Genomic DNA, 57,523 nt, shown 5'->3' with positions numbered 1-57,523 from the left:
CGGGATCAGGTAGTTGCGAGCGTAACCGTCCTTGACGTCGACGACGTCGCCAGCGGCACCGAGGCCGGAGACCTCGTGGGTGAGGATGATCTTCATTAGTCGGTCACCCTTCCCTTAGCGCGCAGTGGACGTGTAGGGCAGCAGCGCCATCTCACGGCTGTTCTTGACGGCCGTGGCGACGTCACGCTGGTGCTGCGTGCAGTTGCCGGTCACGCGGCGGGCACGGATCTTGCCGCGGTCGGAAATGAACTTCCGCAGCATGTTCGTGTCCTTGTAGTCCACGTACGTGACCTTGTCCTTGCAGAAAGCGCAGACCTTCTTCTTCGGCTTGCGCACAGGCGGCTTCGCCATGGTGTTTCTCCTGTGTGATCAAGAAGTTTGGGTACGAACCCGCCCTTAGAAGGGGGGCTCGTCCGAGTAGCCGCCGCCACCGCCGCCGGAGTTTCCACCCCAGCCGCCGCCACCGCCCTGCTGGCCACCGGCAGGAGCGCCGGTCGCCCACGGGTCGTCGGCGGGAGCGCCGCCGCCCTGCTGACCGCCGCCGGGGCCACCGCCCCAGCCGCCGCCACCCTGGCCGCCACCGCCACCGAAGCCACCGCCCTGGCCACCGCGGCCGGCGGTCTTGGTGACCTTGGCCGTGGCGTTGCGCAGGCTGGCGCCGACTTCCTCGACGTCCAGCTCGTAGACCGTGCGCTTGACGCCCTCACGGTCCTCGTAGGACCGCTGCTTCAGCCGGCCCTGCACGATGACGCGCATGCCTCGCTGGAGCGACTCGGCGACGTTCTCCGCCGCCTGACGCCAGACCGAGCAGGTCAGGAACAGGCTCTCGCCGTCCTTCCACTCGTTGGTCTGACGGTCGAAGGTGCGCGGGGTGGACGCGACACGGAACTTCGCGACCGCCGCACCGGAAGGGGTGAAGCGCAGCTCGGGGTCGTCGACAAGATTGCCGACGACCGTGATGACGGTCTCGCCTGCCATGGGGAACCTCTCGGCGGGTTTGCTCTGGCTGCTTGGTTGCTGCTGCTACTCGAATCCCGAGATCAGCTGAGCGGGAGAGCTCAGTGGGTCTCGGGGCGGAGGACCTTGGTCCGGAGGACCGACTCGTTCAGGTTCATCTGGCGGTCGAGCTCCTTGACGACCGCAGGCTCGGCCTGCAGGTCGATGACCGAGTAGATGCCCTCGGGCTTCTTCTTGATCTCGTACGCGAGACGACGACGGCCCCAGGTGTCGACCTTCTCGACCTTGCCGTTGCCCTCACGGACGACGGAGAGGAAGTTCTCGATCAGGGGGGCGACAGCGCGCTCCTCCAGATCGGGGTCGAGGATGACCATCACCTCGTAGTGACGCATGTGGAACCCACCTCCTTTGGACTCAGCGGCCACGGTCGTTCCGTGGCAGGAGGGTTGTGATGCGTACGCAACGGTATCGGCCGCCACTGACAATCGGGGGCCCGGCTGGCGGTTTCCCCGCGTGGACTGGGCGGACTCCCTGGCATGGCCTGGGCAGACACCGGTGCAGACGGTACAGAGTACCCGCACACGTGCTTCCGGTTGAAATCAGCCCACGGAGCCCGTCAGTCTGTACACATCGGGTGTGTATGGCGCTACGATGCGCCGCCTTCCGCAGGAGGTGTGCCCTATGGCACAGGCATTGCGACCCAACACCGTCGGAGGCCTCTTCGCCACGGACGGAAAGCCCCACCCTCTCCAGGACACCCTGCTCGCGGTGACCCTGGTGCTGGGCATCACGTCCTTCGTCGTGGCGCTCGTCGACGACGACCTGCACCTGCTCAGCTCCTGGACCGGCCTGGTGGGCATCCTCACCGGCGCGTACGGCCAGTGGATCTCGGAGACCACCCGCGAGCGCTTCGGCCTGATCCTGGGTCTCGGCGCCTCAGGAGTCGGTTTCTTCCTCGGCATGGCGCACGGCGGTCTCTTCGGCGGGGTCTTCTGACGCCAGGGGCGCTGCCCTCCCGATGCCGGCCTCGGAGACCGTCCTCCGAACACCGGCAGAACACCGCATAGAACACCGTCGAACGCCGCGGCCGCCCAAAGACCGGGGCGAAGCTGCCGTACGCCCAGTCGGGGCGCTCCCAAGGCGCAGTAGGCTTCCGCGAGAGCCGGAGCCCCTGTACCCATGGGGACACACCAGCCCGAGGAGCGCCCCGAATGAGCCTGACCCTGAGGACGATCAGTCGCGAGCAGCATCTGGCGTACATCCAGAGCCTGCCGTCGGCGAGCCACATGCAGGTTCCGGCCTGGGCGGACGTGAAGGCGGAGTGGCGCTCGGAGAGCCTCGGCTGGTTCGACAAGACCGGTGAGCTGGTCGGCGCGGGTCTCGTCCTCTACCGGCAGCTTCCCAAGATCAAGCGCTACCTCGCCTATCTGCCCGAGGGCCCGGTCATCAACTGGTTCGCGCCAAATCTCACCGACTGGCTGGAACCGATGCTCGCGCACCTGAAGCACCAGGGCGCCTTCTCCGTGAAGATGGGCCCGCCGGTGATCATCCGGCGCTGGGAGGCGGGCTCCATCAAGCAGGGCATCCAGAACCCGGACGTGAAGCGCCTGCGCGACATCGAGGCCGACTTCATCGAGCCGCGCGCCTTCGAGGTCGCCGACAAGCTGCGCCGTATGGGCTGGCAGCAGGGCGAGGACGGCGGGGCCGGCTTCGGCGACGTACAGCCCCGCTACGTCTTCCAGGTGCCGCTCGCGAACCGCTCTCTGGAAGAGGTCCACAAGAACTTCAACCAGCTGTGGCGCCGCAACATCAAGAAGGCCGAGAAGGCCGGCGTCGAGGTCGTCCAGGGCGGCTACCAGGACCTCGCCGAATGGCAGCGGCTGTACGAGATCACGGCCGTGCGCGACCACTTCCGGCCGCGCCCGCTGTCGTACTTCCAGCGCATGTGGACGGCTCTCAACACCGAGGACCCCAACCGCATGCGGCTGTACTTCGCCCGCCACAACGGGGTGAACCTGTCGGCGGCGACGATGCTGATCGTCGGTGGGCACGTCTGGTACTCCTACGGCGCCTCCGACAACATCGGCCGTGAGGTCCGGCCCTCCAACGCGATGCAGTGGCGGATGCTGCGCGACGCCTACGCGCTCGGCGCGACCGTCTACGACCTGCGCGGCATCTCCGACTCGCTGGACGAGACCGACCACCTCTTCGGCCTCATCCAGTTCAAGGTGGGCACGGGCGGCCAGGCCGCCGAGTACCTCGGCGAGTGGGACTTCCCGCTGAACAAGCTGCTCCACAAGGCGCTCGACATCTACATGTCGCGTCGCTGACCTCGGCTTCCCCGCTTCGATACCGTCAATTGCTGCACCGTCGATAGCTTCCATACCTCTGATACACCGCAGCCACGAGAAAGGTTCCAGGTCCGGCCATGGCGCTCACGCTCTACGTCGACACCGCGCGCTGGCGGGCGCACCACAAGCACGTGCAGGAGCAGTTCCCGGGGCTCGTCCCGGTCTGCAAGGGCAACGGCTACGGGTTCGGACACGAGCGGCTGGCGGAGGAGGCGACACGCCTGGGCTCCGACGTGCTCGCCGTCGGCACGACGTACGAGGCCGCGCGCATCAAGGACTGGTTCGGCGGTGATCTGCTGGTGCTGACGCCCTACCGGCGCGGTGAGGAGCCGGTGCCGCTGCCGGACCGGGTCATCCGGTCGGTGTCGTCGGTGGACGGTGTGTACGGCCTCGTGGGCGCCCGTGTCGTCATCGAGGTGATGTCGTCGATGAAGCGGCACGGCGTGAACGAGCACGACCTGCCGCAGCTGCACGCCGCCATCGAGAACGTCCGGCTCGAGGGCTTCGCCATCCACCTGCCGCTGGACCGCACGGACGGCTCGGACGCCGTCGAGGAGGTCATCGGCTGGATGGACCGCCTGCGCGCGGCCCGCCTGCCGCTGCACACGATGTTCGTCAGCCACCTCAAAGCCGAGGAACTCGCCCGCCTGCAGCAGCAGTTCCCGCAGACCCGGTTCCGCGCCCGCATCGGCACCCGGCTGTGGCTGGGGGACCACGAGGCCACCGAGTACCGCGGCGCGGTCCTGGACGTCACGCGCGTGGCGAAGGGCGACCGTTTCGGCTACCGGCAGCAGAAGGCGGCCTCGGACGGCTTCCTGGTGGTCGTCGCGGGCGGTACGTCGCACGGGGTGGGTCTGGAGGCTCCCAAGGCCCTGCACGGCGTCATGCCGCGTGCCAAGGGTGTCGCCCGGGCCGGTCTGGCCACGGTCAACCGGAACCTTTCTCCCTTCGTGTGGGGCGGCAAGCAGCGCTGGTTCGCGGAGCCGCCGCACATGCAGGTCTCGATCCTGTTCGTCCCCGCGGACGCCCCCGAGCCGAAGGTCGGCGACGAGCTGGTCGCCCATCTGCGGCACACCACCACGCAGTTCGACCGGCTCGTCGACCGCTGACGCCGGGCAGCCGCCGCTCGGCAACGCCGTCACGGGTGAAAGCCGCATTCACGGGCAAAGGCCGTACACGGACTCTTCCGTGTACGGCCTTTTGCGTGCGCTTGCTACGCCCTGTTCGCTCAGAGCGAACCGTCGGTCGCCCCCTTGTCGCCCCACTCCACCTGCGGCCCGTCGAAGTGGGCCGCGTGCCGCGGTGGATGGGCCGCGGAGCCGAGCACGAACACGTCCTCCGCCCGGTTGAGCACCCCACCCGAGGGATCGTCGTCGCCGGCCCTGCGTACCGGGTCCCGCTCCGGCATGAGGATGTCCCGTACGACGACGGCGCACAGGAACAGCGTCCCCAGCAGGTGCACGCCGATCGCCCAGTGGTAGCCGTCGGGCGGCAGCCCCTTGTGGGCGTCCCCGCTGGTCGTGTACGCGAGGTACATCCAGATGCCCAGGAAGTACGCCACCTCGCAGGCCTGCCAGATGAGGAAGTCCCGCCACCTCGGCCGGGCGAGCACGGCCAGGGGCACCAGCCACAGGACGTACTGCGGTGAGTAGACCTTGTTGGTGACGATGAACGCCGCGACGATCAGGAAGGCCAGCTGGGCGAAGCGCGGACGGCGCGGTGCGGTGAGCGTTAGAGCGGCGATCCCGGCACAGCACAGCAGCATCAGCAGCGTGGCGATCGTGTTGACGGTCTCGGTGCTCAGCGGGTCGGTGGAGTTCTGCGCCATGATCAGCCAGAAGGAGCCGAAGTCGACGCCCCGTTCCTGGCTGAACCGGTAGAACTGCGACCAGCCGTCCCAGGCGAGGAGCATCACCGGGAGGTTCACGACCAGCCAGGCGAAGACCGTGCCGCCCAGTGCCCTGCCGAAGTCCCGCCATTTGCCGGCGCGCCAGCACAGCACGAACAGCGGGCCGAGCAGGAAGACGGGGTAGAGCTTTGCGGCCGTGGCGAGCCCCAGCAGGACGCCGAACGCCAGCGAGCGGCCACGCGACCACATCAGCATCGCCGCGGCCGTCAGGGCGACGGCCAGCAGGTCCCAGTTGATGGTCGCGGTCAGCGCGAAGGCGGGGGCCAGGGCGACCAGCAGGCCGTCCCAGGGGCGACGGGCCTGCGTACGGGTCACGCAGACGGCGATGACGGCCGCGCAGACCATCAGCATCCCGGCGTTGACCATCCAGTACCACTGCTCCTGGTCCTGGATGCTGCCGCTGCCCGGTGTGAGCCAGGAGGCGACCTCCATGAACACGCCGGTCAGCACCGGGTATTCGAGGTACTTCATGTCACCGGGGAGCTGGTCGAAGTACGGCACGAGCCCGTCGGCGAAACCGCGTCCCTGGTAGAGGTGCGGGATGTCCGAGTAGCAGGCGTGCGTGTACTGCGAGCTGGCGCCGAAGAACCAGGCGCCGTTGTAGCAGGGCGCCTTCTGGACGAGGCCGAGGGCGAACATGCCGATCGCCACGAGCGCGATGATCCGCGCGGGAGTCCACCAGGACGTCCCGAGCAGGGCGCGCCGTCCGATGGGACCGCCGATCAGCTCACTCCCGTTCGCGGCGACCTCGTCCTCCTCGGTCGGCCGCACCGGGTCCGGCTCGTGCACGCTCGTGGGCGTCGTCTCTGCACTGGGCATGGGGCACATCCTGCCGTACGAGGCTGAGAACGGAAGCGGGGGCGAACGGCGCTCTGCAGTCGCCCCTGCAAGAAATAGGCGAACCGCCACGCGAGGTAATCGCGCAATTACGCCAGAACCTTGTCCGGTTAATACCACTCGGCCTGAGGGGTTTTCTCTACGCCGTTGAACGCGGAATGGCCACCGACTGCTTCAGTCGGTGGCCATTCCACTTTCAGCCGGTCAGCCGACGGGGCTCAGCCCGACGGGCCTCCGAAAATACCTCCATTGCCATTGGCATTGCCGTTCCCGTCCGTCTCCGTCTCCGTCGGAGTCGGCGACGAGGTCACGCCCCCGTCATTACCGGCCGTGTCCGAGCCTCCGTTGACGTTGCACTGGAAGCCGAAGCAGGTCTCGGTCGGCGTTGGCGTCGGCGAGGTCAGCGACTCGCTGGGCGTCGGGCTCGGCGTCGGGCTGGCCTCCTCCGTCTGGCTGGGCGTCGGAGTGGGCGACGGGGTCGGGACGTCGTTGATGATCTCGCCGATGGGGTCCGGCGTGGGGAACGGCTCCGGGTCGGTGCCCTTCAGCGCCTGTTCCATGTAGTCGTGCCAGATGATGGACGGGAACGAGGCACCGTGGATCTTCTTCTGCCCACCCGTGCCGAACATCTTCAGGAACTCGCGGTTCTCGTTCTTCTCGTTGTCGTCGTAGCGGAACATCGTGATCGCCGTCGACAGCTGCGGGGTGTAGCCCACGAACCAGGCGGAACGGTTGCCGTCGGTGGTACCGGTCTTGCCGGCCACCTCGCGACCGGTCAGCTGGGCGTTCGTACCCGTACCCTCCTCGACCACGGTCTTAAGGACGTCCGTGACGTTGTCGGCGACCTGCGGGGTGAAGGCGTCCTTGGTCTCGGTCTCGTGGCGGAACTTCTCGCCGTCCTTGTCCGTGACCTTCCTGACGGAGAACGGAGCACGCTGCTTTCCGCTGGCGGCAAAGGTCGCGTACGAACCCGCCATACGGATCGCGCTGGGCTGGGATGTGCCGATGGAGAAGGACGGGTAATCGGTACCGGTCAGACTGGGCTCGAGCAGGCCGGCGTCCATGGCCGCCTCCTTCACCTTGTCCAGCCCGACGTCCATGCCGAGCTGCACGAAGGCGGAGTTCACCGACTCCCGCATCGCCTCGCGGAGGTCGATCCGGTAGTTCGGGGGAGAGCCGTACGACTCATCGCCGTCATTGACCTGGTTCCACTCCTCCCCCTTCTCGTTCCGCCAGATGTCGCCCTTGTAGTCCCTGATCTTCAGCTTGTTCTTGCCGCTGTACAGGCTCTTCGGGGAGACCTTTGTGCGCTCGTCCTGCGCCTGGTCCGGCTCGAGGTCCGGGTTCCGCACGCCCCACTTCATCGCCGCCGCGAGCACGAACGGCTTGAACGTCGAACCGACCTGGGCACCGGTCACGTCACAGTTGTTGGTGAAGTGCTTGGTCGCGTCCGTGCCTCCGTAGCAGGCCTTGATCGCACCTGTGGCCGGGTCCACGGAGGCTCCGCCGAACTGGACGTGGGTGTCGGTCTTCGGTCGCTCTTCGGGCTTGATGTTGGCCTTGTAGACCTTGGTCACCGCGGCCTTGAGCTCGTTGACCTTCTTCTTGTCGAAGGTCGTGTAGATCGAGAGTCCGCCCTCCCGCAGCCTGCGCTCGGTGATTCCGGTCTTTTCGCTGTTGTTGACCAGGTAGCTGTTGGCGAGATCGACGAGATAGCCGATCTGGCCGCTCAGCGCGGTGTTGAAGCGCGGGTTCTGCACGTTGGGCAGATCCCTGTACTTGTCCCGCGTCGCGGCGTCCAGATGCCCGTACTCGACCATCTTGTCGAGGGTGTCCTGCATCTGGACCAGGGCCCGCTTGCTGTTCGCCTCGGGGGTGGCCGCCGGGTCGATGGACGTCGAACCCGCGGGGTCGTAGTACGTGGCGCCCTTGAGCATGGCCGCCAGGAAGGCGCACTCGCCCTGGTTCAGCTTGATGGCGTCCTTGTTGAAGTACGCGCGGGCGGCAGCCTGGATCCCGTAGGCGTTTCGGCCGTAGTAGGCCGAGTTCAGGTAGCCCTCCATGATCTCGTCCTTGGACAACTTGGTGCCCACTTTGATCGAGACGAAGATCTCCTTGAACTTACGGGAGATCGTCTGCGACTGGTCGTTCAGCATCGCGTTCTTGACGTACTGCTGAGTGATCGTGGAGCCGCCCTGGGTCTCGCCGCCCCTGGCCATGTTGAGCACGGCGCGGGCGATGCCCTTCGGGTCGATGCCGCTGTCGGTTTTGAAGGTCTTGTTCTCCTGCGAGATGACAGCGTTCTGCATGGCCTTGGGAATCTGCGAGAGGTTGATGATCTGCCGGTTGGTCTCACCTCCCGTGGAGACCATCTCGGTGTCGTCGGACCAGTAGTAGACGTTGTTCTGCGCCTCGGCGGTCTCGTCGACCTTGGGGATGCCCACCATGGCGTACCCGATGCCCGCCACGGCCACCAGGCTGCCCATGAAGCCGATGAACAGACCCGCCACGAGCTTCCACGACGGCACCCAGCGCGCCACGCCGTACTTGCCGGCACGCGGGTAGTCGATGAACCGCTTCCTGCCCGGCGCGGCGGCGCGCCCTCTGCCCCGTCCAGGACCGTTCGGACCGCCGGGAGCCGCACGTCGGCCGCCCCGGCCCGGTTCAGCCGCTCTGCGACGGCCGCCTCCACTTCTCTGTGCGGCGCGTCGGGCCTCCGCTCGGCCGCCGGACGGCCGCTCCTCGTCTCTGGACCCGTAGCCCAGCCCGTATGCGTCGGCGGAGGACCCGGTGGCGCCTCGCGGTGCCGCTCGGCGACCGGAGGACGAGCCGGACTGGCCGCGTCGGGCCGCGGCACGTCCGCCTCCCTGCGGCTGCGGCGGTTTGCGACGGTGCTCGCTCATCGAACGACTACTCCTCGGGCAGGCGCACCCCTGCGCGCCTGGCAACGGCGGCTGTTTTCCGGTCCCCCCGAAGTACGGATGTGGTCGGTTTCGCATTCACCCGTACTGCACCAAGGACAACGACGCCCACAGACGTCGCTCGGTTCCCGGTGGTGTGCATGGCGCACAGACTACGCACCACCAAAGCCCGCCCAGCTCCGAACTTCACCCCAAATCAGGCAACTCGCTCCACATGAATCGTTGATGTGATCCCGTTCACCGTTCCCCCACTTGTCGCGCCCGGAAGGCCGTTCTATCGTCGTGATGTATCGAGTCGATACATCAGCGCGAGATACGACGAGGAGGCGAGGGGATGAGCCGACGTTCCGGGATCCTCGAGTTCGCCGTACTCGGACTGCTCCGCGAGTCCCCGATGCATGGCTACGAGCTGCGCAAACGACTCAATACATCGCTGGGCGTGTTCCGTGCCTTCAGCTACGGCACGCTCTACCCCTGCCTCAAGACGCTGGTCGCCAACGGCTGGTTGATCGAGGAACCGGGGCACACCGCCGAGGACGCGCTCGCCGCGCCCCTCGCCGGACGCCGCGCGAAGATCGTGTACCGATTGACCGCGGAAGGTAAGGAGCACTTCGAGGAACTGCTCTCGCAGACGGGGCCCGACGCGTACGAGGACGAGCACTTCGCTGCCCGATTTGCTTTCTTCGGCCGCACGCCGCAGGACGTACGCATGCGCGTGCTGGAGGGCCGCCGCAGCCGGCTGGAGGAGCGTCTGGAGAAGATGCGCGCCTCCCTGGCACGCACGCGAGAGCGCCTCGACGACTACACGCTTGAGCTCCAGCGCCACGGGATGGAGTCCGTGGAGCGCGAAGTGCGCTGGCTGAACGAGCTCATCGAGAGCGAGCGGGCCGGGCGGGACCTGAAGGGTTCCGCTTCCGGGGGGTCCGCTCAGCAGGACACCACATCTGGAGAGCCGGGCGATCTGCCCCGGCCCGGGGTCATCCCCGGGCCGGATTCGCCCGGCGATACCGCCACGTGAGCGCCCAGTCAGGGCCTCACTCGTACACACAGGGAGCAGCCGGAATGGGTTCGGTTCGCGTAGCCGTCGTCGGCGTGGGCAACTGCGCCGCGTCACTGGTTCAGGGAGTCGAGTACTACAAGGACGCCGACCCGGCGTCGAAGGTCCCCGGCCTGATGCACGTGCAGTTCGGCGACTACCACGTCCGTGATGTCGAGTTCGTCGCCGCCTTCGATGTCGACGCGAAGAAGGTCGGCCTCGACCTCGCGGACGCCATCGGTGCCAGCGAGAACAACACCATCAAGATCTGCGACGTGCCGCGCACCGGCGTGACCGTGCAGCGCGGCCACACCCTCGACGGCCTCGGCAAGTACTACCGCGAGACCATCGAGGAGTCCGCCGAGGCCCCGGTCGACGTCGTCCAGGTCCTGAAGGACAAGCAGGTCGACGTCCTCGTCTGCTACCTGCCCGTGGGCTCCGAGGACGCGGCGAAGTTCTACGCCCAGTGCGCCATCGACGCCAAGGTCGCCTTCGTCAACGCCCTGCCGGTCTTCATCGCCGGCACGAAGGAGTGGGCGGACAAGTTCACCGAGGCGGGCGTGCCGATCGTCGGTGACGACATCAAGTCCCAGGTCGGCGCCACCATCACGCACCGCGTCATGGCGAAGCTGTTCGAGGACCGCGGTGTCATCCTGGACCGCACGATGCAGCTGAACGTCGGCGGCAACATGGACTTCAAGAACATGCTCGAGCGTGACCGCCTCGAGTCGAAGAAGATCTCCAAGACGCAGGCCGTCACCTCGCAGATCCCCGACCGGGAGCTCGGCGAGAAGAACGTCCACATCGGCCCGTCCGACTACGTCGCCTGGCTCGACGACCGCAAGTGGGCCTACGTCCGCCTCGAGGGCCGCGCCTTCGGTGACGTCCCGCTGAACCTGGAGTACAAGCTCGAGGTCTGGGACTCCCCGAACTCCGCCGGCGTCATCATCGACGCCCTGCGTGCCGCGAAGATCGCCAAGGACCGCGGCATCGGCGGCCCGATCCTCTCGGCGTCGTCGTACTTCATGAAGTCCCCGCCGGTCCAGTACTTCGACGACGAGGCCCGCGAGAACGTCGAGAAGTTCATCAAGGGGGAAGTCGAGCGCTAGCTCGGCAGAGCACAGCGCGCCAGCTCCTCCCAGCACAGCGCGCCAAGGCTCGCTCAGAATCGCTCCTGCCAGAGCTGCCGAGGGTCCCCGGGTTGTACCGCCCGGGGACCCTCCCCATATGTGAGGCTGTGCCCCATGTCCGTCGTACGCGACCTGCGGGTCCTGCTGCGCTTCCGGGACTTCCGGCGCCTGCTCGCCGTACGCCTCCTCTCGCAGGGCGCCGACGGTGTGTACCAGACCGCGCTCGCCACGTACGTCGTCTTCTCCCCGGAGAAACAGACCTCCGCCGCCGCGATCGCCTCCGCGATGGCGGTACTGCTCCTGCCGTACTCCCTGGTGGGCCCGTTCTCCGGCGTCCTGCTGGACCGCTGGCGCCGACGCCAGGTTCTCCTGTACGGCAGCCTCCTGCGCACCGTACTGGCCTCGGTGACGGCCGTTCTGATCCTCACCGAGGTCCCGGACTGGCTCTTCTACGTCTCCGCCCTGTGCGTCACCGCCGTCAACCGCTTCGTCCTGTCAGGCCTGTCCGCCGCGCTGCCGCGGGTGGTCGACGAAGAGCGCCTCGTGATCGCCAACTCCGTTTCCCCGACCGCGGGAACGCTCGCCGCGTTCGCAGGGGGTGGTCTGGCCTTCGTCGTACGGCTGGTGATCTCGGACTCCGATGCCGCCGTGGTGCTCGTGGCAGCCGTGCTGTACCTGTGCGCCGGGCTGGCGTCGCTGCGCATGTCACGGGAACTGCTCGGTCCTGACCTCGAGTTGGTGCAGCCACGCCTCGCGGCGGCCCTCTCCGGTACCGCACGCGACCTGGCGGCCGGGGTACGCCATCTCGCCACACCACCGCGCCGGGAGGCCGCCTGGGCGCTGTTCGCGATGACCCTGATGCGCTTCTCCTACGGAGCCCTGCTGGTCATGGTGCTGATGCTCTGCCGGTACGCCTTCTCCTCGAACGCCGATGACGGACTCGCCCTGCTGGGGCTGGCCTTGGCTGTCTCCGGCGCCGGATTCTTCGCTGCCGCCGTGGCAACACCCTGGGCGGCGAGGCGACTTGGCTCAGGCCGCTGGATCGTGGTGTGCGCGACGGCAGCGGCGATCCTGGTACCCGCCCTCGGCCTACCGTTCGCCACAACTCCCATGCTGGCGGCGGCATTCGTCCTGGGACTGACGACGCAGGGGGCGAAGATCGCGACGGACACGATCGTGCAGACCTCGGTCGAGGACGGCTTCCGTGGCCGGACCTTCTCCGTCTACGACGTGCTGTTCAACGTCGCCTTCGTCGGCGCCGCAGGAGTGGCCGCACTGATACTGCCGCCTGACGGCCGTTCAGCACCGCTCGTGGTCACGGTCGTCGTTATCTACGCGGCAGTTGCGGCGGCTATGGCCCGCTTTGAGTACCGGTCTGTGTCACATCAATGACACAGAGCCACTCCTGGCTGCGGAGTTGTCAGTGGGGCCCGGTAGCTTACGTCCGTCTTACATCGCGCATTGTTCGCGATCACGCACCCATGTTCTAGGGGGACCCCCAAGTGACAACTCCGCCGCCCCAGGGCAATCCATTCGCCCAGGGCCAGAACCCGTACGCCCAGGGCCAGCCGCCACAGGGCGACTACCCGCAGCAGCCGGGCCAGCCCGGGTTCCCCCAGCAGGGAGCGCCGTATGCGCCGGTTCCGCCGCAGCAGCCGGGTCGCCGCTTCAGCTTCAAGACGATCAAGAACATCCTTATCGTCGTGGCCGCTGTCACGGTGGCCATCGTCGGCTACATAGCCAGCCTTGACGACGCGGACCAGGCCAAGGTGGGCGACTGCATGAAGTCCACCTCGTCGTCGAGCTCGAACCCCAGCATGGAGGTCGTGGACTGCTCCTCCTCCGAGGCCGAGTCCAAGGTACTCAAGAAGGTCGAGGGCACCTACACCTCGTTCACCGCCGAGACCGAGTGCCGCAAGGTCAGCGGCGCCACCAGCTTCTACGCCCAGACCGGCGACGGCGACAACTTCCTGCTGTGCCTGTCGGACGTCTGATCTGAGCTCTCCGCATGCTGAGGGGCTGTGTTTCACGTGAAACACAGCCCCTCAGCACATATGGCTCCGTGAAACGGGGGCATGTTTCACGTGAAACATGCCCCCGTTTCACGGCCACCTCAGCTCTGCTCGGCCCACCACTCCTTGAGCGCAGCCACCGCCGCATCATGCTCCACCGGCCCGTTCTCCAGCCGCAGCTCCAGCATGTGCTTGTACGCCCGACCGATGACCGGCCCAGGACCCACGCCGAGAATCTCCATGATCTGGTTGCCGTCGAGGTCGGGGCGGATGGCGTCGAGTTCCTCCTGCTCCTGGAGCTGGGAGATCCGCTCCTCCAGGCCGTCGTAGGCACGGGACAGCGCCGCCGCCTTGCGCTTGTTCCGCGTGGTGCAGTCCGAGCGGGTCAGCTTGTGGAGGCGGTCCAGGAGCGGGCCGGCGTCACGGACGTAGCGGCGGACGGCGGAGTCCGTCCACTCCCCGGTGCCATATCCGTGGAAGCGCAGGTGGAGCTCGACCAGACGTGAGACGTCCTTCACCAGCTCGTTGGAGTACTTGAGCGCGGTCATACGCTTCTTCGTCATCTTCGCGCCGACCACCTCGTGGTGGTGGAACGAGACCCGTCCGTCCTTCTCGAAGCGACGGGTACGCGGCTTGCCGATGTCATGCAGCAGCGCGGCCAGCCGGAGGGTCAGGTCGGGACCGTTCTCCTCCAGCGCCATCGCCTGCTCCAGGACGATCAGCGTGTGCTCGTAGACGTCCTTGTGCCGGTGGTGCTCATCGCTCTCCAGCCGCAGAGCCGGCAGCTCGGGCAGCACATGTCCGGCGAGCCCGGTGTCGACCAGCAACGTCAGTCCCTTGCGCGGGTGGGCCGAGAGGATCAACTTGTTCAGCTCGTCCCGCACCCGCTCCGCCGAGACGATCTCGATGCGCCCGCCCATTTCCTTCATCGCCGCGACGACCTCAGGAGCCACCTCGAAATCGAGCTGCGCCGCGAAGCGCGCCGCCCGCATCATGCGCAGCGGGTCGTCCGAGAAGGAGTCCTCCGGCGTCCCCGGGGTCCGCAGCACGCGCGCCGCGAGGTCCTCCAGTCCGCCGTGGGGATCGATGAACTCCTTCTCCGGCAGCGCGACGGCCATCGCGTTCACCGTGAAGTCGCGTCGGACGAGATCTTCCTCGATGGAGTCGCCGTACGACACCTCTGGCTTGCGGGAGGTCCGGTCGTACGCCTCCGACCGGAAGGTCGTCACCTCAATCTGGTAGCCGGCCTTCTGCGCCCCTACCGTGCCGAAGGCAATCCCGACCTCCCACACCGCGTCGGCCCACGGGCGCACGATCTTCAGTACGTCCTCGGGGCGGGCGTCGGTCGTGAAGTCGAGGTCGTTGCCGAGCCTGCCGAGCAGCGCGTCCCGGACCGATCCGCCGACCAGGGCGAGTGAGAACCCGGCCTCCTGGAAGCGGCGGGCGAGGTCGTCGGCGACAGGCGCGACCCGCAGCAGTTCACTCACCGCGCGGTGCTGCACCTGACTCAGGACACTGGGCTTGTCTTCGTTGGCGTTCGGCACAACAGAAGAGGGTACGTGGCCCTGGCTGCAGCGAGCGCCTCCATTAAACGGGCACACTTCATGCACGGACACCTCTGTCCATACGGGCACAAGGGCTGCCCTTGAGGTGCAACGAAACGCTCCTCTTTATACCCGCCCATACGGGACAGGCCGACGGCGTGGCCCGATCTTGTGGAGCACTCCGCGGCACTTCCCCTCAGCGCGCATCGTTACCATGCGTGGACGCACATTCCGACGACCACTGACGACGACGAGGGACGGGCGAGCGCGTGGCCGACGCGGCAGACTTCCAGGGGACGAGTCCCTCACCTGCCCGCCGATGGCTGCGGCGGACAGCAGCATTGTTCGCCGGAGCTCCTCTGCTGGCCGGCCTGCTCCAGCTGCCGACCGCGGCCCCCGCACACTCCGCCGGCCAGGACTCCCTGAAGGCTGCATCCGGCGCGGGCACGGTGGCCGTCGCCGTGGATTCGCTCACACCGTCCGTCCCCGGCGACGGCGACACGCTGACCGTGTCCGGCACCGTGACCAACAAGGGCAAGCAGGCGGTCACGGACGCGCAGGTGGACCTGCGTCTGGGGCCCGCCCTGAACACGCGCTCCGCCGTCGACACGGTCACCAAGCGCACCGCCTACCAGGAGGGCCTCGACGGCGCCCCGGTGGGCGGAAAGTACGTCAAGGAGTTCCCCAAGCTCACCCCGGGCGTCGCCGAGCGCTTCAGCATCTCCGTACCGGTCGACAAGCTGGATCTCGGCGGGGCGGGGGTCTACCAGTTCGGCGTCTCCCTGTCCGGCGAGACGTCCGCTCAGCCGTGGAACCAGGTGCTCGGCATCCAGCGGACGTTCCTGCCGTGGCAGCCTGACGAAGCCGACACGAGGACGCGGACGACCGTGCTGTGGCCGCTCGTGTCCACCTCGCACATGACGGCACAGACGGGATCGGACGAGACGCAGACGCCGGTCTTCCATGACGACGACCTCGCGAAGGAGATCTCGCCGGGCGGCCGTCTGCAGCAGCTCGTCTCACTGGGCAAGGAACTCGACGTCACCTGGGTGATCGACCCCGACCTGCTGGCCTCCGTCGACGCGATGACCGAGCCCTACCGCATCCAGGGCGAGGGCGACTCGACCACGGCGGGCACCCATCAGGCGGTCGCCGGCCAGTGGCTCGCCGAGCTGCAGGAGGCGGTACAGGACAAGGAGGTCGTCGCCCTGCCCTTCGGCGACCCCGACCTGGCCTCGCTGGCCCACAACGGCACGAACGTCACCGGCTCGCTGAGCCACCTCAAGGAGGCGACCGACGTCGCCGCCGACACGGTCGACTCGATCCTCCATGTGGAGCCGACCACCGACTTCGCCTGGCCCGTGAACGGCGCCGTCGACCCGTCCATCGTCAAGGTCGCCACATCCGCCGGCGCGGACAAGGTGCTCGCCCGCAGTGACAGCCTGGTGGAGACGGGCGGCCTGCCCTACACACCCTCCGCGGCCCGCCCCATCGGCGGCGGCACGTCGGCGGTCGTCGCGGACGCACGGATGTCGACGGTGTTCCAGGGCAACCTGACCAGGGCGTCGAGCTCGACGCTCGCCGTCCAGCGGTTCCTGGCCCAGAGCCTGGCCCTCAACCTCCAGACGGACAAACAGCGCAGCATCGTCGTCGCCCCGCAGCGGATGCCGACGGCGAGCCAGGCCCGGGCGATGGCCGAGGCGGTGACGGCGCTCCAGGGCGGCACATGGTCGCAGTCCCAGGAGCTCACGGCCGCCGCCACGGCCAAGCCCGACTCCGGCGCCACCACCAAGGTGCCGGCGGCTTCCCAGTACCCCTCGTCGCTCCGCAAGCAGGAGCTGCCGCGGGCGGCCTTCGCGCAGATCGCGACCACGCAGGACAAGCTCAACAAGTTCAAGGTGATCCTCAGCAACGAGGACCGCGTGGTGACCCCCTTCGGGCGGGCCATGAACCGAGAGATGTCCACGGCGTGGCGCGGCCGCTCCGCGGAGGCGGCCGACTACCGCAACAGCGTGGAGTCGTACATCGACTCCCTGGCCGGTCAGGTCACGCTGATCGACAAATCGGACACCAAGCTCTCCGGGCGCAGCGCCACGATCCCCGTGACCGTGCAGAACAACCTCGTGCAGGGCGTCGAGCACCTGGTCCTCAGGCTCACCTCGACGAGCCCGAGGCGACTCGAGATCGGTGGCGAGGACTTCTACGAGCAGCGCGTCACCGTCTCCGGCGGGCACAGCCAGACGGTGAAGTTCCCCACCTCCGCTCAGGCCAACGGCCAGGCCGAGGTGATTGCCCAGCTGTACACGGAGGACGGCCAGAAGTACGGCGCCCCCGTCAGGTTCGACGTGAAGGTCACCGAGTTCACGGCCACGGTGATGCTGGTCATCGGCGGCGGCTTCCTGCTCCTCGTCCTCGCCGGCTTCCGGATGTACACGCAGCGCAAGCGCGCGGCGGCACGTGAGGCAGAGGAGGACGGTCCCCAGGAGACACCTGAGGCCGACCCCGGACCGGAGAACGCCGATGGCGGACCGGAGAACGCCGATGGCGGACCGGAGAACTCGGACGGCCCCCAGGAGCGTCTCACCCCCGAGGATCTCCTCGAGGAGGAGTCCGTCACCGGAACCCGGGAAGACGCCCCGGAGCAGCCGAGTGACCCGACACCGGACACCGCAGCGGAAAACGCCGACCCGTCCGGCACGGGTGAGAGAGTGGACCGTTGAGCGATGTCGTGGCCGGTGGGCCCGGGACGATGAGGTGGGGTAACCATGAACGCGCCGTACGACGGTGACCGCGGCCAGGCCGCGGGCAGCTCGGGGCACCCCGAGGGCCCGCCGTCCGAGCAGGGCCAGGTGCCGCCGCAGCACCCCGCGGACATGTACCTCCAGGACGCCTACGACCAGGACCCCTACCGGGCCCAGGACCTCTCCGCCCAGGACCCGGTCGCCGAGGCGCTGTACGACCGGGCCGCGCACCCACCGCCCCCGCCGGGCACGTACCCGCCGCCGCAGCAGCTGTACGCCCAGCCGCCCCAGTCGCCGTACGCCCCCGACCCACACGTGTGGGCCCAGACCCCGGCTCCCGAGCCGGAGGGTCCGAACCAGTACCTGCCGTACGGCGACGACCCTCGTACGACCCAGTACGTGGGCGTCGACGACCTCGTCTCGCACTCCGCCGGGGAGCGACAGGAGCACGACGCCTTCGCGCACCTCTTCCGGGACCAGCAGCAGAGCGGCCATCCGCAGTACCAGCCGCCGACGGTCCCGGGGCCTTCCCCGGCACCGGCCGAGGGCCAGTACCCCGCGCCGACGCCACAGCCGGCGGACGAGGCCCCATCCGCGACGCCCGCTCCTGACCCGGCGCCTCCCGCGAAGAAGGGCGGGCGAGCGGGCGGCCTGCTGAAGTCGAGCGCGGTGATGGCGGCGGGCACGATGGTGTCTCGGCTCACCGGGTTCATCCGCTCCGCAATGATCGTGTCAGCGCTTGGCCTGGGCCTGCTGGGCGAGTCCTTCCAGGTGGCGTACCAGCTGCCGACGATGATCTACATCCTGACGGTCGGCGGCGGACTCAATTCCGTGTTCGTCCCTCAGCTGGTGCGAGCCATGAAGGAGGACGAAGACGGCGGTGAGGCGTACGCCAACCGACTGCTGACCCTCGTCATGGTGATCCTGGGCGTCCTCACCGCGCTCGTCATGTTCGCCGCCCCACTCCTGGTCCGGGCGCTGTCGACCCCGCTGGCCAACGATCCCGCGGCCAACGAGACCGCGGTGACCTTCACCCGGTACTTCCTGCCCTCGATCTTCTTCATGGGCATCCACGTGGTGATGGGGCAGATCCTCAACGCCAGAGGCCGCTTCGGCGCGATGATGTGGACCCCGGTCCTGAACAACATCGTCATCATCGTGACGCTCGGCGCGTTCCTGTGGGTGTACGGCACCGCCGAGCACTCCGGCATGAAGGTCACGACCATTCCGCCCGAGGGCGTGCGGCTGCTCGGGGTCGGTGTCCTCCTCGGCCTCGTCGTCCAGGCCCTGGCGATGATCCCCTATCTGCGCGAGACCGGGTTCAAGCTGCGGCTCCGCTTCGACTGGCGGGGACACGGCCTCGGCAAGGCCGCGATGCTCGCCAAGTGGACGATCCTCTTCGTCCTCGCCAACCAGGCGGGCGCCCTCGTCGTGACCCAGCTCGCCACCGCGGCCATCACGGACTCCGGCGTCGCCGGAACCGGCTTCAGCGCCTACGCCAACGCCCAGCTCATCTGGGGCCTTCCGCAGGCCATCATCACCGTTTCTCTGATGGCCGCCCTGCTGCCCCGTATCTCGCGTTCAGCCGCCGAGGACGACACGGGCGCCGTACGGGACGACATCTCCCAAGGACTGCGCACGACAGCAGTGGCCATCGTGCCGCTTGCCTTCGGTTTCCTGGCGCTCGGTATCCCGATGTGCACACTGATGTTCGGCTCCTCGGGCACCAGTGAAGCCACCAACATGGGCTACATGCTGATGGCCTTCGGCCTCGGCCTGATCCCCTACTCGGTGCAGTACGTCGTGCTGCGCGCCTTCTACGCGTACGAGGACACCCGCACCCCCTTCTACAACACGGTCATCGTGGCGGCCGGCAACGCCGCCGCCTCGGCCGTCTGCTACTTCGTGCTCCCGGCCCGCTGGGCCGTGGTCGGCATGGCCGCCTCGTACGGCCTGGCCTACACGATCGGCGTCGGCGTCGCCTGGAACCGCCTGCGCAAGAAGCTCGGCGGCGACCTGGACGGTGCCCGGGTGATGCGGACGTACGCCAGACTTTGCATCGCCTCGGTGCCCGCGGCGCTGCTGAGCGGCGCGGCCTGCTACGGGATCGCCCACGCCCTCGGTCAGGGTGTCCTCGGCTCCTTCGCCGCTCTGCTGGGCGGCGGAGCCGTGCTGCTCGGGGTCTTCTTCGTTGCCGCCCGCAGGATGCGCATCGAGGAGCTGAACTCACTGGTCGGCATGGTCCGCGGGCGCCTGGGTCGCTGAGGCGGGGGTACGCGCACAACCATCGTCCGCCACCGTGTGTCGTGCATAGCGGCGGACTGTGGGCACAATTGGTTTCGGCGTCGGACGGCGCGCACGCAGTCGTACGGCGCGCAACGGATGGGGAGGCAGGAACGACGGTGGCGGAACGGAGCACGGCTGCCGTCGACGTGGCAGACAACAGCGGCGACGAGCCGCTGACCGCACAAGCGGACCAGTCCACGGCCGACGGGGTGGCCAAGAATCGGGAGCGGGACACGGACACCGACGAGGCACAGGGGAGTGGCGGGACCGAGGGTCCCGGAAAGGCCTCACCACCCGAGCTGCACAGCGGCCACAAACTCGCCAGACGCTACCGCCTCGAGGAGTGCGTCACCCGTCTGGACGGGTTCAGCAGCTGGCGTGCGGTCGACGAGAAACTCCGTCGCGCCGTCGGCGTGCACGTACTGCCCGCGGACCATGCGCGAGCCCGCTCCGTGCTGGCCGCGGCGCGCTCCTCCGCGCTGCTCGGCGACCCCCGCTTCGTCCAGGTCCTCGACGCCGTCGAGGAGAACGACCTGGTCTACGTCGTCCATGAGTGGCTCCCCGACGCCACCGAGCTGACCACGCTCCTCGCGTCCGGCCCGCTGGAGGCGTACGAGACCTACCAGATGGCCACCCAGGTGTCCGCCGCCATGGCCGCCGCCCACCGCGAGGGCCTGGCCCACCTCCGCCTCAACCCGAACGCCGTACTGCGCACCTCCTCCGGCCAGTGGCGCATCCGCGGCCTCGCGGTGAACGCCGCGCTGCGCGGCATCAGCTCCGACACCCCGCAGCGCACCGACACGGAGGCCATCGGCGCCCTGCTGTACGCCGCGCTCACCCAGCGCTGGCCATACGAGAGCGACGCCTACGGCCTGTCCGGGCTGCCCAAGGACGTCGGTCTCATCGCTCCCGACCAGGTGCGCGCCGGCGTTCACCGCGGCCTGTCCGAGCTCGCCATGCGCGCGCTGGCCAACGACGGCGCGACCGCCTCCCGCCACGAGTCCGCGTGCACGACGCCGGAGGAGCTGGTGAAGGCGATCGGCGAGATGCCCCGCATCCGCCCGCCGGAGCCCGCGTTCGCTGCCCCGCCGGACTATCAGCGCACGACGTATCAGCAGGGCACCTACGGCCGCCAGGCGCCGCATCCCGGCGCCACGCAGCCGGTGCCGACCCCGCCGCCTCCGCTGCAGAGCCGCACCGGCAAGGCCCTGAAGTGGGCCGTGTCGGCGCTCCTGATCGCCGCGCTGGGCCTGGGCAGCTGGCAGTTGGCGGATGCGCTCATGGACCAGGGCGGCAAGTCCGACGACACCAACCAGACGCAGACGACGGATGGCGACAACGACAAGGGCGGCGACAAGACCAAGCCTTCCCGGCCCATCGCGATTCAGAGTGCTCGGGACTTCGACCCGTTCGGCCCCGACGGCTCGGAGAAGCCACGCGACATAAGCAAGGTCTACGACGGCGCGCCGGGCACCTACTGGCAGACGGACTACTACCTGGGTGCCAAGTTCGGCAATCTCAAGTCCGGCGTGGGCGTCATCCTCGATCTCGGCAAGGCCCAGCGAGTCGGGAAGGTCACCGTCTCCTTCGTGGGCAACACCTCAGTGGAACTCCGCGCCGCCTCAGAAGACGCGAGTTCCGAACCCACATCCTTCGACAGCTACACCAAGTTCGCCGAGGGTTCAGGGACGAGCGTGACCCTCAAGCCAAGCAAATCCCTCACGTCCCGATACCTGCTGGTCTGGCTCACCGAGCTGCCGTTGCAGGCCGACGACGGCAAATTCCGCGGCAGGGTTGTGGACGTCAAGGTGACCAGCTGAAAGTGAGAGGGAGGGGGTCCGATGGCAGATGGCAACACATACCGTGACACGAGCGATCAGGACCTTCTGTCCCGCCATGTAGGAGGCGACCCCGACGCGTTCGGTGAGCTCGTGCGGCGGCACCGTGACCGGCTGTGGGCGGTGGCGCTGCGCACCCTCGGCGACCGCGAGGAAGCCGCTGACGCCGTCCAGGACGCCCTCGTCTCCGCCTACCGCGCCGCCCACACCTTCCGAGGCCAGTCGGCCGTCACGACGTGGCTGCACCGGATCACGGTGAACGCCTGCCTGGACCGCGCCCGCAAGGCGGCCTCCCGGAAGACCTCCCCGGTCGACGACACCGAACGCCTTGAGCAGTTGCTGGAGCCGCACGAGTCCGCCTCTGCGCCCGCGGAGCGCAACGATCTGCACCGCCAGCTCCTGGAGGCGCTCGGAACGCTGCCGCCCGACCAAAAGGCGGCGCTCGTGCTGGTGGACATGCAGGGATACCCCGTAGCCGAAGCAGCCCGCATCCTCGATGTGCCGACCGGCACGGTCAAGAGCCGATGCGCACGCGGCAGAGCCAGACTTCTGCCTCTCCTCACGCATCTGCGGCCGGAAAACACCGGAGACGGCAAGGATGGCGACGAGAGGCGGAACCGGACGCAGGGGACATCCGTCCCACCGGCAGCGGGTCCGCATGGCACGGATCCGCGCGATGCCGGGCCAAGTGATTCAGCTGCAGTGAAGGGCGGAGGTGGGCGAGCGTGAGTTCCAGGACAGACACGGCCGGACACCCGGACGTCGCCGAGATCTCCGACCTCACCGAGGGCCTTCTCCCCCCGTCCCGGACCGCCGACGTGCGGCGGCATCTGGACGAGTGCGAGCTGTGCGCGGACGTCCACGCATCACTGGAGGAGATCCGGGGACTGCTCGGCACGCTGCCCGGCCCGGCGCGCATGCCCGCCGATGTCGCAGGACGCATTGACGCTGCCCTCGCCGCAGAGGCTCTGCTCAGCGCCACGGCGCCGGGGGACGTCGACAAGCCGACGCTCGCCGGCAGTGCCCGCTCGGTCTCCGATGCGGACGACAGCGTGCGTGTTTCACGTGAAACATCGGCAGCGGCAAGTCGTCCGACGGGACACGCCCGCTCCTCGACCACCGGCCCCGGCCGCAAGGACCGCAAGAAGGCCGGGCGGCGCAAGGTGGCCATCCTGGGCGCCGCGTTCACGGCCGCAGCCCTGGGACTCGGCTCCGTGCTCCTGACCTCGCTGATGGGTGGCTCAGGAGCCGGCCCGTCGGCCGACGGAGAGCAGACCACCGCCGATACCTTCTCCGCAGCGAAGCTGGAGAAGCAGGCCTCCGACCTTCTCGCCAAGAACCAGAGCTCCCCGGGAGGCTCCCGCAAACCGGACCGGAGCATGGGCATCGAGGGCGGGCCTGACACCAAGAGTCCTCAGATCCTCCGCGAGATCAGGGTGCCCGAATGCATCCGAAAGGGCATGGGACGCAACGACGCCGCTCTTGCCGCTGAGGAAGGCGTCTACAAGGGCAGGGACGCTCTGCTCGTCGTGCTGCGCGATGCCTCTGACAGCAGCCGGATCACCGCCTACCTCATGGACGCGGCCTGTGTGAAAGAAGCGTCCTCCTCTCCGGCCAAGGTCCTGCTGAAGGATTCCTTCCCGCGTTCCTGAGAGACCGGCGGTTCGTCTTCGTCAGCGTGGCAACCCCTACGGTGTGGCGTCTCCGTGTGCCCGGACACAGTGGGAATGCGCGCCCCTTAGGATCCGTTGGGTGGGGTGAGAGTTCTGAAAGGAGCTCCCACCGGTCCGACGACGCAGTCCAGAGACGAGGAATCAAGCCGTGAGCGACGTCCGTAACGTGATCATCATCGGCTCCGGGCCCGCCGGCTACACGGCGGCGCTCTACACCGCGCGCGCGTCGCTGAAGCCGCTGGTGTTCGAGGGCGCCGTCACCGCCGGTGGCGCCCTGATGAACACCACTGAGGTCGAGAACTTCCCCGGCTTCCAGGACGGCATCATGGGCCCCGAGCTCATGGACAACATGCGCGCCCAGGCAGAGCGCTTCGGAGCCGAGCTCGTCCCGGACGACATCGTCAACGTCGATCTGACCGGTGAGATCAAGACCGTCACCGACACGGCGGGCACGGTCCACCGCGCGAAGGCCGTCATCGTCGCCACCGGCTCGCAGCACCGCAAGCTCGGCCTGCCGAACGAGGACGCCCTCTCCGGCCGCGGTGTCTCCTGGTGCGCCACCTGCGACGGGTTCTTCTTCAAGGACCAGGACATCGCCGTGATCGGCGGCGGCGACACCGCGATGGAGGAGGCCACCTTCCTCTCCCGCTTCGCCAAGTCCGTGACGATCGTCCACCGCCGTGACACCCTGCGCGCCTCGAAGGCGATGCAGGACCGCGCCTTCGCCGACCCGAAGATCAAGTTCGTGTGGGACAGCGAGGTCGCCGAGGTCCAGGGCGATCAGAAGCTCTCCGGCCTGAAGCTGCGCAACGTCAAGACCGGCGAGCTCTCGGACCTCGCTGTCACCGGCCTGTTCATCGCGATCGGCCACGACCCGCGCACCGAGCTGTTCAAGGGCCAGCTGGAGCTGGACGAGGAGGGCTACCTCAAGGTCAACGCCCCCTCCACCCGCACCAACCTGACCGGTGTCTTCGGCGCCGGCGACGTGGTCGACCACACCTACCGCCAGGCGATCACCGCGGCCGGCACCGGCTGTTCCGCCGCCCTCGACGCCGAGCGCTTCCTCGCCGCCCTCGCGGACGAGGAGCAGGCCGAGCCCGAGAAGACCTCTGTCTGACCCCCACCCGCCCCACGCAACAAACAATTAAGGAGCCCGCCGTGGCCGGCACCCTGAAGAACGTGACCGACGACTCCTTCGAGCAGGACGTCCTCAAGAGCGACAAGCCCGTCCTGGTGGACTTCTGGGCCGCCTGGTGCGGACCGTGCCGCCAGATCGCGCCGTCCCTCGAGGCGATCGCCGCCGAGCACGGCGACAAGATCGAGATCGTCAAGCTCAACATCGACGAGAACCCGGGTACGGCCGCCAAGTACGGCGTCATGTCCATCCCGACGCTGAACGTGTACCAGAACGGCGAGGTCGCCAAGACAATCGTCGGCGCGAAGCCGAAGGCCGCGATTCTTCGCGACCTCGAGGACTTCATCGCCGAGTGACGTTTCACGTGAAACACGAATGGGCCAACCCGAGCGGGTTGGCCCATTCGCTTTGAAGGGCAACTTGCTCCAGAGCGGCCTCAGCTTGCGCTTACTCTAGAGCGGCCTTAGCGCCGGTTCCTTCTGGACGGCCCCCAGCAGCCGATCGATCGCCATCTCCACGTCTTCCTTCCAGGACAGCGTCGTCCGCAGCTCCAACCGCAAGCGCGGAAAGGTGGGGTGCGGGCGAACCGTCTTGAAGCCCACGGCCAGGAGATGGTCTGCGGGCAGGACGCAGGCCGGCTCTTTCCAGCGCGCGTCACCGAAGGCCTCGATGGCCTTGAAGCCTCGCCGCAGCAGATCCTTGGCGACCGTCTGAACCATCACCCGGCCCAGTCCCTGACCCTGGTAGCCCGGCATGATGAACGCGGTCATCAGCTGCACCGCGTCCGATGAGACGGGGCTTGTGGGAAACGCTGTAGCGCGGGGCACGTAGGCCGGAGGCGCGTAGAGCACGAATCCCACCGGTACGTCGTCGACATAGACGACCCGGCCGCAGGAGCCCCAGTCCAGCAGGACAGCCGAGATCCAGGCTTCCTTCTCCAGGGCGGCCGTCCCCGCTTTTACCGCGGCTTCACCGCTGACCGGGTCCAGCTCCCAGAAGACACACGCGCGGCAACGCTTGGGAAGGTCCTGAAGGTTGTCCAGCGTGAGCGGTACGAGCCGACGCCCCATGAAGGCTGTTCCTCGCTTCCTTCGCCCGCGGCATCGCGAGCGGCTGTCAGGGCGCTGCGTTCCCTGAGCAGGCTGCCGACGAATCCGCCGACCGCGCCCAGCCCAAGGCCCGCGCTCACCAGTCCGGTGCGGCTCACCGTTCGCATGGACCCCGCCTCCCCTAAGAGGTCTGCCAGGTGGATGCGCCATACCCGAACGCATCGTATCCACGATGTGATTCCATCGATACCGCCAGAAAGCAAAGAGCGGGCCGTGTTCCGGACACACCGGACACGGCCCGCATGGGCAGGCCGGAAAGCACACCCCGGCCTGCCGCCCTCAACTCTCGAGTTCCTCCGCATCATCGTCCAGAAGGCTCTTCTGGAGAGCCAGCTTCTCGCCGGGAGCGAGCGTGCTGAGGATCCGCTCGAGGTCCTCCGGGGAGGCGAACTCGACGGTGATCTTGCCCTTCTTCTGGCCCAGCTCGACCTTCACCCGCGTCTCGAAGCGGTCCGAGAGCCGGGTCGCGAGGTCGGACAGCGCCGGAGAGGGCACAGAGCCGGCCCGCGGCCCCCGGGGACGCTGAGTCTTCTGCGGACGGGACCCCATCAGGGTCACGATCTCCTCAACGGACCGGACCGACAGCCCTTCGGCCACCACCCGGTAGGCCAGCCGCTCCTGCTCCTCCGGGTCCTCCACGGAGAGGAGCGCCCGCGCATGCCCGGCGGAGAGGACCCCAGCCGCCACCCGGTTCTGAACCTTGGGTGAGAGCTTCAGCAGACGCAGGGTGTTGGAGACCTGCGGCCGTGAACGGCCGATGCGATCCGCCAACTGGTCGTGCGTGCAGTTGAAGTCCTTCAGCAGCTGATCGTAGGCAGCGGCCTCTTCGATCGGATTCAGCTGAGCCCGGTGGAGGTTCTCCAGGAGCGCGTCCAGGAGGAGCTTCTCGTCATCCGTGGCCCGCACGATCGCCGGGATGGCGTCGAGTCCGGCCTCACGGCAGGCCCTCCAGCGCCGCTCACCCATGATGAGCTCATAGTGGGAGGGACCGATCTGCCGTACAACGACGGGCTGGAGGAGACCGACCTCCTTGATGGAGGTGACGAGCTCCTGCAACGCATCCTCGTCGAAGACCTCACGCGGCTGGCGCGGGTTCGGCGTAATGGCGTCGAGAGGAATCTCGGCGAAGTGGGCGCCCATCGGAGGGGCGGGCACCTCCACGCCTCCGTTCGGCGAGAGATCCTCTGTTTCACGTGAAACAGGCGGCAACGTAGCGACCTTCGCCGCAGCCACCCCCCGGTCGTTCAGCAGCGGGACAGCCGCCGGCGATGTGGAAGCAGCGCTCCCCGCTCCAGGAGGAGCCACCGTCGTCTCTGTCGCCGCTGCGGGGATCAGTGCGCCGAGACCACGGCCCAAACCCCTCCGTCGCTCGCTCACTGGATCCCCTCCACCATGCTCGGGTTGCTCTGGGCGCCGATATGGGCGTGCGTCGGGTCGTAACTGACGCCGACACCCTTCAGCGCGATTTCTCGTGCCGCCTCAAGATAGGACAGGGCACCGCTCGATCCTGGATCGTACGTCAGCACCGTCTGTCCATAGCTCGGCGCCTCGGAGATACGGACCGAGCGAGGAATGCTCGTCCGCAGCACCTCATTGCCGAAGTGGCTGCGCACCTCGTCCGCGACCTGTGATGCAAGCCGCGTCCGGCCGTCGTACATGGTGAGCAGGATCGTCGATACATGCAGGGCGGGGTTCAGGTGCCCCCGCACCAGGTCGACGTTGCGCAGCAGCTGGCCGAGGCCCTCCAGCGCGTAGTACTCGCACTGGATCGGGATCAGGACCTCCTGCCCGGCCACCAACGCATTGACCGTCAACAGGCCGAGCGAGGGCGGGCAGTCGATGAGGATGTAGTCCAGCGGCTGCTCGTAGGCCTGGATCGCCCGCTGCAGTCGGCTCTCACGTGCCACCAGCGACACCAGCTCGATCTCCGCACCGGCGAGATCGATCGTGGCAGGGGCACAGAAGAGACCCTCGACATCGGGGACCGGCTGGACGACTTCCGCGAGCGGCTTGCTCTCGACCAACACGTCGTAGATGGAAGGGACTTCGGCGTGATGGTCGATCCCCAGGGCAGTGGACGCGTTGCCCTGCGGGTCGAGGTCGATGACCAGCACACGGCTGCCATGCAGGGCCAGCGACGCGGCAAGATTGACGGTCGTCGTCGTCTTGCCCACGCCCCCCTTCTGGTTGGCGACCACCATGACACGGGTCTGCTCGGGCCGTGGCAGGCCCTCGCCGGCGCGGCCTAGAGCCTCCACCGCCAATTGGGCAGCACGACCGATGGGAGTGTCGTCCATCGGGGGCGGTGTTTCACGTGAAACATCCTCCCCCATCGACTCGGTACGGGGACCGGGGACCGGATCGGTCATCGGTCCCGCGATGTTGGCGTCGGACCGCAAGGATTCACTCTCCTCGACTTCAGGCTCGCAATGAACAGAGCCTCCCATGTCTTCGGGGTCGTGAACCAGTGAGGCCTGTTGTTCTGTGGAGAAATCCACCTCTGTGGAAAACTCCGTCCCCCTCAGGGGGGACTCAGTGTCGTCGAAGGAACCCTCTCCGAGAGAACCGAGAGGCTTTCGGTCGCGCGGTTCGGCCGCAGCGCGGCCGCGACTGATGATGCCGTGCAGCAGTGAGCGACGTTTCACGTGAAACACGATGCACAGCAGCCGTGGCCGAACTGTCGCGACACTCCGACCTGCATAGGTTTGGCAGCTTGTGTGGAGTACGTCTCGTCGTCAGGACGGATCAGCGGCGACGGCGTGCTCGTCCCGTCCGTGCAGCCTTGGCCCGCTTCGCCGCGAAGCGCACACCGCCCGGACTTTCCCCGACCTCAACGCGGACGACCGTGGACATCGGATCCACGACACCCTCCCCGACATGAAGGATCGACGTCTCCACCGCGCCCAGCTTGCTCAAAGCCGTCGCCGCGCTCTTCAGCTCCTCCTCGGCGGTGTCGCCCTTGAGTGCGAGCATCTCCCCGTAGGGACGCAGCAGCGGGATACCCCAGGTGGCCAACCGGTCCAGCGGTGCCACCGCACGCGCGGTCACGACATGCACCGGCTGCAACGTGCCCATGACCTCTTCGGCACGTCCACGGACGACCGTCACATGATCCAGCCCCAGCAGCTCCACAACCTCCGTCAGGAAGGTCGTACGCCGCAGCAGGGGCTCCAACAGCGTGATCTTCAGGTCCTCCCGGACCAGCGCCAGGGGAATGCCCGGCAGCCCGGCACCCGAGCCGACGTCGCACACCGTCACGCCCTCGGGAACGACCTCGGAGAGCACCGCACAATTCAGCAGATGCCGCTCCCACAGGCGGGGCACCTCACGCGGGCCGATCAGGCCACGCTGTACACCCGCCTCGGCGAGCAGTTCCGCGTAGCGGACCGCATCAGCGAAGCGATCGCCGAACACCTCACGTGCCTGCTCGGGCGCAGGGGGAAGCTCCGCTGCCTCCGTCACGGGGGACCGTCCTTCCGTACCGCGCCGACGCACCGGGCGCCGACACCAGAACCACCAGAACTATCAGGCTGACAAAGTTCGGCCCCGCCTGCGGGCAGACGGGGCCGGGAGAACGAACGGGCCGATCAGGCGGGAAGCACAACGACGAACCGCTGCGGCTCCTCGCCCTCGGACTCGCTGCGCAGGCCCGCGGCCTTGACGGCGTCGTGCACGACCTTGCGCTCGAACGGCGTCATCGGCTTCAGCTTCACGGGCTCGCCGGAGCTCTTGACCTCGGCGGCGGCCTTGGCGCCCAGCTCGGAGAGCTCTGCGCGCTTCTTGGCGCGGTAGCCCGCGATGTCCAGCATCAGGCGGCTGCGGTCCCCGGTCTCCCGGTGCACGGCCAGACGCGTGAGCTCCTGCAGCGCCTCCAGCACCTCGCCGTCACGCCCGACCAGCTTCTGCAGGTCTCGGCTGCCCGTGTCGCTGATGATCGAGACAGCGGCGCGGTCGGCCTCGACGTCCATGTCGATGTCGCCGTCGAGATCGGCGATATCGAGCAGACCCTCGAGGTAGTCCGCCGCGATCTCACCCTCCTGCTCCAGGCGGGTCAGGGTGTCTGCACCCTCGGCAGCGGCGGAGGTGGTGCCTTCCGTCACGGGATGGGCTCCTTCTTACTTCTTGGACGGGGACTTGGGGCGCTGCGGACCGCCCTTGCGCTGCCCGGACTGGGCCTTGCTGCGGGCTCCGCTGCCGGGCTTCGAGGCGGCCTTCTTGGCGGCGGCGGGCTTCGCGTCCTCGGGCTCGTCGGACTTGCTCAGCGACGTCTTCGGCTCCGGGTCGCCTGCCGCCTTCGCACCGGACTGGCGCTTGGCCTTCGTCTGCCGCTTGGGCTGCTGACGCTTCGGAGCGCCACCGCCGGCCGTCGGCGTACCGTCCTCGGTCTGGACGGCGACAGCACCCTCGTTCTTCACCACGGTGCCGTCCGCCTGGGCCGCGAGGCCCGCCTTGCTCAGGCCGTTGATGAACTTGCGCTCGTACTCGTTGCGGTCACGGCCCTTGGCGACGATCGCCTTGATGATGGTCCGCTCACTGCGCCTGCGGGCCTTGCCGTGGTGCGTGACGTGCTTGGTGAGACGCTCCAGGTACGCGGCCTGGGCCTTGGAACCCGGAGTCGGGTTGTTGTGGATGACGTACATCTGCTGGCCCATGGTCCACACGTTGGTGGTCAGCCAGTAGACGAGGACACCGACGGGGAAGTTGATTCCGAAGACGGCGAACATGACCGGGAAGATGTACATCAGCATCTTCTGCTGCTGCATGAACGGCGTCTTCACCGTGGTGTCGACGTTCTTCGTCATCAGCTGGCGCTGCGTGTAGAACTGCGACGCCGACATCAGGACGATCATGACCGCGGTGACGATGCGGACGCTGGTCAGCGAGGCGTCCAGCGCGGCGACGTCAGAAGAGCTGTCGGTGAACTTGGCGGCCAGCGGGGCCCCGAAGATGTGCGCCTTCTGCGCGCTGTCCAGCAGGCTCTGGTTGATGGAGCCGATGGTGTCGTTGTTCGCGATGCTGTTGAGCACGTGGTACAGCGCGAAGAAGAACGGCGACTGCGCCAGGATGGGAAGGCACGAGGAGAGCGGGTTGGTGCCCGTCTCCTTGTACAGCTTCATCATCTCTTCGGACTGACGCTGTTTGTCGTTCTTGTAGCGCTCCTGGATCTTCTTCATCTCGGGCTGGAGCGTCTGCATGGCCCGGGTCGCCTTGATCTGCTTCACGAACAGCGGGATCAGGCAGATACGGATCAGGATCACCAGAGACACGATGGACAGCCCCCAGGCCCACCCGGTGTCAGCGCCGAAGAGGGCGCCGTACACCTTGTGGAACTGGACGATGACCCAGGAGACAGGTGTCGTGATGAAGCTGAAGAGGCTGGCAATCGTGTCCACTAATCATGCTCCTTGGGCATGGGACTGGGTCTCTGCGGCCGGGCTCGAAGCAACATTCTCTTCGGTGGCCGTTTCGGCGGCTGAGGGCCCGCCCTTGCGTGCGCGCCACGCGTTGCGCAGGATCTCGTGCCACCGCGGGCGCTTACGCGGCGGGACATGGTCCACACCGCCCAGCGACCACGGGTTGCACCGCAGGATGCGCCAGGCGGTGAGCGCCGTGCCCTTGATCGCACCGTGCCGGTCGATGGCCGTATAGCCGTAGTGGGAGCACGACGGGTAGTACTTGCACACCGGCCCCAGCAGCGGACTGATCGTCCACTGGTACAGCTTGATCAGGGCCAGCAGTGGGTACTTCATCGCGCGCCCCCTCCCAGCAGCCGCTGCAGAGCGGCATCCAGGTCTCGGGCCAGCTGTGCATGGTCGGCGTCGCCCGCACCGGGCAGCGCTCGTACGACTACCAGGCTACCGGGGGGCAGCCGGTCGACTCGGTCGCGCATCAGATGGCGAAGCCTGCGCTTCACCTTGTTGCGGACGACCGCGCCGCCCACGGCCTTGCTCACGACGAAACCCGCACGCGTCGGGGGAGCGCTCTCCCCAGGCGCGTGCGGGTCCGTGGCACCGCTACGAAGGTGGACGACGAGGTGCTGGCGTCCTGCCCTGCGTCCTCGTCGAACCGCGGTCGCGAAGTCCTCGCGCCGCCTCAGCCGGTTCTCGGTGGGCAGCACGACGTCATGACCTGACCGGGATCAGGCGGACAGACGGGCGCGACCCTTGCTACGGCGGGACGCGAGAATCGCGCGGCCGGCACGGGTGCGCATACGCAGCCGGAAGCCGTGGGTCTTCGCGCGACGACGGTTGTTCGGCTGGAAGGTGCGCTTGCTCACTCGGGGGCTCCAGAAATAAATCGGTAGTGGCGGGGTGCCGTCCTGGCTGTCACCGTGCGCCCACGAGTAGCTCGCAGTAACGCCCGAGTGCACCGCTTCCCGATCACCTGACGTGATCTGTGCCCATCGGAGGCAGGCGGCAGCAGCCATCGACAACTCGACCTGGTTACGGTACGCGCGGCTACGCCATCCGGTCAAACCAGGGGTCACTGGGAGACACTATCCACAGCCTGGGGACAACAACTTGAACCGCACCCGCCGCGCTGACTACCGTGACTGAACTCCGATTCGTTCCTTTGTCCCCTTGTTCTGGCTCCACCCGATCCGAACCCCGACCCGTCCCACCATCACACGTTCGTGGGACCCGTGAGAGAGCGTGCCCTGTGGCTGACGTACCTGCCGATCTTGCCGCAGTGTGGCCACGAGTACTGGAGCAACTCCTCGGTGAGGGCCGCGGACAGGGTGTCGAGGGGAAGGACGAGCACTGGATCCGGCGCTGCCAGCCGCTCGCGCTGGTCGCCGACACCGCCTTGCTCGCCGTACCGAACGAGTTCGCGAAGGGCGTACTGGAAGGCCGCCTGGCCCCGATCGTCAGCGAGACCCTGAGCCGCGAGTGCGGCCGCCCCATCCGTATCGCGATCACCGTCGACGACTCCGCCGGCGAACCCCCCGCCCCGCCGGCGCCCCCCACACCGCCCCAGCCGCGCTACGAGGAGCCCGAACTCCCCTCCTACGAGAGCTACGGCCGCCACCGCGCCGACGACCACCTGCCCGGCCCCTCCGCCGACCCGCTGCCCACCGCCCGCCCGGCCTACCCGAGCGAGTACCAGCGCCCCGAGCCCGGCCCCGGCAGCTGGCCGCGCCCGACGCAGGACGACTACGGCTGGCAGCAGCAGCGGCTCGGCTTCCCGGAGCGGGATCCGTACGCCTCGCCGTCGCAGGACTCCTACCCACAGGACTCCTACGGCCCGCCCTCCCAGGACTACCGCCCGCAGCCGATGGAGCGGCCGTCCTACGACGGGCACCGCCCCGACTACGAAGGACACCGCTCCGAGTACGACGGACACCGCCCCGACTACGAGCAGCAGCGGCCCGACTACGACCAGCCGCGTGCCGACTACGACCGTGACGGCCGCCGTGATCGGCCCGAACCGCCCTCCGGCTCCGGCCATGTGCACCGCGGCGGCCCCGTCGGCGCGAACCTGCCCACCACCGGCGCACCCGGCCCGCTGGCCGCACAGCCCGCGCCGGCGCCCGGGCCCGGTGAGCCGACCGCGCGCCTGAACCCGAAGTACCTCTTCGACACCTTCGTCATCGGCGCCTCCAACCGCTTCGCACACGCGGCCGCGGTCGCCGTCGCCGAGGCACCGGCGAAGGCGTACAACCCCCTGTTCATCTATGGGGAGTCGGGGCTCGGCAAGACGCACCTCCTGCATGCGATCGGGCACTACGCGCGCAGCCTCTACCCGGGCACGCGCGTGCGGTACGTGAGCTCCGAGGAGTTCACCAACGAGTTCATCAACTCCATCCGCGACGGCAAGGGCGACAGCTTCCGCAAGCGCTACCGGGAGATGGACATCCTGCTCGTCGACGACATCCAGTTCCTGGCGGACAAGGAGTCGACGCAGGAGGAGTTCTTCCACACCTTCAACACGCTCCACAACGCGAACAAGCAGATCGTGCTGTCCTCCGACCGGCCGCCGAAGCAGCTGGTGACGCTGGAGGACCGGCTGCGGAACCGTTTCGAGTGGGGCCTGATCACCGACGTCCAGCCGCCCGAGCTGGAGACGCGTATCGCGATCCTGCGCAAGAAGGCGGTGCAGGAGCAGCTCAACGCCCCGCCGGAGGTACTCGAGTTCATCGCCTCCCGCATCTCGCGCAACATCCGCGAGCTGGAGGGCGCGCTGATCCGGGTGACGGCGTTCGCGTCGCTCAACCGGCAGCCGGTGGACCTGGGCCTGACGGAGATCGTCCTGAAGGACCTGATCCCCGGCGGCGACGACGCGACGCCGGAGATCACCTCGACGGCCATCATGAGCGCGACCGCCGACTACTTCGGCCTCACGGTCGAGGACCTGTGCGGCAGCTCGCGCGGCCGCCAACTCGTCACGGCCCGCCAGATCGCCATGTACCTGTGCCGTGAGCTGACGGACCTGTCGCTGCCGAAAATCGGCGCGCTGTTCGGCGGCCGCGACCACACCACGGTGATGCACGCCGACCGCAAGATCCGCAATCTGATGGCCGAACGACGCTCCATCTACAACCAGGTCACCGAGCTGACGAACCGCATCAAGAACGGCTGACGGAGCCGGCCGGCAAGGCGGCCGGACGAGCCCGTCGTACGACGCCGAGGGCGCTCCCGGAGGAGATTCCGGGGGCGCCCTTCGTCATGTCACGGTCCTCGGCTGTTCGAATAGCTGCCGAGTTACGGCCACTCTCCACAGATTCGGTGACTTTCTGCCGTCCACACCCTGGGGACCGGGAAGTTGTCCAGACTGTGTCCACAGGGGCCCCTGTTGAAAGACGATCACACCAGGTCACCCGGGTGTGGATTCGTGGACGAACGATCTCCACAGACTGTGGACAGAGCGGAGATCCACAGGCTGTGCATCAAGTTGTCCACGGGCAACCCACAGGCTGCGGTCGGTTGTCCCCAATGATCCCCACCTTCTCCACAGCGCTGTCCACTGTTCGGCAACGCGACGCGCCTCCTCACCGCCTTGAGTGAAAGGCGTCACATGAAGTTGCCTGGTTGGGCTGTGGGAAAGGTGGGTAAAGCTGGGGACGGCACTGGGGAGAAGTCGCCTCAGGCTGTGCATGGGGTGTGCAGAACTTTCCGTTCTCCACAGAGATGCCGAGTTGTCCACCGCTTCCGCCCACAGGGCCCGTGGACAAAATCTCCGCTCTGACCTGGGCAAACAGGGTTATCCACGGTATCCACAGGCCCTACTACTACTCCCGACTAGAGAGAGCTGGGAATTCGTTTCGAAGGGGGCCCTGTGCACAACTCGCTGTCCGGCCGCCTGCTGCCCCTCGTCACGACTTGACCCCGAGAGGCACCTACTGTCAGTGCGGTGCGTCAGACTGGTCCCCGGTGTCCTTCCCGTCACAGGGACCGACGACACCGAGACAGACGACGAAGCCAGGCAGGCCGTAGAAGCGCCGGCAACAGCAGGAGGCGGCAACAGTGAAGATCCGGGTGGAACGCGACGTACTCGCGGAGGCAGTGGCCTGGGCGGCACGCAGCCTCCCGGCCCGTCCGCCGGCGCCTGTCCTCGCCGGCCTCCTGCTCAAGGCGGACGACGGTCAGCTGAGCCTGTCCAGCTTCGACTACGAGGTCTCCGCGCGTGTGAGCGTCGAGGCGGAGGTGGAGGAAGAGGGCACGGTCCTCGTCTCCGGCCGTCTCCTCGCGGACATCTCCCGCGCTCTCCCCAACCGTCCGGTGGAGATTTCCACAGACGGTGTACGGGCGACCGTGGTCTGCGGCTCTTCCCGGTTCACACTCCACACCCTGCCTGTGGAGGAGTACCCGGCGCTCCCGCAGATGCCGAACGCGACCGGCACGGTCCCCGGCGAGGTCTTCGCCTCCGCCGTGCAGCAGGTCGCCATCGCGGCCGGCCGTGACGACACGCTGCCTGTCCTCACCGGTGTGCGCATCGAGATCGAGGGTGACACGGTGACGCTGGCGTCCACCGACCGCTACCGCTTCGCGGTCCGCGAGTTCCTGTGGAAGCCGGAGAACCCCGAGGCCTCCGCGGTCGCCCTGGTCCCCGCCAAGACACTCCTGGACACCGCCAAGGCGCTGACCAGCGGTGACAGCGTCACCCTGGCCCTCTCGGGTTCGGGCGCGGGCGAGGGCCTGATCGGTTTCGAGGGCGCGGGCCGCCGTACGACGACCCGTCTGCTGGAGGGCGACCTCCCGAAGTACCGCACGCTGTTCCCGACGGAGTTCAACTCCGTCGCCGTGATCGAGACCGCCCCCTTCGTGGAGGCCGTCAAGCGTGTGGCGCTGGTCGCCGAGCGCAACACCCCGGTGCGGCTGAGCTTCGAGCAGGGCGTGCTCATCCTGGAAGCCGGTTCCAGCGACGACGCACAGGCTGTGGAAAGGGTGGACGCACAGCTGGAGGGCGACGACATCTCGATCGCCTTCAACCCGACGTTCCTGCTCGACGGCCTGAGCGCCATCGACTCCCCGGTGGCCCAGCTGTCCTTCACGACGTCCACGAAGCCGGCGCTGCTGAGCGGCAAGCCGGCGGTGGACGCGGAGGCGGACGAGGCCTACAAGTACCTGATCATGCCGGTGCGGCTGAGCGGCTGAGCGTCCCGGTCGCCCTGGGTTGTCCACAGGCCGGTGGAGAAGCATCCCCGGCCTGTGGGGAAACCTGCAGATGAGGGTCTACGTATGAGCGCGTATGCCCACAGCTGTGCGCGGACGTCCGGGTTTAGGCTCGGACAGGGGTACGAAGGTGCCCCAGGGGTGCGAGGGCACCCCGCACGCCACACAGCGACCTAAGGAACACAACTGATGGAGCTCGGTCTCGTCGGCCTCGGCAAGATGGGCGGCAACATGCGCGAGCGGATCCGCCGCGCGGGCCACACCGTCGTCGGATACGACCGCAACCCCGACCTCGCGGATGTCCACAGCCTGGAAGAGCTTGTGGGCAAGCTCTCCGGCCCGCGCGTGGTCTGGGTGATGGTCCCGGCGGGTGCGCCGACCCAGTCGACCATCGACGAGCTGGCCGAGCTGCTGGAGCCCGGCGACGTCGTCGTGGACGGCGGCAACTCCCGCTGGACGGACGACGAGCGGCACGCCGAGGAGCTCGCGGCCAAGGGCATCGGCTTCGTCGACTGCGGTGTCTCGGGCGGCGTCTGGGGCCTGGAGAACGGCTATGCGCTGATGTACGGCGGCGACGCGGAGAACGTGGCCAAGGTGCAGCCGGTCTTCGACGCCCTCAAGCCGAAGGGCGACTTCGGCTCGGTGCACGCCGGCAAGGTCGGTGCGGGGCACTTCGCGAAGATGGTCCACAACGGCATCGAGTACGCGATGATGCAGGCCTACGCCGAGGGCTGGGAGCTGCTGGAGAAGGTCGCCTCCGTGACCGACGTCCGGGAGGTCTTCCGGTCCTGGCAGGAGGGCACGGTCATCCGTTCCTGGCTGCTGGACCTGGCGGTGAACGCCCTCGACGAGGACGAGCACCTGGACGCACTGAAGGGTTTTGCACAGGACTCCGGCGAGGGACGCTGGACTGTGGAAGCCGCCATCGACCACGCGGTGCCGCTGCCGGCGATCACCGCGTCGCTGTTCGCGCGGTTCGCCTCCCGCCAGGAGGACTCTCCGCAGATGAAGATGATCGCGGCGCTGCGGAACCAGTTCGGCGGCCACGCGGTCGAGAAGAAGTGACCGTCGGAAGCGAGAAGAAGTAATCCACACCCTGGGGATGCCGACCTGGCACCCTCGGGGGTGGCCCGGTTGTCCACAGCTGGGGAAAGTTGAAGGCCCCGGTGGCCTGGGCGACCGGGGCACCTGAACCACACGTTGGGGGAGGTCGGCGAACGACCATGCACGTCACGCATCTGTCGCTGGCCGACTTCCGCTCGTACGCCCGGGTCGAAGTGCCGCTCGACCCGGGCGTCACCGCCTTCGTCGGGCCGAACGGCCAGGGCAAGACGAACCTCGTCGAGGCCGTCGGCTATCTCGCCACCCTCGGCAGCCATCGCGTCGCTTCCGACGCCCCCCTGGTCCGCATGGGCGCCGAGCGGGCGGTCATCCGGGCGCAGGTGCGGCAGGGCGACCGGCAGCAGCTGGTCGAGCTGGAGCTGAACCCCGGCAAGGCGAACCGGGCCCGTATCAACAGGTCCTCGCAGGTCAGACCCCGTGATGTGCTCGGCATCGTGCGGACCGTCCTGTTCGCGCCGGAGGATCTCGCGCTGGTCAAGGGCGACCCCGGCGAGCGGCGTCGTTTCCTCGACGAGCTGATCACCGCCCGCTCCCCGCGCATGGCGGGCGTCCGCTCCGACTACGAGCGGGTCCTCAAGCAGCGCAACACCCTCCTGAAGTCGGCCGCGCTGGCCCGTCGGCACGGCGGCCGTTCCATGGACCTGTCCACCCTCGACGTCTGGGACCAGCATCTCGCGCGCGCGGGCGCCGAGTTGCTCGCGCAGCGCCTCGACCTGATCGCGGCGATCCACCCGCTGGCCGACAAGGCGTACGAGCAACTGGCCCCCGGCGGCGGTCCGGTCGCCCTGGACTACAAGCCGTCGGCTCCCGGCGAGGCACACACGCGGGAGGACCTCTTCGAGCAGCTGATGGCGTCGCTCGCAGACGCGCGCAAGCAGGAGATCGAGCGCGGCGTCACCCTAGTAGGCCCGCATCGGGACGATCTGCTGCTCAAACTCGGTGAGTTGCCCGCCAAGGGGTACGCCTCGCACGGCGAGTCCTGGTCCTACGCGCTGGCGCTGCGGCTGGCGTCGTACGACCTGCTCAGGGCGGAGGGCAACGAACCGGTGCTGGTGCTCGACGACGTCTTCGCCGAGCTGGACACCCGGCGCCGTGAGCGCCTCGCTGAGCTCGTCGCGCCCGGCGAGCAGGTCCTGGTGACGGCCGCGGTCGACGACGACGTACCGCATGTGCTGGCGGGGGCGCGGTACGCCGTGGCCGAGGGGACGGTGGAGCGCGTATGAGCGAGAACCCGTCCGGGAGCCCCTCCGAGAACGCACCCAAGAAGGCCCCCGAACCCTCCGGCGTCGACCTCGCGCGCGTGGCGCTGCGGGCGGCCAAGGAGCAGGCACGCGCGCGTGGGGACGCGGCACAGCAGAAGAAGCAGGCGCGGCGCGGGGGTCTGCGCTCCGGCGCGCGGGCCGACGGCCGCGACCCTCTGGCGCTGGGCGCTGCCATTAACCGCTTGATCACCGAGCGGGGCTGGGAGACCCCGGCCGCGGTGGGCGGTGTGATGGGGCGGTGGCCGCAGATCGTCGGCGAGGACGTCGCCAAGCACTGTGTGCCGGAGAAGTACGACGAGGACGAGCGGGTCCTGGTGGTGCGCTGTGACTCGACGGCCTGGGCGACGAACCTGCGGCTGCTCGCCCCGACGCTCGTCGCCCGCCTCAACGAGGACCTCGGCCATGGCGCCGTGCGGCAGATCAAGGTGAACGGTCCCGGCGGTCCCGCCCGCCGCTACGGCCCTCTGCGCGCCCCCGGGAGCACGGGGCCCGGCGACACCTACGGCTGATCGGATCGTCGTAAGCCTGCGGCACTTACAGCCGATCGGACGGGCCGTGGATCTCCGACACCTTCGGCTGCTCGGACCGGGCCGTAGACCCGTCACTGCGGCTGCTCGTACCCGCCGTCGACCCACCACCGCCCCTCCCCGCTGCGGAACCAGGCCTTCCGAATAGGGCGTCACAGCAGTCCCACCAGCCTCTTCAGCCGCAGGTGACAGAGATCACATCAGTAGGCGCCGACGGTCCTGACATACCGGCGCTGGCCTCCTCGTCGTACAACCGCACGCGGTTGCGAATCGGGACCTGACTCCGAAGTAGCCAAGGGTTGACGGCCGGAAGCGCTGAGTGGCTCCGTGAGCCTCTTGGAGCCCCCATCCGTATATCGGGAGTCGGCCGAGCCGGGTTCAGGGCGGCACATGAGGACTCAGGTACCGGCAAACCCCCATCACTGTCGGCGCTACCGGTAGACTGGAGGCCAATCCCGCCCCAATCGTGGGGACCGTCCGGGAAAAGCTGAGCAACGCTGATCAAGGCTTACCAACGCAACATGCCGCAGCCGCTCCGGCAACCCGCCGACGAGCCTGGCTCGTGCTGTGCCAGAAAGGGCGCTTCGTGGCCGATTCCGGCAACCCCAACGAGAACATCCCGTCCACCGACGCCGGCGCCAACGGCGCGGTGACCTCGTCGAACGGCGAGGTCACCGCCTCGTACGACGCCAGCGCCATCACCGTCCTCGAGGGTCTGGACGCGGTTCGCAAGCGACCCGGTATGTACATCGGTTCGACCGGCGAGCGCGGACTGCACCACCTCGTGCAGGAGGTCGTCGACAACTCCGTCGACGAGGCGCTGGCCGGGCACGCGGACACGATCGACGTGACCATCCTCGCCGACGGCGGCGTCCGGGTCGTCGACAACGGCCGTGGCATCCCGGTGGGCATCGTGCCGTCCGAAGGCAAGCCGGCCGTCGAGGTCGTGCTTACCGTCCTGCACGCGGGCGGCAAGTTCGGCGGCGGCGGCTACGCGGTCTCCGGCGGTCTGCACGGCGTCGGCGTCTCCGTGGTGAACGCCCTGTCGACGAAGGTCGCCGTCGAGGTCAAGACCGACGGCTACCGCTGGACGCAGGACTACAAGCTCGGCGTCCCGACCGCCCCGCTCGCCAAGCACGAGGCCACCGAGGAACACGGCACCTCGGTCACCTTCTGGGCCGACCCGGACATCTTCGAGACCACCGACTACTCCTTCGAGACGCTCTCGCGGCGCTTCCAGGAGATGGCGTTCCTCAACAAGGGTCTGCGGATCAACCTCACCGACGAGCGTGAGTCGGCGAAGGCCACGGCCGGTGCGGACGAGGCGGGCGAGGACGAGAAGCACGAGGTCAAGGCCGTCTCGTACCACTACGAGGGCGGCATCGTCGACTTCGTGAAGTACCTCAACTCCCGCAAGGGAGACCTGGTGCACCCGACCGTGATCGACCTGGAGGCCGAGGACAAGGACAAGCACCTGTCCCTCGAGGTCGCCATGCAGTGGAACAGCGGCTACAACGAGGGCGTCTACTCGTTCGCCAACATCATCCACACGCACGAGGGCGGCACGCACGAAGAGGGCTTCCGTGCCGCGCTGACGTCGCTGATCAACAAGTACGCGCGCGACAAGAAGCTGCTGCGGGAGAAGGACGACAACCTCACGGGTGACGACATCCGCGAGGGTCTGACCGCGATCATCTCGGTGAAGCTGAGCGAGCCGCAGTTCGAGGGCCAGACCAAGACCAAGCTGGGCAACACCGAGGTCAAGACCTTTGTGCAGAAGGTCGTCTACGAGCACCTCGCGGACTGGCTGGACCGCAACCCGAACGAGGCGGCGGACATCGTCCGCAAGGGCATCCAGGCGGCCACCGCGCGCGTGGCGGCCCGCAAGGCCCGTGACCTGACGCGTCGTAAGGGCCTGCTGGAGTCGGCGTCCCTGCCGGGCAAGCTCTCGGACTGCCAGTCGAACGACCCCACCAAGTGCGAGATCTTCATCGTCGAGGGTGACTCCGCCGGCGGCTCGGCCAAGTCCGGCCGGAACCCCGAGTACCAGGCGATCCTCCCGATCCGAGGCAAGATCCTCAACGTCGAGAAGGCGCGGATCGACAAGATCCTGCAGAACCAGGAGATCCAGGCGCTGATCTCGGCTTTCGGCACCGGAGTCCACGAGGACTTCGACATCGAGAAGCTCCGCTACCACAAGATCATCCTGATGGCGGACGCCGACGTCGACGGCCAGCACATCAGCACCCTGCTGCTGACCTTCCTGTTCCGCTTCATGCGGCCGCTGGTCGAGGCCGGGCACGTGTACCTCTCCCGCCCGCCGCTCTACAAGATCAAGTGGGGCCGGGACGACATCGAGTACGCCTACTCGGACCGCGAGCGCGACGCGCTGATCGAGATGGGCCGTCAGCGCGGCAAGCGCGTTCGCGAGGACTCCATCCAGCGCTTCAAGGGTCTCGGCGAGATGAACGCCGAGGAGCTGCGCGTGACCACGATGGACCAGGAGCACCGCGTCCTCGGCCAGGTCACCCTCGACGACGCCGCCCAGGCCGACGACCTGTTCTCGGTCCTGATGGGCGAGGACGTCGAGGCCCGCCGCCAGTTCATCCAGCGCAACGCCAAGGACGTCCGCTTCCTCGACATCTGAGTCGGTCTCAGCTGACCGCACCAGGAAGGACCTTCACCAGCAATGACCGACGAGAACACTCCCGTCACCCCTGAAGAGGGCGGCGAACTCGCGATGCGTGTCGAGCCCGTCGGGCTCGAGACGGAGATGCAGCGCTCGTACCTCGACTACGCGATGTCCGTCATCGTCTCGCGTGCGCTGCCGGACGTCCGCGACGGCCTCAAGCCCGTCCACCGCCGCGTCCTGTACGCCATGTACGACGGCGGCTACCGCCCCGAGCGCGGCTTCTACAAGTGCGCGCGCGTGGTCGGCGACGTCATGGGCAACTACCACCCCCACGGCGACAGTTCGATCTACGACGCCCTGGTGCGCCTCGCCCAGCCGTGGTCGATGCGCATGCCGCTGGTGGACTCCAACGGCAACTTCGGCTCTCCGGGCAACGACCCGGCGGCGGCCATGCGCTACACCGAGTGCAAGATGGCGCCGCTGTCGATGGAGATGGTCCGTGACATCGACGAGGAGACCGTCGACTTCACGGACAACTACGACGGCCGCTCCCAGGAGCCGACCGTCCTGCCGGCCCGCTTCCCGAACCTGCTGATCAACGGCTCGGCCGGTATCGCGGTCGGTATGGCGACCAACATCCCGCCGCACAACCTGCGTGAGGTCGCGGCAGGTGCCCAGTGGTACCTGGAGAACCCCGAGGTCTCGCACGAGGAGCTGCTGGACGCGCTCATGGAGCGCATCAAGGGCCCCGACTTCCCGACCGGCGCCCTGGTGGTGGGCCGTAAGGGCATCGAAGAGGCGTACCGCACAGGCCGCGGCTCCATCACCATGCGCGCGGTCGTCGAGGTCGAGGAGATCCAGAACCGCCAGTGCCTGGTGGTCACGGAGCTGCCGTACCAGGTCAACCCGGACAACCTCGCACAGAAGATCGCCGACCTGGTGAAGGACGGCAAGATCGGCGGCATCGCGGACGTCCGTGACGAGACCTCGTCGCGCACCGGCCAGCGCCTGGTCATCGTGCTGAAGCGGGACGCGGTCGCCAAGGTCGTCCTGAACAACCTCTACAAGCACACGGACCTGCAGACGAACTTCGGCGCCAACATGCTGGCGCTCGTCGACGGCGTCCCGCGCACCCTCTCCCTGGACGCGTTCATCCGCCACTGGGTGACGCACCAGATCGAGGTCATCGTCCGCCGTACGCGATTCCGCCTGCGCAAGGCCGAGGAGCGGGCGCACATCCTGCGCGGTCTGCTGAAGGCCCTGGACGCCATCGACGAGGTCATCGCGCTGATCCGGCGCAGTGAGACCGTCGACGTCGCGCGCACGGGCCTGATGGAGCTCCTGGAGATCGACGAGATCCAGGCGAACGCCATCCTCGAGATGCAGCTGCGTCGGCTCGCCGCCCTGGAGCGCCGGAAGATCATCCAGGAGCACGACGAACTCCAGGCGAAGATCACCGAGTACAACGAGATCCTCGCCTCCCCGGTCCGCCAGCGCGGCATCGTCAGCGAGGAACTCGCCGCGATCGTCGAGAAGTACGGCGACGACCGCAAGACGATGCTGGTGCCCTTCGACGGCGACATGTCCATCGAGGACCTCATCGCCGAGGAGGACATCGTCGTCACGGTCACGCGCGGCGGTTACGTCAAGCGCACCAAGACCGTGGACTACCGGGCCCAGAAGCGCGGCGGCAAGGGCGTACGCGGCACGAAGCTCAAGGAAGACGACATCGTCGACCACTTCTTCGTGTCGACCACGCACCACTGGCTGCTGTTCTTCACCAACAAGGGCCGTGTGTACCGCGCGAAGGCCTACGAGCTTCCCGACGCCGGCCGTGACGCGCGCGGGCAGCACGTGGCGAACCTCCTCGCTTTCCAGCCGGACGAGGCGATCGCCGAGATCCTCGCGATCCGTGACTACGAGGCGGCGCCGTATCTGGTGCTCGCCACGAAGGCCGGACTTGTGAAGAAGACGCCGCTGAAGGATTACGATTCGCCCCGCTCCGGCGGCGTGATCGCGATCAACTTGCGTGAGCGGGAAGACGGTTCCGACGACGAACTGATCGGAGCGGAACTGGTCTCGGCCGACGACGATCTGCTTCTGATCAGCAAAAAGGCACAGTCGATCAGGTTCACGGCCACGGACGAATCACTGCGCCCTATGGGCCGCGCCACCTCGGGTGTCAAGGGCATGAGCTTCCGCGAGGGAGACGAGCTGCTCTCGATGAATGTTGTTCGACCCGGTACGTTCGTGTTCACTGCCACCGACGGCGGGTACGCGAAGCGGACTCCCGTCGACGAGTACCGCGTCCAGGGTCGCGGTGGCCTCGGAATCAAGGCCGCCAAGATCGTGGAGGACCGCGGATCGCTCGTCGGAGCGCTGGTGGTCGAGGAGACCGACGAGATCCTCGCCATCACGCTGGGCGGCGGTGTGATTCGTACGCGAGTCAACGAGGTCAGGGAGACGGGCCGTGACACCATGGGCGTCCAACTGATCAACCTGGGCAAGCGCGATGCCGTGGTCGGCATCGCACGTAACGCCGAGGCGGGACGCGAGGCGGAGGAGGTCGACGGCGATGTGGTCGTCGACGAGACCGCCGAAGGTGCCGCCGAGACCATCGGCACGGACGAGGGTGAGTCGCCCTCGGCCGAGTAGCACGAGGAGAGAGTCATCGTGAGCGGAGCCACGGGCGCCGGATCGTCCGGTACCACCGGTTCTACGGCCGGTAAGGACACGGACGGCGGCGGCCGTGGCTCCGCCGCGCGTGCGACGGACACGCACACGACCCAGCTGAAAGCGATCAAGTCGCCCGCGAAGGACTCGCCCTCGCCCGACACACCTGGATCCCAGGGGGGAACCGTGACGGACTCCCGAGGCCCGCAGACGCAGCCGTACGCGGCCGGCGCGGGCTCGGCTGCCCCGGGCGCCCAGCCGCAGCCGGCGCCCACAGGGGCGCAGCAGGCGGCCCCCGCGCCGTCCGCCTCGCCGCTGCCGGGGGAACGGCAGCCGCAGCAGCCCGCAGGGCCCTACCACCCGCCGCAGGCCTACCAGACGGCCGCTCCGGCGGGCGCGACGCGCAAGCCGCGCACGGGGGCGCGTACGACGCCCCGCACACGCAAGGCACGCCTGCGCGTGGCCAAGGCCGACCCCTGGTCGGTGATGAAGGTCAGCTTCCTGCTCTCCATCGCGCTGGGCATCTGCACGATCGTCGCGGCCGCGGTGCTGTGGATGGTCATGGACGCGATGGGCGTCTTCTCGACGGTCGGCGGCACGATCTCCGAGGCGACCGGCTCGAACGAGTCGAACGGCTTCGACCTGCAGTCCTTCCTGTCGCTGCCGCACGTGCTGATGTTCACGTCGATCATCGCGGTCATCGACGTCGTCCTCGCGACGGCGCTGGCGACGCTCGGCGCGTTCATCTACAACCTCTCCGCCGGCTTCGTGGGCGGCGTCGAGCTGACGCTGGCCGAGGACGAGTGAACCTGCAGCTGAACCGCGGCTGACGGTCCCCCGACAACCGATTTTGGGACTGCCCCGGTCGTGCGCTAATCTTCAGGAGTCAGCGCGCGGGACACACACCGCAGAGCGCGGCGGGGCTATAGCTCAGTTGGTTAGAGCGCATCCCTGATAAGGATGAGGCCACAGGTTCAAATCCTGTTAGCCCCACCAGCCAAAAGACCCCCGGTCCACTCGGATCGGGGGTCTTTGACATCACCGGTTGACATCAGCCGATGAGCGGGTCTTCCAGGAGTTCGGCGAGCATGCCGACGGCTTCCCGCTCGCTGTCGCCGACCACGTGCGTGTAGCGTCCATGGTCATGCTGATCTGGCTGTGCCGGAGGATCGCCTGTGCGACCTTGGGGTGCACCTTCAGGAAGGCGAGCAGGGTCCCGCAGGTGTGCCGAGCGAGCCGGACCGTGATGCGCCGCACACCGGCCCTCTTGACGAGCCGATCGAAGGTGCGGGAGAAGCCCACCGGGTCGATCATGCCGCCGTGCTCCGAGGAGAAGATCAGGTCATGGTCCGGCTCCTGAGACCAGTGCTCCCCCGCGATCTTCCGTTCCAGCTCTTGGAGCTCGCGACGCTCCTCCAGGGCGCGGGCGCAGAACTCCGGCAGGGGGAGCACGGCCTGTGACGACTCGGTCTTGAGGTCCTTGAGGACCAGGCCGACCCCCTTGACGCGCTGCACCTGCTTGACCGGGGTGAACTGCCGTGCCTCGAAGTCGACGTCTTGCCAGCGCAGCCCTAGGAGCTCGCTGCGGCGCAGGCCGAGCACGAGGACCAGGACGCAGGCCGCGTAGAGGCGGTGAGCGCGTGCCGCACGAAGGAACGTGATTGCCTCACGGGCGTTCCACGCCTTCCCCTTGTCCTTGGTGACCTTGGGCATGTCGACCAGGAGCGCGACGTTGCGCGTGAGCAGCTCCTCGCGGATGGCCCGGTTGAGGGCGTTGCGGAGTACGCGCAGCACCTCGAACCGTGCGGAGGCGCCGACCTTCTCGCGCTTCAAGGAGGCCATGAACGTACGGACTTGGGCAGGCGTGAGCTTGACCAGCGGCTTCTTGGCGAGATGCGGCAGGAGGTAGAGCCTGACTTTGGACTCATACTTGACGTACGTGTTGTGCTCGCGCTCCGGCTCGACGATGTGCTCCAGCCAGTACGTCAGCCACTCTCCGAGCGACCAGGACCGGGACGGCACCGGGACGCCGTTGCGCTCCTGGTCCTGCAGCTTGCCGAGCTTCTCGTTGGCCTCGTCCCAGGTGGCGCCGTAGACGTACTTGCGGACGCGGTTGCCGTCGGTGTCGGTGACGTAGGCGGCGCCCTGGTAGCGGCCGTCCTTGCGCTTGGTGATCGTGCCACCGCCGTTGGGTCGACGCTTGGCCATCAGGCAGCCTCCCCGATCCGGCTGGCGATGAAGTCGCTCACGGCGCTCTCAGGGATGCGTCGACAGCCGTCGACCTTGATGGAGACGAGGCGGTGTGTGCGGATCAGGTCATAGACCTTGGTCCGGCCGACCTTGAGCCGCACTTTGACCTCGTCCACGGTCAGCAGCACGGGCGAAGCGGTGGTCATGCGGCGGCTCCTTCCAGGTCGAGCAGGGTGGGTAGTTCTTCGCGGGCGGTTTCGCGGTTCTGTTGGATGTCGCGGTGGATGTTGGCGGCGAGCCAGGATTCGCCGGGGGTGTGGCCGTGTCCGGCGTAGGTCCAGTGGGCGAGGGTGAGCGTGGTTACCTCCTCGTCGTCGGGGTCGGGAAGGCCGAGGGCTTCGCGTTGTTGGGCGGCGCGGTAGTCGGCGCGGACCTGGCGCAGGGCGCCGAGGGTGGTGGAGTAGCGGCGGGACTTGGTGGAGAAGTGGCCGCGGAAGCCGAGCATGTGGGCCCAGTCGCGCAGCTTGCGGTCTGGGTAGAGCGGGTGCAGGTCGAGGCAGGCCTCGATGAGCCGACGCGGGTGGTCGGGGACGCCCAGGAGGACGAGGGCCTCCTTGTTGCCGATCCGGCGGTCAACGGTGCCGGTGGTCTCGGCGGCTTTGGTGGCGTACTTGGCGACATAGGAGGCCACGGCCTGCTCGGTGATCTCCTCGCCCTGGCCGAAGGCGCCGATCGGCTGCACGTCGAGCTGGGTGCCCCAGCGCAGCGTGCGGGCCTGTTCGGTGATCGCCGGTTGGTCTGGGTCCGGCTGATACCGAGCCGGGGGCACGTCGACCTCGACACGAGCGGCGGCGGCGCGGATGGCGTCGGTGAGGAGATCGAGGGTGGCCCAGGCCGGGGGCGGGGAGTCCGGCCCGTCGGGACCATCGAAGCGGATCACCGCGTGGAAGTGCACGGCGCCGCGCTTCTGGTACTCCGCGACCTTGCCGAACGAGACGCGGGACTGTTCCCGAGCAGCCTTCTGGGTAAGTCCGGCCCGGCGGGCGATCTCACGGCGGAGGTAGATCGTGAAGTACCGCCACAGCTCCGAGGCATGGTTGTTCCACAGCACCGCGCCCGCGTAGTCGTACGAGGCGGGGTCGAGCGGGGTGCCGAGTTCGGGCGCGTCCTCCGGGTGCCGGTGACCGCACCGACAGGGGCGTGTGCCGAGGCGGTTGTGGACGGGGCCGAAGCTCGGGGCGGTGAGGGTGGCGAAGACGCGGGGGTGCTCCCGCACGGTCTCGGGGGTGCCCTTGGCGGGGTCTCCGGTGAGTCCGGCGCGGATGAGGTGGTAGGTGTCCCCCGCGTAGGTCCAGGCGCAGGCTGGGCAGCGGGATGCCCGCCGGTTGCCGCAGGCCACGCGGAGCATGCCGCCCGGCTCGGTGTCCGTCGAGTACGAGTGAAGAACGGTCTTGGTGGCGGGGTCGATCGTCTTCGTGCCGCCGGTCAGCCGGATCGGGTCGGAGCAGCCGCCGGTACGGCGGATCTGTTCCTGCCAGCGGTCGAAGTCGGCCGATGCGGCCACCCTCAGCACGTCGGTGAGGGTGGCCGCATCCAGGCCCGCCATGATGGCGGTGTCGGTCACGCGATCACTTCCCCGCGTGCGAGACGGTGGCGGGGAGCGTGTGGCCGGTGCCCTGGCAGCCACGGCAGACGACGCGGAGCAGAACGCGGGAGCCGTCGGGGTGGCGGTCGCCGGTCGTGATCGCCACGACGGGGAAGTTGTCGCAGTTGCGGCAGACCGGACGGTTCGGGACGCGGGAAGGCATGATGAGTGGAGCCCTTTCGGATCGATGGATCTGGAAGAGGTGGAGCCGTCCGGGGCGGCGGAAGTTTGGCGACCGAGGCCGCCCCGGGGGGCGTTACTTGCCCAGCGAGCGCGGAGGGCGTTTGCGCTTGGACGTGCGGCTGATCGTGTAGCTGATGCCGCAGGTGGCCGACAGCACGGAGACGATCGACGCGGCGACGGCCTGGGCGACGAAGGCGATCACCAGCAGCACCACGACGGAGCCAGTGGTGATCAGCAGGGTGAGGACGATCGGGCCGGTGTAGGAGCGCGGGGCTTCCTGGACGATCACGACCTGGCGTACGTCGGTGCCGGGCGGGATCTGCCGGTACAGGTCGGCGGGGATGTGTCCGGCGCGAAGCTGTTGGTCAGGCAGGCGCATGGGTTCTCTCCTGACCAGTCAGGCGCAGCGGTGGGTACGGGCGGCGAGCTCGGCGGCTGAGCGGTCGCTGTGCTCGGTGGAGAACCCGCACTTGGGGGCCGTGCAGGCGGCGGTGTGCTTGGTCTGACCACGGCCGTTGTTGAACGTCCCGACTTTGACCGGGCCGATACGGGTCACGTTGTAGAAGCGGTTCGGGCGCACGGTGGAACCTCCTTGGGTGTCAGGCGAGTTGGGCGACGATCGCTCCAGCGAGGTCTTCCGGGATGCCGAGGCGGGCGCGCAGGGTGGCGGTATCGATGTCCGTGCCGGTGCGGGTGCGGTGCTCGGTGGCGACCTTGCGCGCATGGTCGACCAGCGCCGGAGGCACGGCCGGAGCAGCCGCTCGGGGCAGCGCGGGGGCAGGCTCCGCAGCAGCGATCGGCTCGGATTCCGGCTCGGGAATCGGTTGGGGTTCGGGTGTGGGGGCCGGGGCCGCGGGCGCCGGCGGAACCGGCGCCTGGTCCCCGGCCGGAGTCGGCGAGTGAGCGAGCAGCGTGCCGCCGAGGAAGGCCAGCGCGGGCCAACCGGCGATGCCGAAGCGCAGCCAGGCAGGCGGGTGCTCCAGGTCGAGGAATCCGGCCGTGGCCACGTTCGCACCGAGCGAGGCGACCAGGGCGATGAGGAACCAGGACCAGGCCAGCCGGGAGCGGTGAGCGCGCAGCCGTCGCCAGGCAGCCACCAGCAGCAGGTCGACCGAGACGGGGTAGGCCCAGGCTTTCCAGCCGTCCTGTCCGGCGGCTTCGGCGAGGTCGTGCAGGTGGGCGAAGGACAAGGCGCCAGCGATCACGGCCTGAACGAGCACGGCGTCGAAGCGGACCGAGCGGGGCATGGGCGATCTCCTTCCGGCTACGGGGCGACCAGCGGCGGCGTGGTGGGCATCGGCGGCACCATCCGGCCGACCGGCCGGAACGGGGCCAGGAACGGCAACTCCGGGGTCAGATGGGGGAAGTCACGGCAGACGGCCGCCACCTGATCCGGGGTGACCTCGGGGGTGCGGATGCGGGACCAGTAGCCGGAGGCGTCACCGGCCACCGCGACACCGGGGCGGTCGGCGCGGATCCCCAGCACGGAGACCACCGCATCGGGGGCGATGTCGCCCAGGCCCATCTCCGCCGTCTGCTTGTCGTTGACGCGGTGGACGACGCGGCCGGTGAGCTGGGCGCGCAGGGCGGTTGCGCCCTTGCCCAGATCGGAGCCGAAGCGCTGCCCGCAGGCCTCCAGGTAGATCCCGACAGCGCGGGCCATCTGACCGAGCCGGACCAGCTGCATGACCATGTGGTCGCGGGCCGGTTCGTCCTTCTTGGACATCGCCCAGAACAGCTCCGCCACCTCGTCGATCAGCACGACCAGCGGGACCGGGCGCAGTTCCTTGGGGAGCTCCCAGATGTCCGAGACGCCGTGCAGGGCGAGCAGGTCGAAGCGGTCTTCCATCTCCGTGACCAGCGCGTCGACCAGGTCTCCGGCACTGTCCCGGTCGGTGGCCAGCGCCGACAGACGGGGCGCGTACCGGCTCTGCTCAACACCGCGCTTGCAGTCGATGCCGACCAGCGCGACCGGGAGCTGTGCCAGCCCCTTGATCAGGTTGCGCTGGTACATGGACTTGCCGGACTGATTCGCGCCAAGGGTCAGCGCGTGCGGGATCTTGCGGTAATCCCGCTCGAAGACCGTGCCGTCCTCCCGCAGCGCGACCGGCACGACCAGGTCGTGGGGCATGGCCTTGCGCGGCATCCGCACCCGCCGGAGCACGTCGTAGCCAGTCATACGCAGTTCGACATAGCCCGGCTTGGTCTCCGTCACGATCACCGAGTGCACCCCGAAGGCGTGCCGGAGACGCACGGCGGAGGCGACCACATCCGCCGGTTCCAGACCGGCCGGAAGCCGCAGGGATACCTGCAGCCCGGTCGAGGTCGGGCGGATACGGCGGATCTTCGGCGGCACCGGCCGCACCTCGCGACGGGCCACGCTACGGGTCATGAACGCGCGGAAGCCGGACGGCTGGACCGTCAGCCCGCACACCTCCATGGTGGACCGGTAGTTCCAGGTGAACCGGCCCCAGGTAACCGGCAGGCCGACCACGGACCAGTACACGCCCGGGGCGCGGTACTTGGCGTAGCCGAGCCCACCGGCACCAGCCGCAGCCCCGCCCAGCTCGAACCAGGTGGCGAGGTCGGTCATGGTCAGGCCCCCAGCGGCGTGACCGCCACCGCGCGGAACGAGATCCCGTGCCGCTTCTGACCGTTGAACTCGTTCTCCCAGTCACGAGCCTTCAGGCCGGTCACGGCCACCGGCATCCCCGGGGCCAGCCCGTCGGGGAGACCGGTCTCCGGGACGGTGACCTGGTAGAGGTTGCCCTCTCCCTCGTCCGAGACCAGCAGTCCCACCGTGGACAGGCCCGCGCCGGTCTCCCGGTCAATGGCCCGCTCGCCGGTCTTCTGGTTGACCAGCTTCGGCGTCGGCGCGGTCGCCACGAACACCACAGCGGTCGAAACGTCGATCTTGAAGGACGGCATGTAGTACTCCCTGAGTCGTTGCGTTGGAGCAGCCCAAAGAAGGCCCTCCGCCCGTAGTCCTAGGACTGCGGGCGACCTAAGGAGACTGTGGCACGCAGTCCCAGGACTGTCAACAGTCCTGGGACTGTGCTTGACTTACCTCATTGAGAGGAGTCATGAGATGGCGCCGAAGTGGAGAGAGCTGGCAGACAAGCTGGCTGAACAGATCAAGAGGGGTGACTACGCCCCTGGCCAGCAACTTCCGCAGATCAGGGAGCTAGTTGCAGCGGGCGAGGGCTCAAAGTCCACCGTCCATGCGGCTTACAAGGCCCTTGAAGCCGAAGGACTGGTCACATCGTCGCGAGGGCACGGCACGGTTGTACGGCAGCGGGCTCCGCTCAAGCGGCTTGGCATTGCCCGGTACGACAAGGCCAAGTGGCGTGATGGCGATGAGGTCGCGTTCATTGCAGACCGCGTGGCCTCCGGCCGCAGCTACCGCAGGAATGAGCAGACCCAAACGGTCAGTCTCGTAGAGGCCCCGCCAGCAGTCGCAGCCGCGCACGGATTGCCCGAAGGGGCGGAAGTGTATGCACGAGCGCGGCTCGTAAAGGAAGGCGATCAGCCGACGCACACTCTGACCAGCTACTACCGGCCCGAGCACGTCGAAGGCACTCGGTTGGTGGACCCGACTCCAGGACCGGCCGGCCGCGGTGGCGGCTTCCGCGTGTTGTACGACGCGGGATACGAGATCGACCACATGAAGGAAGAGATCTTTGCTCGGGCTCCCTCGGCCGACGAGATGAAGCTCTTGCAGCTGCCTCCGGGCGAGCCTGTCGTCGAGCTGCATCGGACGACGTACACCGCCTCTGGCACAGTGGTGGAGTTCGCCATTGGTGTGCACGCGGCTTCGCGCTTCGCCTGGGAATACGACTTCAAGGTCCCGGACTCGGCGAAGGACGAGAAGGGGAACTAATGATCTCGACGCAGGCATGGACCGACGCCCGACGCCTGTGGGACTACCACCAGATGGGCCACACCGTACGGCCCTGCTCAGTTGCCATCGGTCTGGGCAGTCACGACCTGGGTGTGGCCGATACGGCAGTGGACCTGTACAAGCGCGGCATGGCTCCCCTGCTTGTGTTCACGGGAGCCACCAGCCCGACGACGCGGGAACGCATGCCCCGTGGGGAAGCTGTCCACTACCGCGAACGAGCCCTCGAACTCGGTGTGCCTAGCTCAGCCGTGCGCGTAGAGCCCAACGCTCGAAACACCGGCGAGAATATCCGCTTCTCCAAGGCCGTGCTCGAGGAGGCCGGAGTGGATGTCTCCTCGGTGCTCCTCATCAGCAAGCCGTACGAGGAGAGGCGCGCGTACGCCACGGCCCGCAAGCTGTGGCCCGAAGTCGAGATCGTGAGCGCGTCCACACCGATGACGTTGGAGGAGTACGCGGACTCCATCCAGGACGCCCGGTTGGTCATTGACATGCTGGTGGGGGCACTCCAGCGACTCCTGATCTACCCGGAACAGGGTTTCATGATCAGCCAGCCCGTGCCGGATGACGTGTTTGAGGCGTACGAGCGGCTGTGCCACGAGGGTTTCACCAGCCGACTTCTCGCCACGGACCAGCACTCTGCCTGATGCCGCTGTCGCATGGCTCAGCCCGGGATGACAGCGCAGCGTCGATGAGTGCGATCCGCGCGGTGCCGGTCACGGACTCATTGCGCGACAAGGCGCCGCACATCCGGACGCATGGCGGCCACGAGCTGACACCACTACTCAGCAAATGATCTTCGACCGGGACCCGGGAGCTGTTACAGGTTTCTCTACCTCATCAAGCCCCGGCTGCGCTCCGCTCCGCCGGGCGCGCTTCCCGGCTCTGGCTGCGCCCGCGCTCCTGCCTTCGGCCCGCTCGGCGCTGCCGCCGCCGACGCGCGCCCACATGTGGATAGGGCCGGTAGCCATGAGTCGATCACCGCATAGAGCGGCCCGGTCAAGGCGATGCCTCCGGCGGGGGATCGGCCGGCACCGGGATGGAGGGGGCGCCGTTCCCGACTGCGGGCCCGTAGTGGCATGCGCGGGGAGCTCCCATCCCGACCACCGCCGACCCAGGCAGAGCCGAGCAGACGCGGCCCATGGCGTCCAGGTCGTTCGTACAGTGGCGCGCTCCACCTGGACGCCATGAACCACGCCTGCTCCACGGTGTGTGGGTCGACGGCGGACGGGATGGGAGCTGGGGTGAGTGGTGGGTAGAGGAAAGAGGAAGGCTGACCGTGGGTCGCCACTCATGCTCGCGGCCTCCTGTCAGGAGGGTGGAACCCCCCATCTACCTGCAAGCTTTCACGAGCCGCGATGGAGAACGCATCGCGAATTGAACGACACTCCTGAACCGTGTCGGCTGCATCGTCGAAGGGAGCGAAGCCTTCCAAGAGGCCGACCACATCGAAGAGCCTGTCATGGAGTTCTGTAGCGGCCGTCGCTTCGCCAGGCGTACCGATCAGCGTGATCTCTGCAACCAGTTCTTCGAGCGCGTCCAGATTCTCGAATGCGCTTTCGATTCCATCGACCAGGATTTCGCGATCAAGGGCGTCGATGACACCAGGGATGCCCTCGTCTGGAATCAATAAGACTGTCGTGTGGCCGGGCAGCCTCACAGGGCGCGCTTCCCGATCCAGGTGGGAACAGAGCGACCACAGGTTCCGCTCAAGTGCCAAGGCTCCGGCGAGGAACTTCGCGGCGACCCGTTGCCTGTCTGCAAGCCATCGGGAGCGATCTTCGCGTAGATGCCTCTCACGTTCTGCGCGACGATTGAAGGCTTGCGTCAAGAGTGCAGCGGCCAACGTGCCACCGACACCCAGAGCTGTAGTGACGATCTGTACGACGTAGGTGGCCTGCATGCCCGTATGATCGCGCGAGCCAGCGCAACTCGCTGCGAAAGATCGCGACTTGTCAAGTTCTGGAGTGTGGCTGACATCAGCGGCTGACACCAACAGGCGCGAACAACGACGGCCGCCGTCGAACCTCTATGGTCAGTCACCGCGAGCAGGACAGAGGTTGAGGCAGGCGATCAGATTCCCGTGATCGACCTGATAAGGATGAGGCCACAGGTTCAAATCCTGTTAGCCCCACCAGCGAGAAGACCTCCAGTCCATACCGGCTGGAGGTCTTTTGCATGCCCGGTTGTCAGTGCCGGATGAGAGCCTGGCGGCATGATCGTCGAACGGGCATACGCGCATGTCGCCGAGGGCGAGCTGGGGGAAGGCAGCCCGTGGCCGTGGTCGGTGCCGTGCGTGCGGCAGCTGCTGGAGGACGGCCTGAAGTTCACCGTGCCGGTCACGTTCCTGGTGGGGGAGAACGGCTCGGGCAAGTCGACGCTCGTCGAGGCGCTGGCGGAGGGGTTCGGGCTGGACTCCTGGGGCGGATCCGCGGGCTACCGGTACGCCAGTTGGCGCGAGCCTTCGGCACTGGGCGGGCGGATACGCTTCGAGGCGACGGCGGCCGGGCGCCGTATGCTGCGCGGGCCTCGTACGCGCCGCAGAGGCTTCTTCCTGCGGGCGGAGACCGCGCTGGACGCGCTGGGTCGGGAGCAGCAGACGGGACGGCTGTCCGGTGCCGTGGACGAGATGAGCCACGGGGAAGGCTTTCTGATGGCCTTCCGCGAGCGGTTTCAGGAGCCTGGGCTGTACGTCCTGGACGAACCCGAGGCCGCGCTGTCCTTCGCTTCTTGTCTTCAACTCGTCGGGCTGCTGCACGAACTGGGGCGTTCCGGCGCGCAGATCATCTGCGCCACACACTCACCTGTGCTTACGGCGCTGCCCGGCGCCGAGATCATCGAGGTGGGCGACCACGGAATGCGCCCCGTGGACTGGGGAGAACTGGAACTCGTCGATCATTGGCGGCGTTACCTCAACGACCCGGGGGCCTATCTCCGGCACATCCTCTGGGCAGGGTGAGGTTCACTGCGGTACTGCGTGACAGGTCATGCATGACCAGGTTCTGCGTGATCAGGTTCTGCGTGATCAGGTTCTGCATGAGCTGGTGTTTTGTACGCAAGCTCGCTGTGGTGTGGTCTGGGACAAAGGCTGTGCGCTTTGGGAAAAGGGGGATGACGGCTCGGGGTGAGCCCTCGGTCAGCGCTGGTGCGGGACGAGGGGCCGGGCCGGAGCGGCGACGGAGTCGCATCCGCCGGTCGGCGAGGTGGCCGTGGCCGCTTCCGTCTCCGTGAGCGGGCGGTGCCGGCAGCCGGGGGTTCTGCCGTGGGCCTCGGCGCGGATGCGCTGCTTCATCGTGGGAGGCAGTGACCTGGCGTAGGACCAGGCCCACTGGGGCATCGCCGGCACCGTCAGCTGCGCGCCGCGGTCGCTGTCGTCGCTGCCGCCGCTCTTGCGCGCCGTCTCGGTGTGCGGTACGGCCGCGGCGGCGGGGGTCGTGACGAATCCGAGCGCCGTGAACAGCGCGAGGAAGGCGGTGACGATGGTGGTCCACAGGTTCATGACCTTGTTCCGGGCCATGGCCCCTCACTTTCGGGTTGGGCGATTTGCGTACTTTCCTCATGATGTGTATGAGGGCCGCGAAATCATGGACCAACGCCCGTGGCGCGTCGATCTTCAGATGAACACCACTCGGATGGGCGTAAGAAGCCGTGAAAGTCCCTGAAAGTGCCGGAAGCAGGTAGATAAGGAACAACGTCACCGTCTGTCGAGGTGTGATCACCGTCCGATCGGAGCGGTACCGTCCGCTTCTACTGCGCTGCTCCGGAGGGCAGTTGAGCTCCGACGGCAGGTCACCGATCGATATCGGTCGGTGTGTATAGTCGGGCGCCAGAGGTCCCCTACGTCAAGGAAAGACGAGGTCGCGCGGTGAAGAAGCTTCTCCTGGTCGCACTGGCCGCCATCGGCGGGCTCCTCGTGTACCGCCAGATCCAGGCGGATCGCGCCGAGCAGGATCTGTGGACGGAGGCGACTGACTCCGTGCCCACGGGTTCGTGAGTCACCACATCGGATTCTGAAGCAGACCCCGGCCGCCTGGCGGTCGGGGTTTTGTGCGCTCGGGGCGCTTTGTGGAGCGCCGTTGCGTGTCGTGGCCTGTCGTGGCTTCGAGTTGCGGGAGCGGGCCGGGTGTCTTAGAGCCGGGCGTATCGGACGGCCGTACGGATTGCGGGGGTGACGCGGGGCCGGGCTGGGCAGGATGGGCGACGTCCATGGTCCGGTGACAACGAGGGGTGGCGCGTGATGGGGCGGCGGCGTACGGCACGGTGGCGCCGGGAGAGGGCGCGGCGGGGTCGCTTGCGCTCGGCACGCGCGCGTGCGGTCCTCGGAGGGGCGGCGCTGCTGCTGTGTACGACGGCCGCCCTGCCCGGCCAGTTTGCCCTCGCGGCCGACACGCCCAGCCCCTACGCCTTCGCGCCGGACGCCCGTTCCGTCACGGGCGCGCCAGGCCCCACGGACGCCGCGCCCCTCACGCCCGGCGCGACGTACAAGAGCTCCCTGCCGAGCAGCGGAGAGATCTACTACAGCCTCCGGCTCGACGCCACCTCCGATGCGTACGTCTCCGTGACCGCGATCCCCGCCCCCGGCAGCACCGTCTCCGCGAGCGACGGCGTCAGGGTGTCCGTGAAGGACGCCGACGGCGGCATCTGCTCCCTCGAGACCGAGAAATTCGGGGTCGTCAGCAGCGCCCGCCCGATTGCGGCGTGGGGCAGACGCGAGACCTCCGCCAAGCGGCCCCGCTGCAAGAGCGCGGGCACCTACTACGTAATCGTCGAGCGTGTCGGTACGACGAATTCCGCGGCGGACGCCTGGGGCCTGGAGCTCTTCGCCACCTCTGAGCCGCCCTTGGAGCAGGCCGACGCGACGAGCGCCCCCGAGGACTGGAACTCCGCCCCACCCACCCCTCCCACCGGCGAAGACGTGCGCCGCGAAGGCGGCTCCGGGTTCGCCTCCGCGGCATTCGTCGGCGAGGGCGTCTGGAGCTCGGGCATCAGGCCCGGCCAGACGCTCTTCTACAAGGTGCCCCTCGACTGGGGCCGGCAGCTGTACGCCACCGCCGAACTGGACAGCACGAACAGTGGCGACGGCTACCTCGGCAACGCCCTGAACCTTGCCCTCTACAACCCCGCGCGCGGACTCGTCGACTACGCGAGCGCCAACTACGACCTGAGGCGGCAGGACACCGCCGAACTCGACCCCCTGCCGCCGGTCGCGTACGAGAACCGGTACGCCGTCCGCGACAAGTTCCGCGGCATGCGGTTCGCCGGGTCGTACTACCTCGTGGTGCACCTCACCGCTGAGATG

Annotated in this window: 53 protein-coding genes, 1 tRNA gene and 1 pseudogene (2 of these 55 only partly in view); 28 read left to right on the top strand and 27 right to left on the bottom strand. The window is 68.0% G+C overall.

What is annotated here, in order from left to right:
- From rplI to rpsF, 4 genes are all read right to left on the bottom strand, one after another.
- Nucleotides 1-96, bottom strand: the 5' end (the start) of a protein-coding gene (rplI, locus tag ACZ7L6_RS17165) for a 50S ribosomal protein L9 (protein ID WP_166000401.1). Its footprint begins 351 nt before the window's first position; only the first 96 of its 447 coding nucleotides appear in the window; the start codon lies at nt 94-96; the stop codon falls past the left edge of the window.
- A gap of 18 nt (nt 97-114) precedes the next feature.
- Nucleotides 115-351 carry a 30S ribosomal protein S18 gene (gene rpsR / locus ACZ7L6_RS17160; RefSeq protein WP_003949403.1) on the bottom strand — a complete coding sequence of 79 codons (237 nt, stop codon included), beginning with the start codon at nt 349-351 and terminating at the stop codon, nt 115-117.
- A 45-nt stretch (nt 352-396) separates the two neighbouring features.
- Nucleotides 397-978, bottom strand: coding sequence for a single-stranded DNA-binding protein (locus ACZ7L6_RS17155; protein ID WP_471924550.1), 582 nt, complete (start codon nt 976-978; stop codon nt 397-399).
- 80 nt (nt 979-1,058) lie between these two features.
- Nucleotides 1,059-1,349, bottom strand: coding sequence for a 30S ribosomal protein S6 (gene rpsF, locus ACZ7L6_RS17150; protein WP_003956532.1), 291 nt, complete (start codon nt 1,347-1,349; stop codon nt 1,059-1,061).
- Nucleotides 1,350-1,638: 289 nt separating this feature from the next.
- Here rpsF and ACZ7L6_RS17145 point away from each other — a divergent pair, with 289 nt between their 5' ends.
- From ACZ7L6_RS17145 to ACZ7L6_RS17135, 3 genes are all read left to right on the top strand, one after another.
- Entirely contained in the window at nt 1,639-1,953 is a 315-nt protein-coding gene (locus tag ACZ7L6_RS17145) for a hypothetical protein (RefSeq protein WP_471924548.1), read from the top strand.
- 215 nt (nt 1,954-2,168) lie between these two features.
- Nucleotides 2,169-3,287, top strand: a complete 1,119-nt coding sequence (gene femX, locus ACZ7L6_RS17140; RefSeq protein WP_471924546.1) for a peptidoglycan bridge formation glycyltransferase FemX — start codon at nt 2,169-2,171, stop codon at nt 3,285-3,287.
- Between the two features lie 98 nt (nt 3,288-3,385).
- Nucleotides 3,386-4,417, top strand: a complete 1,032-nt coding sequence (locus ACZ7L6_RS17135) for an alanine racemase (protein ID WP_398812406.1) — start codon at nt 3,386-3,388, stop codon at nt 4,415-4,417.
- Nucleotides 4,418-4,536: 119 nt separating this feature from the next.
- Here the strand turns inward: ACZ7L6_RS17135 and ACZ7L6_RS17130 are convergent, their stop codons facing one another.
- A complete protein-coding gene (locus ACZ7L6_RS17130) occupies nt 4,537-6,036 on the bottom strand; it encodes a glycosyltransferase family 87 protein (RefSeq protein WP_471924544.1) in 1,500 nt (499 codons plus the stop codon).
- Between the two features lie 236 nt (nt 6,037-6,272).
- Entirely contained in the window at nt 6,273-8,957 is a 2,685-nt protein-coding gene (locus ACZ7L6_RS17125) for a transglycosylase domain-containing protein (protein ID WP_471924542.1), read from the bottom strand.
- A 352-nt stretch (nt 8,958-9,309) separates the two neighbouring features.
- On the opposite strand from ACZ7L6_RS17125, the gene ACZ7L6_RS17120 reads away from it, so the two are divergent.
- The 4 genes from ACZ7L6_RS17120 (at nt 9,310) to ACZ7L6_RS17105 (ending at nt 13,135) form a co-directional block, all read left to right on the top strand.
- Nucleotides 9,310-9,993 (top strand): PadR family transcriptional regulator, encoded by a 684-nt coding sequence (locus ACZ7L6_RS17120; RefSeq protein WP_471924540.1) that lies wholly within the window; start codon nt 9,310-9,312, stop codon nt 9,991-9,993.
- A gap of 44 nt (nt 9,994-10,037) precedes the next feature.
- On the top strand, nt 10,038-11,120 hold the full coding sequence (locus ACZ7L6_RS17115; protein ID WP_451038105.1) for an inositol-3-phosphate synthase: 1,083 nt from the start codon (nt 10,038-10,040) through the stop codon (nt 11,118-11,120).
- A 135-nt stretch (nt 11,121-11,255) separates the two neighbouring features.
- On the top strand, nt 11,256-12,533 hold the full coding sequence (locus ACZ7L6_RS17110) for an MFS transporter (protein ID WP_471924538.1): 1,278 nt from the start codon (nt 11,256-11,258) through the stop codon (nt 12,531-12,533).
- Between the two features lie 110 nt (nt 12,534-12,643).
- Nucleotides 12,644-13,135 (top strand): LppU/SCO3897 family protein, encoded by a 492-nt coding sequence (locus tag ACZ7L6_RS17105; RefSeq protein WP_471924536.1) that lies wholly within the window; start codon nt 12,644-12,646, stop codon nt 13,133-13,135.
- A 119-nt stretch (nt 13,136-13,254) separates the two neighbouring features.
- On the opposite strand, the gene ACZ7L6_RS17100 is transcribed toward ACZ7L6_RS17105, so the two are convergent.
- Nucleotides 13,255-14,697, bottom strand: coding sequence for a CCA tRNA nucleotidyltransferase (locus ACZ7L6_RS17100; protein WP_471924534.1), 1,443 nt, complete (start codon nt 14,695-14,697; stop codon nt 13,255-13,257).
- Nucleotides 14,698-14,966: 269 nt separating this feature from the next.
- Between ACZ7L6_RS17100 and ACZ7L6_RS17095 the strand changes: the two genes are divergently transcribed.
- The 7 genes from ACZ7L6_RS17095 (at nt 14,967) to trxA (ending at nt 24,726) form a co-directional block, all read left to right on the top strand.
- Complete coding sequence (locus ACZ7L6_RS17095) at nt 14,967-17,417, top strand: DUF6049 family protein (RefSeq protein ID WP_471924532.1); 2,451 nt, start codon at nt 14,967-14,969, stop codon at nt 17,415-17,417.
- A 45-nt stretch (nt 17,418-17,462) separates the two neighbouring features.
- Nucleotides 17,463-19,703 carry a murein biosynthesis integral membrane protein MurJ gene (gene murJ, locus ACZ7L6_RS17090; protein ID WP_471924530.1) on the top strand — a complete coding sequence of 747 codons (2,241 nt, stop codon included), beginning with the start codon at nt 17,463-17,465 and terminating at the stop codon, nt 19,701-19,703.
- A gap of 137 nt (nt 19,704-19,840) precedes the next feature.
- Nucleotides 19,841-21,544 carry a protein kinase family protein gene (locus ACZ7L6_RS17085; RefSeq protein ID WP_471924528.1) on the top strand — a complete coding sequence of 568 codons (1,704 nt, stop codon included), beginning with the start codon at nt 19,841-19,843 and terminating at the stop codon, nt 21,542-21,544.
- A 21-nt stretch (nt 21,545-21,565) separates the two neighbouring features.
- Nucleotides 21,566-22,291, top strand: coding sequence for an RNA polymerase sigma factor SigM (gene sigM / locus ACZ7L6_RS17080; protein WP_471924526.1), 726 nt, complete (start codon nt 21,566-21,568; stop codon nt 22,289-22,291).
- Nucleotides 22,288-23,214, top strand: a complete 927-nt coding sequence (locus ACZ7L6_RS17075; protein WP_471924524.1) for an anti-sigma factor — start codon at nt 22,288-22,290, stop codon at nt 23,212-23,214. Before sigM ends, ACZ7L6_RS17075 begins: the two co-directional genes overlap by 4 nt.
- Nucleotides 23,215-23,383: 169 nt before the next feature.
- Nucleotides 23,384-24,352 (top strand): thioredoxin-disulfide reductase, encoded by a 969-nt coding sequence (gene trxB / locus ACZ7L6_RS17070; protein ID WP_471924522.1) that lies wholly within the window; start codon nt 23,384-23,386, stop codon nt 24,350-24,352.
- A gap of 41 nt (nt 24,353-24,393) precedes the next feature.
- A complete protein-coding gene (trxA, locus tag ACZ7L6_RS17065; RefSeq protein WP_093907654.1) occupies nt 24,394-24,726 on the top strand; it encodes a thioredoxin in 333 nt (110 codons plus the stop codon).
- Nucleotides 24,727-24,822: 96 nt separating this feature from the next.
- On the opposite strand, the gene ACZ7L6_RS17060 is transcribed toward trxA, so the two are convergent.
- The 9 genes from ACZ7L6_RS17060 to rpmH all read right to left on the bottom strand — a co-directional run bounded on the left by ACZ7L6_RS17060 (nt 24,823) and on the right by rpmH (nt 31,756).
- Complete coding sequence (locus tag ACZ7L6_RS17060) at nt 24,823-25,440, bottom strand: GNAT family N-acetyltransferase (protein WP_471924520.1); 618 nt, start codon at nt 25,438-25,440, stop codon at nt 24,823-24,825.
- Nucleotides 25,441-25,758: 318 nt separating this feature from the next.
- A complete protein-coding gene (locus ACZ7L6_RS17055; RefSeq protein ID WP_471924518.1) occupies nt 25,759-26,856 on the bottom strand; it encodes a ParB/RepB/Spo0J family partition protein in 1,098 nt (365 codons plus the stop codon).
- A complete protein-coding gene (locus ACZ7L6_RS17050) occupies nt 26,853-27,926 on the bottom strand; it encodes a ParA family protein (protein WP_471924606.1) in 1,074 nt (357 codons plus the stop codon). The genes ACZ7L6_RS17055 and ACZ7L6_RS17050 overlap by 4 nt, the downstream gene beginning before the upstream one ends.
- Before the next feature lie 298 nt (nt 27,927-28,224).
- The gene (rsmG, locus tag ACZ7L6_RS17045) at nt 28,225-28,941 is read right to left on the bottom strand and encodes a 16S rRNA (guanine(527)-N(7))-methyltransferase RsmG (protein WP_471924516.1); all 717 of its coding nucleotides are present in this window, start codon (nt 28,939-28,941) and stop codon (nt 28,225-28,227) included.
- Nucleotides 28,942-29,066: 125 nt separating this feature from the next.
- Nucleotides 29,067-29,579, bottom strand: a complete 513-nt coding sequence (locus tag ACZ7L6_RS17040; RefSeq protein ID WP_062145553.1) for a Jag family protein — start codon at nt 29,577-29,579, stop codon at nt 29,067-29,069.
- A gap of 15 nt (nt 29,580-29,594) precedes the next feature.
- A complete protein-coding gene (gene yidC, locus ACZ7L6_RS17035) occupies nt 29,595-30,872 on the bottom strand; it encodes a membrane protein insertase YidC (RefSeq protein ID WP_471924514.1) in 1,278 nt (425 codons plus the stop codon).
- Nucleotides 30,873-30,875: 3 nt separating this feature from the next.
- A complete protein-coding gene (gene yidD / locus ACZ7L6_RS17030; RefSeq protein WP_471924512.1) occupies nt 30,876-31,229 on the bottom strand; it encodes a membrane protein insertion efficiency factor YidD in 354 nt (117 codons plus the stop codon).
- A complete protein-coding gene (gene rnpA / locus ACZ7L6_RS17025) occupies nt 31,226-31,597 on the bottom strand; it encodes a ribonuclease P protein component (RefSeq protein WP_007492554.1) in 372 nt (123 codons plus the stop codon). The genes yidD and rnpA overlap by 4 nt, the downstream gene beginning before the upstream one ends.
- Nucleotides 31,598-31,618: 21 nt before the next feature.
- On the bottom strand, nt 31,619-31,756 hold the full coding sequence (gene rpmH / locus ACZ7L6_RS17020; RefSeq protein ID WP_003956500.1) for a 50S ribosomal protein L34: 138 nt from the start codon (nt 31,754-31,756) through the stop codon (nt 31,619-31,621).
- A 383-nt stretch (nt 31,757-32,139) separates the two neighbouring features.
- Between rpmH and dnaA the strand changes: the two genes are divergently transcribed.
- The 9 genes from dnaA to ACZ7L6_RS16975 all read left to right on the top strand — a co-directional run bounded on the left by dnaA (nt 32,140) and on the right by ACZ7L6_RS16975 (nt 45,304).
- Nucleotides 32,140-34,059, top strand: a complete 1,920-nt coding sequence (gene dnaA / locus ACZ7L6_RS17015; protein ID WP_471924509.1) for a chromosomal replication initiator protein DnaA — start codon at nt 32,140-32,142, stop codon at nt 34,057-34,059.
- Between the two features lie 884 nt (nt 34,060-34,943).
- Complete coding sequence (dnaN, locus tag ACZ7L6_RS17010) at nt 34,944-36,074, top strand: DNA polymerase III subunit beta (protein ID WP_398812470.1); 1,131 nt, start codon at nt 34,944-34,946, stop codon at nt 36,072-36,074.
- A 207-nt stretch (nt 36,075-36,281) separates the two neighbouring features.
- Nucleotides 36,282-37,157, top strand: a complete 876-nt coding sequence (gnd, locus tag ACZ7L6_RS17005; protein WP_471924507.1) for a phosphogluconate dehydrogenase (NAD(+)-dependent, decarboxylating) — start codon at nt 36,282-36,284, stop codon at nt 37,155-37,157.
- A gap of 158 nt (nt 37,158-37,315) precedes the next feature.
- A complete protein-coding gene (recF, locus tag ACZ7L6_RS17000) occupies nt 37,316-38,437 on the top strand; it encodes a DNA replication/repair protein RecF (RefSeq protein WP_471924505.1) in 1,122 nt (373 codons plus the stop codon).
- Nucleotides 38,434-38,985: a DciA family protein gene (locus tag ACZ7L6_RS16995; protein ID WP_471924503.1), complete on the top strand. Its 552-nt coding sequence runs from the start codon at nt 38,434-38,436 to the stop codon at nt 38,983-38,985. The genes recF and ACZ7L6_RS16995 overlap by 4 nt, the downstream gene beginning before the upstream one ends.
- A gap of 604 nt (nt 38,986-39,589) precedes the next feature.
- The gene (gyrB, locus tag ACZ7L6_RS16990; RefSeq protein WP_471924501.1) at nt 39,590-41,650 is read left to right on the top strand and encodes a DNA topoisomerase (ATP-hydrolyzing) subunit B; all 2,061 of its coding nucleotides are present in this window, start codon (nt 39,590-39,592) and stop codon (nt 41,648-41,650) included.
- Nucleotides 41,651-41,692: 42 nt separating this feature from the next.
- Entirely contained in the window at nt 41,693-44,290 is a 2,598-nt protein-coding gene (gene gyrA / locus ACZ7L6_RS16985) for a DNA gyrase subunit A (protein WP_471924499.1), read from the top strand.
- Between the two features lie 18 nt (nt 44,291-44,308).
- The gene (locus ACZ7L6_RS16980; protein ID WP_471924497.1) at nt 44,309-45,115 is read left to right on the top strand and encodes a DUF3566 domain-containing protein; all 807 of its coding nucleotides are present in this window, start codon (nt 44,309-44,311) and stop codon (nt 45,113-45,115) included.
- Nucleotides 45,116-45,227: 112 nt separating this feature from the next.
- Nucleotides 45,228-45,304, top strand: a tRNA-Ile gene (locus tag ACZ7L6_RS16975).
- 55 nt (nt 45,305-45,359) lie between these two features.
- Here the strand turns inward: ACZ7L6_RS16975 and ACZ7L6_RS16970 are convergent.
- From ACZ7L6_RS16970 to ACZ7L6_RS16930, 9 genes and pseudogenes are all read right to left on the bottom strand, one after another.
- Nucleotides 45,360-46,516: pseudogene (locus tag ACZ7L6_RS16970) on the bottom strand (tyrosine-type recombinase/integrase).
- Nucleotides 46,516-46,704, bottom strand: coding sequence for a helix-turn-helix domain-containing protein (locus tag ACZ7L6_RS16965; RefSeq protein WP_471924495.1), 189 nt, complete (start codon nt 46,702-46,704; stop codon nt 46,516-46,518). The pseudogene ACZ7L6_RS16970 and the gene ACZ7L6_RS16965 overlap by 1 nt, the downstream one beginning before the upstream one ends.
- Nucleotides 46,701-48,122 carry a replication initiator protein RepSA gene (gene repSA, locus ACZ7L6_RS16960; protein WP_471924493.1) on the bottom strand — a complete coding sequence of 474 codons (1,422 nt, stop codon included), beginning with the start codon at nt 48,120-48,122 and terminating at the stop codon, nt 46,701-46,703. Before repSA ends, ACZ7L6_RS16965 begins: the two co-directional genes overlap by 4 nt.
- A gap of 4 nt (nt 48,123-48,126) precedes the next feature.
- Nucleotides 48,127-48,306 (bottom strand): hypothetical protein, encoded by a 180-nt coding sequence (locus ACZ7L6_RS16955; RefSeq protein ID WP_471924491.1) that lies wholly within the window; start codon nt 48,304-48,306, stop codon nt 48,127-48,129.
- A 93-nt stretch (nt 48,307-48,399) separates the two neighbouring features.
- The gene (locus ACZ7L6_RS16950; RefSeq protein WP_471924489.1) at nt 48,400-48,705 is read right to left on the bottom strand and encodes a hypothetical protein; all 306 of its coding nucleotides are present in this window, start codon (nt 48,703-48,705) and stop codon (nt 48,400-48,402) included.
- 18 nt (nt 48,706-48,723) lie between these two features.
- Complete coding sequence (locus ACZ7L6_RS16945; RefSeq protein WP_471924487.1) at nt 48,724-48,906, bottom strand: mobile element transfer protein; 183 nt, start codon at nt 48,904-48,906, stop codon at nt 48,724-48,726.
- 19 nt (nt 48,907-48,925) lie between these two features.
- Nucleotides 48,926-49,573, bottom strand: a complete 648-nt coding sequence (locus ACZ7L6_RS16940) for a DUF2637 domain-containing protein (protein ID WP_471924485.1) — start codon at nt 49,571-49,573, stop codon at nt 48,926-48,928.
- Nucleotides 49,574-49,590: 17 nt separating this feature from the next.
- A complete protein-coding gene (locus ACZ7L6_RS16935) occupies nt 49,591-50,919 on the bottom strand; it encodes an FtsK/SpoIIIE domain-containing protein (RefSeq protein ID WP_471924483.1) in 1,329 nt (442 codons plus the stop codon).
- 2 nt (nt 50,920-50,921) lie between these two features.
- Complete coding sequence (locus tag ACZ7L6_RS16930; RefSeq protein WP_471924481.1) at nt 50,922-51,254, bottom strand: SCO3933 family regulatory protein; 333 nt, start codon at nt 51,252-51,254, stop codon at nt 50,922-50,924.
- 160 nt (nt 51,255-51,414) lie between these two features.
- Between ACZ7L6_RS16930 and ACZ7L6_RS16925 the strand changes: the two genes are divergently transcribed.
- Nucleotides 51,415-52,206 carry a GntR family transcriptional regulator gene (locus ACZ7L6_RS16925; protein ID WP_471924479.1) on the top strand — a complete coding sequence of 264 codons (792 nt, stop codon included), beginning with the start codon at nt 51,415-51,417 and terminating at the stop codon, nt 52,204-52,206.
- A complete protein-coding gene (locus ACZ7L6_RS16920) occupies nt 52,206-52,871 on the top strand; it encodes a YdcF family protein (protein ID WP_471924477.1) in 666 nt (221 codons plus the stop codon). Before ACZ7L6_RS16925 ends, ACZ7L6_RS16920 begins: the two co-directional genes overlap by 1 nt.
- 644 nt (nt 52,872-53,515) lie before the next feature.
- Here the strand turns inward: ACZ7L6_RS16920 and ACZ7L6_RS16915 are convergent.
- Nucleotides 53,516-54,127, bottom strand: a complete 612-nt coding sequence (locus ACZ7L6_RS16915) for a hypothetical protein (RefSeq protein WP_471924475.1) — start codon at nt 54,125-54,127, stop codon at nt 53,516-53,518.
- A gap of 312 nt (nt 54,128-54,439) precedes the next feature.
- Between ACZ7L6_RS16915 and ACZ7L6_RS16910 the strand changes: the two genes are divergently transcribed.
- Nucleotides 54,440-55,183 carry an AAA family ATPase gene (locus ACZ7L6_RS16910; protein ID WP_471924473.1) on the top strand — a complete coding sequence of 248 codons (744 nt, stop codon included), beginning with the start codon at nt 54,440-54,442 and terminating at the stop codon, nt 55,181-55,183.
- A gap of 177 nt (nt 55,184-55,360) precedes the next feature.
- Here the strand turns inward: ACZ7L6_RS16910 and ACZ7L6_RS16905 are convergent, their stop codons facing one another.
- Nucleotides 55,361-55,741 (bottom strand): DUF6344 domain-containing protein, encoded by a 381-nt coding sequence (locus ACZ7L6_RS16905; RefSeq protein ID WP_471924471.1) that lies wholly within the window; start codon nt 55,739-55,741, stop codon nt 55,361-55,363.
- A 348-nt stretch (nt 55,742-56,089) separates the two neighbouring features.
- On the opposite strand from ACZ7L6_RS16905, the gene ACZ7L6_RS16900 reads away from it, so the two are divergent.
- Nucleotides 56,090-56,218 (top strand): DLW-39 family protein, encoded by a 129-nt coding sequence (locus ACZ7L6_RS16900; protein WP_003999697.1) that lies wholly within the window; start codon nt 56,090-56,092, stop codon nt 56,216-56,218.
- 297 nt (nt 56,219-56,515) lie between these two features.
- On the top strand, nt 56,516-57,523 hold the 5' portion of the coding sequence (locus ACZ7L6_RS16895) for a hypothetical protein (protein WP_471924469.1). The gene runs 288 nt beyond the window's last position; the window shows 1,008 of its 1,296 coding nt (coding positions 1-1,008); the start codon lies at nt 56,516-56,518; its stop codon lies beyond the right edge, outside the window.

The sequence above is a fragment of the Streptomyces sp. NPDC107522 genome, from assembly GCF_055657525.1.
This window is presented reverse-complemented; position numbering and strand designations above follow the sequence as displayed.

Excerpts from the sequence above, each read along its gene's own strand:
- rpsR (WP_003949403.1), bottom strand. The coding sequence starts at position 351 with ATGGCGAAGCCGCCTGTGCGCAAGCCGAAGAAGAAGGTCTGCGCTTTC.
- ACZ7L6_RS17155 (WP_471924550.1), bottom strand. The coding sequence starts at position 978 with ATGGCAGGCGAGACCGTCATCACGGTCGTCGGCAATCTTGTCGACGAC.
- rpsF (WP_003956532.1), bottom strand. The coding sequence starts at position 1,349 with ATGCGTCACTACGAGGTGATGGTCATCCTCGACCCCGATCTGGAGGAG.
- ACZ7L6_RS17145 (WP_471924548.1), top strand. The coding sequence starts at position 1,639 with ATGGCACAGGCATTGCGACCCAACACCGTCGGAGGCCTCTTCGCCACG.
- femX (WP_471924546.1), top strand. The coding sequence starts at position 2,169 with ATGAGCCTGACCCTGAGGACGATCAGTCGCGAGCAGCATCTGGCGTAC.
- ACZ7L6_RS17135 (WP_398812406.1), top strand. The coding sequence starts at position 3,386 with ATGGCGCTCACGCTCTACGTCGACACCGCGCGCTGGCGGGCGCACCAC.
- ACZ7L6_RS17130 (WP_471924544.1), bottom strand. The coding sequence starts at position 6,036 with ATGCCCAGTGCAGAGACGACGCCCACGAGCGTGCACGAGCCGGACCCG.
- ACZ7L6_RS17125 (WP_471924542.1), bottom strand. The coding sequence starts at position 8,957 with ATGAGCGAGCACCGTCGCAAACCGCCGCAGCCGCAGGGAGGCGGACGT.
- ACZ7L6_RS17120 (WP_471924540.1), top strand. The coding sequence starts at position 9,310 with ATGAGCCGACGTTCCGGGATCCTCGAGTTCGCCGTACTCGGACTGCTC.
- ACZ7L6_RS17115 (WP_451038105.1), top strand. The coding sequence starts at position 10,038 with ATGGGTTCGGTTCGCGTAGCCGTCGTCGGCGTGGGCAACTGCGCCGCG.
- ACZ7L6_RS17110 (WP_471924538.1), top strand. The coding sequence starts at position 11,256 with ATGTCCGTCGTACGCGACCTGCGGGTCCTGCTGCGCTTCCGGGACTTC.
- murJ (WP_471924530.1), top strand. The coding sequence starts at position 17,463 with ATGAACGCGCCGTACGACGGTGACCGCGGCCAGGCCGCGGGCAGCTCG.
- sigM (WP_471924526.1), top strand. The coding sequence starts at position 21,566 with ATGGCAGATGGCAACACATACCGTGACACGAGCGATCAGGACCTTCTG.
- ACZ7L6_RS17060 (WP_471924520.1), bottom strand. The coding sequence starts at position 25,440 with ATGGGGCGTCGGCTCGTACCGCTCACGCTGGACAACCTTCAGGACCTT.
- ACZ7L6_RS17050 (WP_471924606.1), bottom strand. The coding sequence starts at position 27,926 with ATGGGAGGCTCTGTTCATTGCGAGCCTGAAGTCGAGGAGAGTGAATCC.
- yidD (WP_471924512.1), bottom strand. The coding sequence starts at position 31,229 with ATGAAGTACCCACTGCTGGCCCTGATCAAGCTGTACCAGTGGACGATC.
- gnd (WP_471924507.1), top strand. The coding sequence starts at position 36,282 with ATGGAGCTCGGTCTCGTCGGCCTCGGCAAGATGGGCGGCAACATGCGC.
- recF (WP_471924505.1), top strand. The coding sequence starts at position 37,316 with ATGCACGTCACGCATCTGTCGCTGGCCGACTTCCGCTCGTACGCCCGG.
- ACZ7L6_RS16995 (WP_471924503.1), top strand. The coding sequence starts at position 38,434 with ATGAGCGAGAACCCGTCCGGGAGCCCCTCCGAGAACGCACCCAAGAAG.
- gyrA (WP_471924499.1), top strand. The coding sequence starts at position 41,693 with ATGACCGACGAGAACACTCCCGTCACCCCTGAAGAGGGCGGCGAACTC.
- ACZ7L6_RS16965 (WP_471924495.1), bottom strand. The coding sequence starts at position 46,704 with ATGACCACCGCTTCGCCCGTGCTGCTGACCGTGGACGAGGTCAAAGTG.
- ACZ7L6_RS16955 (WP_471924491.1), bottom strand. The coding sequence starts at position 48,306 with ATGCCTTCCCGCGTCCCGAACCGTCCGGTCTGCCGCAACTGCGACAAC.
- ACZ7L6_RS16950 (WP_471924489.1), bottom strand. The coding sequence starts at position 48,705 with ATGCGCCTGCCTGACCAACAGCTTCGCGCCGGACACATCCCCGCCGAC.
- ACZ7L6_RS16940 (WP_471924485.1), bottom strand. The coding sequence starts at position 49,573 with ATGCCCCGCTCGGTCCGCTTCGACGCCGTGCTCGTTCAGGCCGTGATC.
- ACZ7L6_RS16935 (WP_471924483.1), bottom strand. The coding sequence starts at position 50,919 with ATGACCGACCTCGCCACCTGGTTCGAGCTGGGCGGGGCTGCGGCTGGT.
- ACZ7L6_RS16930 (WP_471924481.1), bottom strand. The coding sequence starts at position 51,254 with ATGCCGTCCTTCAAGATCGACGTTTCGACCGCTGTGGTGTTCGTGGCG.
- ACZ7L6_RS16925 (WP_471924479.1), top strand. The coding sequence starts at position 51,415 with ATGGCGCCGAAGTGGAGAGAGCTGGCAGACAAGCTGGCTGAACAGATC.
- ACZ7L6_RS16920 (WP_471924477.1), top strand. The coding sequence starts at position 52,206 with ATGATCTCGACGCAGGCATGGACCGACGCCCGACGCCTGTGGGACTAC.
- ACZ7L6_RS16915 (WP_471924475.1), bottom strand. The coding sequence starts at position 54,127 with ATGCAGGCCACCTACGTCGTACAGATCGTCACTACAGCTCTGGGTGTC.
- ACZ7L6_RS16910 (WP_471924473.1), top strand. The coding sequence starts at position 54,440 with ATGATCGTCGAACGGGCATACGCGCATGTCGCCGAGGGCGAGCTGGGG.
- ACZ7L6_RS16905 (WP_471924471.1), bottom strand. The coding sequence starts at position 55,741 with ATGGCCCGGAACAAGGTCATGAACCTGTGGACCACCATCGTCACCGCC.